This is a genomic window from Cryobacterium sp. MDB2-A-1, assembly GCF_004402675.1.
GTDB classification, from domain to species: Bacteria; Actinomycetota; Actinomycetes; order Actinomycetales; family Microbacteriaceae; genus Cryobacterium; species Cryobacterium glucosi.
In genome coordinates this window covers 342,495-397,154 of the sequence record NZ_SOFK01000028.1, presented here as the reverse complement: position 1 = coordinate 397,154, position 54,660 = coordinate 342,495, and the positions used below count along the sequence as shown (strand labels likewise).

At 68.1% G+C, this 54,660-nt stretch carries 60 protein-coding genes and 4 tRNA genes (2 of these 64 running past the window's edge); 32 read left to right on the top strand and 32 right to left on the bottom strand.

Annotated elements, in window-relative coordinates:
- Together tig and E3O39_RS11130 are read right to left on the bottom strand one after the other, a co-directional pair.
- Positions 1-1,354, bottom strand: the 5' portion of a protein-coding gene (tig, locus tag E3O39_RS11135; RefSeq protein WP_134447886.1) for a trigger factor. It extends 95 nt beyond the left edge of the window; only the first 1,354 of its 1,449 coding nucleotides appear in the window; the start codon lies at positions 1,352-1,354; its stop codon lies off the left edge, out of view.
- A 42-nt stretch (positions 1,355-1,396) separates the two neighbouring features.
- Positions 1,397-1,473: transfer RNA gene (locus E3O39_RS11130), tRNA-Pro, on the bottom strand.
- Between the two features lie 166 nt (positions 1,474-1,639).
- Between E3O39_RS11130 and E3O39_RS11125 the strand changes: the two genes are divergently transcribed.
- A tRNA-Gly gene (locus tag E3O39_RS11125) sits at positions 1,640-1,713 on the top strand.
- Positions 1,714-1,757: 44 nt separating this feature from the next.
- Here the strand turns inward: E3O39_RS11125 and E3O39_RS11120 are convergent.
- The 10 genes from E3O39_RS11120 to E3O39_RS11075 form a co-directional block, all read right to left on the bottom strand.
- The gene (locus E3O39_RS11120; protein WP_134447884.1) at positions 1,758-2,900 is read right to left on the bottom strand and encodes a hypothetical protein; all 1,143 of its coding nucleotides are present in this window, start codon (positions 2,898-2,900) and stop codon (positions 1,758-1,760) included.
- 54 nt (positions 2,901-2,954) lie between these two features.
- Positions 2,955-3,770 (bottom strand): sulfite exporter TauE/SafE family protein, encoded by an 816-nt coding sequence (locus tag E3O39_RS11115; protein ID WP_134447882.1) that lies wholly within the window; start codon positions 3,768-3,770, stop codon positions 2,955-2,957.
- 27 nt (positions 3,771-3,797) lie between these two features.
- Positions 3,798-4,775: an L-lactate dehydrogenase gene (locus E3O39_RS11110; protein WP_134447880.1), complete on the bottom strand. Its 978-nt coding sequence runs from the start codon at positions 4,773-4,775 to the stop codon at positions 3,798-3,800.
- A gap of 131 nt (positions 4,776-4,906) precedes the next feature.
- On the bottom strand, positions 4,907-5,587 hold the full coding sequence (locus E3O39_RS11105; RefSeq protein ID WP_241985044.1) for a response regulator transcription factor: 681 nt from the start codon (positions 5,585-5,587) through the stop codon (positions 4,907-4,909).
- A gap of 4 nt (positions 5,588-5,591) precedes the next feature.
- Positions 5,592-7,019: a sensor domain-containing protein gene (locus tag E3O39_RS11100; RefSeq protein ID WP_134447876.1), complete on the bottom strand. Its 1,428-nt coding sequence runs from the start codon at positions 7,017-7,019 to the stop codon at positions 5,592-5,594.
- 107 nt (positions 7,020-7,126) lie between these two features.
- Positions 7,127-8,617, bottom strand: a complete 1,491-nt coding sequence (locus E3O39_RS11095; protein ID WP_134447874.1) for an amidohydrolase — start codon at positions 8,615-8,617, stop codon at positions 7,127-7,129.
- On the bottom strand, positions 8,614-9,294 hold the full coding sequence (locus E3O39_RS11090; protein WP_134447872.1) for an FMN-binding negative transcriptional regulator: 681 nt from the start codon (positions 9,292-9,294) through the stop codon (positions 8,614-8,616). The genes E3O39_RS11095 and E3O39_RS11090 overlap by 4 nt, the downstream gene beginning before the upstream one ends.
- A 37-nt stretch (positions 9,295-9,331) precedes the next feature.
- Positions 9,332-10,330: an Fpg/Nei family DNA glycosylase gene (locus tag E3O39_RS11085; RefSeq protein WP_134447870.1), complete on the bottom strand. Its 999-nt coding sequence runs from the start codon at positions 10,328-10,330 to the stop codon at positions 9,332-9,334.
- Position 10,331: 1 nt separating this feature from the next.
- Positions 10,332-10,865 (bottom strand): ribose-5-phosphate isomerase, encoded by a 534-nt coding sequence (locus tag E3O39_RS11080; RefSeq protein WP_134447868.1) that lies wholly within the window; start codon positions 10,863-10,865, stop codon positions 10,332-10,334.
- Between the two features lie 63 nt (positions 10,866-10,928).
- Positions 10,929-11,531 carry a DsbA family protein gene (locus E3O39_RS11075; RefSeq protein ID WP_134447866.1) on the bottom strand — a complete coding sequence of 201 codons (603 nt, stop codon included), beginning with the start codon at positions 11,529-11,531 and terminating at the stop codon, positions 10,929-10,931.
- A 186-nt stretch (positions 11,532-11,717) separates the two neighbouring features.
- Here E3O39_RS11075 and E3O39_RS11070 point away from each other — a divergent pair, with 186 nt between their 5' ends.
- Both E3O39_RS11070 and E3O39_RS11065 read left to right on the top strand, forming a co-directional pair.
- A complete protein-coding gene (locus E3O39_RS11070) occupies positions 11,718-13,310 on the top strand; it encodes an MFS transporter (protein ID WP_134447865.1) in 1,593 nt (530 codons plus the stop codon).
- Positions 13,311-13,424: 114 nt separating this feature from the next.
- On the top strand, positions 13,425-14,918 hold the full coding sequence (locus E3O39_RS11065) for an SDR family NAD(P)-dependent oxidoreductase (RefSeq protein WP_134447863.1): 1,494 nt from the start codon (positions 13,425-13,427) through the stop codon (positions 14,916-14,918).
- 70 nt (positions 14,919-14,988) lie between these two features.
- Here the strand turns inward: E3O39_RS11065 and E3O39_RS11060 are convergent, their stop codons facing one another.
- The 4 genes from E3O39_RS11060 to E3O39_RS11045 form a co-directional block, all read right to left on the bottom strand.
- Complete coding sequence (locus E3O39_RS11060) at positions 14,989-16,134, bottom strand: EAL domain-containing protein (RefSeq protein WP_241985042.1); 1,146 nt, start codon at positions 16,132-16,134, stop codon at positions 14,989-14,991.
- A gap of 5 nt (positions 16,135-16,139) precedes the next feature.
- A complete protein-coding gene (locus E3O39_RS11055) occupies positions 16,140-16,331 on the bottom strand; it encodes a DUF1059 domain-containing protein (RefSeq protein ID WP_241975418.1) in 192 nt (63 codons plus the stop codon).
- 129 nt (positions 16,332-16,460) lie between these two features.
- Positions 16,461-17,267, bottom strand: coding sequence for a GNAT family N-acetyltransferase (locus E3O39_RS11050; RefSeq protein WP_134447861.1), 807 nt, complete (start codon positions 17,265-17,267; stop codon positions 16,461-16,463).
- Positions 17,268-17,319: 52 nt separating this feature from the next.
- Positions 17,320-17,937, bottom strand: coding sequence for a GNAT family N-acetyltransferase (locus E3O39_RS11045; protein WP_134447859.1), 618 nt, complete (start codon positions 17,935-17,937; stop codon positions 17,320-17,322).
- A gap of 113 nt (positions 17,938-18,050) precedes the next feature.
- Between E3O39_RS11045 and E3O39_RS11040 the strand changes: the two genes are divergently transcribed.
- Positions 18,051-18,458, top strand: coding sequence for a VOC family protein (locus E3O39_RS11040; RefSeq protein WP_134447857.1), 408 nt, complete (start codon positions 18,051-18,053; stop codon positions 18,456-18,458).
- A 77-nt stretch (positions 18,459-18,535) separates the two neighbouring features.
- Here E3O39_RS11040 and E3O39_RS11035 read toward each other — a convergent pair whose 3' ends face one another.
- Entirely contained in the window at positions 18,536-19,234 is a 699-nt protein-coding gene (locus tag E3O39_RS11035; protein ID WP_174774628.1) for a YafY family protein, read from the bottom strand.
- A 108-nt stretch (positions 19,235-19,342) separates the two neighbouring features.
- On the opposite strand from E3O39_RS11035, the gene pepN reads away from it, so the two are divergent.
- From pepN to E3O39_RS11010, 5 genes are all read left to right on the top strand, one after another.
- The gene (gene pepN, locus E3O39_RS11030) at positions 19,343-21,886 is read left to right on the top strand and encodes an aminopeptidase N (RefSeq protein WP_134447855.1); all 2,544 of its coding nucleotides are present in this window, start codon (positions 19,343-19,345) and stop codon (positions 21,884-21,886) included.
- A 117-nt stretch (positions 21,887-22,003) separates the two neighbouring features.
- Positions 22,004-23,314, top strand: coding sequence for a mechanosensitive ion channel domain-containing protein (locus E3O39_RS11025; RefSeq protein WP_134447853.1), 1,311 nt, complete (start codon positions 22,004-22,006; stop codon positions 23,312-23,314).
- On the top strand, positions 23,304-23,792 hold the full coding sequence (locus E3O39_RS11020; RefSeq protein WP_134447851.1) for a globin: 489 nt from the start codon (positions 23,304-23,306) through the stop codon (positions 23,790-23,792). Before E3O39_RS11025 ends, E3O39_RS11020 begins: the two co-directional genes overlap by 11 nt.
- Positions 23,793-23,948: 156 nt before the next feature.
- Complete coding sequence (locus tag E3O39_RS11015; protein WP_134447849.1) at positions 23,949-25,565, top strand: HNH endonuclease signature motif containing protein; 1,617 nt, start codon at positions 23,949-23,951, stop codon at positions 25,563-25,565.
- Positions 25,566-25,666: 101 nt separating this feature from the next.
- Positions 25,667-27,373 (top strand): FAD-binding dehydrogenase, encoded by a 1,707-nt coding sequence (locus E3O39_RS11010; protein WP_134447847.1) that lies wholly within the window; start codon positions 25,667-25,669, stop codon positions 27,371-27,373.
- Between the two features lie 143 nt (positions 27,374-27,516).
- Here the strand turns inward: E3O39_RS11010 and E3O39_RS11005 are convergent, their stop codons facing one another.
- The 4 genes from E3O39_RS11005 to gabT form a co-directional block, all read right to left on the bottom strand.
- Entirely contained in the window at positions 27,517-28,929 is a 1,413-nt protein-coding gene (locus tag E3O39_RS11005; protein ID WP_134447845.1) for an NAD(P)/FAD-dependent oxidoreductase, read from the bottom strand.
- 55 nt (positions 28,930-28,984) lie between these two features.
- Positions 28,985-30,448, bottom strand: coding sequence for an NAD-dependent succinate-semialdehyde dehydrogenase (locus E3O39_RS11000; RefSeq protein WP_134448097.1), 1,464 nt, complete (start codon positions 30,446-30,448; stop codon positions 28,985-28,987).
- A gap of 117 nt (positions 30,449-30,565) precedes the next feature.
- Positions 30,566-31,852: a Glu/Leu/Phe/Val dehydrogenase gene (locus E3O39_RS10995; RefSeq protein ID WP_134447843.1), complete on the bottom strand. Its 1,287-nt coding sequence runs from the start codon at positions 31,850-31,852 to the stop codon at positions 30,566-30,568.
- Positions 31,849-33,213: a 4-aminobutyrate--2-oxoglutarate transaminase gene (gene gabT, locus E3O39_RS10990; RefSeq protein WP_174774849.1), complete on the bottom strand. Its 1,365-nt coding sequence runs from the start codon at positions 33,211-33,213 to the stop codon at positions 31,849-31,851. The genes E3O39_RS10995 and gabT overlap by 4 nt, the downstream gene beginning before the upstream one ends.
- A 142-nt stretch (positions 33,214-33,355) precedes the next feature.
- On the opposite strand from gabT, the gene E3O39_RS10985 reads away from it, so the two are divergent.
- A complete protein-coding gene (locus tag E3O39_RS10985; protein ID WP_134447839.1) occupies positions 33,356-34,957 on the top strand; it encodes a PucR family transcriptional regulator in 1,602 nt (533 codons plus the stop codon).
- A gap of 9 nt (positions 34,958-34,966) precedes the next feature.
- Here the strand turns inward: E3O39_RS10985 and E3O39_RS10980 are convergent, their stop codons facing one another.
- A complete protein-coding gene (locus E3O39_RS10980; RefSeq protein WP_134447837.1) occupies positions 34,967-35,839 on the bottom strand; it encodes a pentapeptide repeat-containing protein in 873 nt (290 codons plus the stop codon).
- A gap of 55 nt (positions 35,840-35,894) precedes the next feature.
- A complete protein-coding gene (locus E3O39_RS10975; RefSeq protein ID WP_134447836.1) occupies positions 35,895-36,572 on the bottom strand; it encodes a hypothetical protein in 678 nt (225 codons plus the stop codon).
- Between the two features lie 67 nt (positions 36,573-36,639).
- Here E3O39_RS10975 and E3O39_RS10970 point away from each other — a divergent pair, with 67 nt between their 5' ends.
- Positions 36,640-37,515, top strand: coding sequence for an acyl-CoA thioesterase II (locus E3O39_RS10970; RefSeq protein WP_241975439.1), 876 nt, complete (start codon positions 36,640-36,642; stop codon positions 37,513-37,515).
- Between the two features lie 27 nt (positions 37,516-37,542).
- On the opposite strand, the gene E3O39_RS10965 is transcribed toward E3O39_RS10970, so the two are convergent.
- Both E3O39_RS10965 and E3O39_RS10960 read right to left on the bottom strand, forming a co-directional pair.
- Positions 37,543-38,343 carry an anti-sigma factor gene (locus tag E3O39_RS10965; RefSeq protein WP_134447834.1) on the bottom strand — a complete coding sequence of 267 codons (801 nt, stop codon included), beginning with the start codon at positions 38,341-38,343 and terminating at the stop codon, positions 37,543-37,545.
- Positions 38,340-38,876 (bottom strand): sigma-70 family RNA polymerase sigma factor, encoded by a 537-nt coding sequence (locus E3O39_RS10960; RefSeq protein ID WP_134447832.1) that lies wholly within the window; start codon positions 38,874-38,876, stop codon positions 38,340-38,342. The genes E3O39_RS10965 and E3O39_RS10960 overlap by 4 nt, the downstream gene beginning before the upstream one ends.
- 217 nt (positions 38,877-39,093) lie before the next feature.
- Between E3O39_RS10960 and E3O39_RS10955 the strand changes: the two genes are divergently transcribed.
- On the top strand, positions 39,094-39,543 hold the full coding sequence (locus tag E3O39_RS10955) for a ubiquinol-cytochrome c reductase iron-sulfur subunit (RefSeq protein WP_134447830.1): 450 nt from the start codon (positions 39,094-39,096) through the stop codon (positions 39,541-39,543).
- 11 nt (positions 39,544-39,554) lie between these two features.
- Here E3O39_RS10955 and E3O39_RS10950 read toward each other — a convergent pair whose 3' ends face one another.
- The 4 genes from E3O39_RS10950 to E3O39_RS10935 form a co-directional block, all read right to left on the bottom strand.
- Positions 39,555-40,046 (bottom strand): thioesterase family protein, encoded by a 492-nt coding sequence (locus E3O39_RS10950; RefSeq protein WP_134447828.1) that lies wholly within the window; start codon positions 40,044-40,046, stop codon positions 39,555-39,557.
- Positions 40,047-40,066: 20 nt separating this feature from the next.
- Positions 40,067-41,749 carry an energy-dependent translational throttle protein EttA gene (ettA, locus tag E3O39_RS10945; RefSeq protein WP_134447826.1) on the bottom strand — a complete coding sequence of 561 codons (1,683 nt, stop codon included), beginning with the start codon at positions 41,747-41,749 and terminating at the stop codon, positions 40,067-40,069.
- Positions 41,750-41,754: 5 nt separating this feature from the next.
- Positions 41,755-42,210, bottom strand: coding sequence for a hypothetical protein (locus tag E3O39_RS10940; RefSeq protein WP_241975440.1), 456 nt, complete (start codon positions 42,208-42,210; stop codon positions 41,755-41,757).
- A 75-nt stretch (positions 42,211-42,285) separates the two neighbouring features.
- A complete protein-coding gene (locus tag E3O39_RS10935) occupies positions 42,286-42,777 on the bottom strand; it encodes a single-stranded DNA-binding protein (protein WP_134447824.1) in 492 nt (163 codons plus the stop codon).
- A gap of 206 nt (positions 42,778-42,983) precedes the next feature.
- On the opposite strand from E3O39_RS10935, the gene E3O39_RS10930 reads away from it, so the two are divergent.
- From E3O39_RS10930 to E3O39_RS10915, 4 genes are all read left to right on the top strand, one after another.
- Positions 42,984-43,994 (top strand): aldo/keto reductase, encoded by a 1,011-nt coding sequence (locus E3O39_RS10930; RefSeq protein ID WP_134447823.1) that lies wholly within the window; start codon positions 42,984-42,986, stop codon positions 43,992-43,994.
- Complete coding sequence (locus E3O39_RS10925) at positions 43,995-44,948, top strand: DMT family transporter (RefSeq protein ID WP_134447821.1); 954 nt, start codon at positions 43,995-43,997, stop codon at positions 44,946-44,948.
- Between the two features lie 124 nt (positions 44,949-45,072).
- Positions 45,073-45,330 carry a hypothetical protein gene (locus E3O39_RS10920; RefSeq protein ID WP_134447819.1) on the top strand — a complete coding sequence of 86 codons (258 nt, stop codon included), beginning with the start codon at positions 45,073-45,075 and terminating at the stop codon, positions 45,328-45,330.
- Between the two features lie 92 nt (positions 45,331-45,422).
- Entirely contained in the window at positions 45,423-46,136 is a 714-nt protein-coding gene (locus tag E3O39_RS10915) for a hypothetical protein (protein ID WP_134447817.1), read from the top strand.
- Positions 46,137-46,261: 125 nt separating this feature from the next.
- On the opposite strand, the gene nadE is transcribed toward E3O39_RS10915, so the two are convergent.
- Positions 46,262-47,083 carry an ammonia-dependent NAD(+) synthetase gene (gene nadE, locus E3O39_RS10910; protein ID WP_134447815.1) on the bottom strand — a complete coding sequence of 274 codons (822 nt, stop codon included), beginning with the start codon at positions 47,081-47,083 and terminating at the stop codon, positions 46,262-46,264.
- Positions 47,084-47,208: 125 nt separating this feature from the next.
- Between nadE and E3O39_RS10905 the strand changes: the two genes are divergently transcribed.
- Positions 47,209-47,889 (top strand): VOC family protein, encoded by a 681-nt coding sequence (locus E3O39_RS10905; protein ID WP_134447813.1) that lies wholly within the window; start codon positions 47,209-47,211, stop codon positions 47,887-47,889.
- A gap of 49 nt (positions 47,890-47,938) precedes the next feature.
- Here E3O39_RS10905 and E3O39_RS10900 read toward each other — a convergent pair.
- Positions 47,939-48,008: transfer RNA gene (locus tag E3O39_RS10900), tRNA-Ser, on the bottom strand.
- A 355-nt stretch (positions 48,009-48,363) separates the two neighbouring features.
- Here E3O39_RS10900 and E3O39_RS10895 point away from each other — a divergent pair.
- The 4 genes from E3O39_RS10895 (at position 48,364) to E3O39_RS19870 (ending at position 50,538) form a co-directional block, all read left to right on the top strand.
- Positions 48,364-48,585: a hypothetical protein gene (locus tag E3O39_RS10895; RefSeq protein WP_134447811.1), complete on the top strand. Its 222-nt coding sequence runs from the start codon at positions 48,364-48,366 to the stop codon at positions 48,583-48,585.
- Between the two features lie 139 nt (positions 48,586-48,724).
- Positions 48,725-48,868 (top strand): hypothetical protein, encoded by a 144-nt coding sequence (locus E3O39_RS18985; RefSeq protein WP_166787320.1) that lies wholly within the window; start codon positions 48,725-48,727, stop codon positions 48,866-48,868.
- Between the two features lie 110 nt (positions 48,869-48,978).
- Complete coding sequence (locus E3O39_RS10890; protein WP_166787319.1) at positions 48,979-50,226, top strand: site-specific integrase; 1,248 nt, start codon at positions 48,979-48,981, stop codon at positions 50,224-50,226.
- A 114-nt stretch (positions 50,227-50,340) separates the two neighbouring features.
- The gene (locus tag E3O39_RS19870; RefSeq protein WP_370294820.1) at positions 50,341-50,538 is read left to right on the top strand and encodes a helix-turn-helix domain-containing protein; all 198 of its coding nucleotides are present in this window, start codon (positions 50,341-50,343) and stop codon (positions 50,536-50,538) included.
- Here the strand turns inward: E3O39_RS19870 and E3O39_RS10885 are convergent.
- Complete coding sequence (locus tag E3O39_RS10885; protein ID WP_134447807.1) at positions 50,531-50,824, bottom strand: helix-turn-helix domain-containing protein; 294 nt, start codon at positions 50,822-50,824, stop codon at positions 50,531-50,533. The genes E3O39_RS19870 and E3O39_RS10885 overlap by 8 nt on opposite strands.
- A 96-nt stretch (positions 50,825-50,920) precedes the next feature.
- On the opposite strand from E3O39_RS10885, the gene E3O39_RS10880 reads away from it, so the two are divergent.
- The 11 genes from E3O39_RS10880 to E3O39_RS10835 all read left to right on the top strand — a co-directional run.
- Positions 50,921-51,154, top strand: a complete 234-nt coding sequence (locus E3O39_RS10880; RefSeq protein WP_134447805.1) for a helix-turn-helix domain-containing protein — start codon at positions 50,921-50,923, stop codon at positions 51,152-51,154.
- Positions 51,151-51,339 carry a hypothetical protein gene (locus tag E3O39_RS10875; RefSeq protein ID WP_134447803.1) on the top strand — a complete coding sequence of 63 codons (189 nt, stop codon included), beginning with the start codon at positions 51,151-51,153 and terminating at the stop codon, positions 51,337-51,339. Before E3O39_RS10880 ends, E3O39_RS10875 begins: the two co-directional genes overlap by 4 nt.
- A complete protein-coding gene (locus E3O39_RS10870) occupies positions 51,336-51,539 on the top strand; it encodes a hypothetical protein (RefSeq protein WP_134447801.1) in 204 nt (67 codons plus the stop codon). Before E3O39_RS10875 ends, E3O39_RS10870 begins: the two co-directional genes overlap by 4 nt.
- Positions 51,540-51,789: 250 nt before the next feature.
- A tRNA-OTHER gene (locus E3O39_RS18980) sits at positions 51,790-51,860 on the top strand.
- A 26-nt stretch (positions 51,861-51,886) separates the two neighbouring features.
- On the top strand, positions 51,887-52,360 hold the full coding sequence (locus E3O39_RS10865; protein ID WP_134447799.1) for a hypothetical protein: 474 nt from the start codon (positions 51,887-51,889) through the stop codon (positions 52,358-52,360).
- A complete protein-coding gene (locus tag E3O39_RS10860; protein WP_134447797.1) occupies positions 52,338-52,739 on the top strand; it encodes a hypothetical protein in 402 nt (133 codons plus the stop codon). Before E3O39_RS10865 ends, E3O39_RS10860 begins: the two co-directional genes overlap by 23 nt.
- The gene (locus E3O39_RS10855; RefSeq protein ID WP_134447795.1) at positions 52,736-52,951 is read left to right on the top strand and encodes a hypothetical protein; all 216 of its coding nucleotides are present in this window, start codon (positions 52,736-52,738) and stop codon (positions 52,949-52,951) included. Before E3O39_RS10860 ends, E3O39_RS10855 begins: the two co-directional genes overlap by 4 nt.
- A gap of 151 nt (positions 52,952-53,102) precedes the next feature.
- A complete protein-coding gene (locus E3O39_RS10850) occupies positions 53,103-53,426 on the top strand; it encodes a hypothetical protein (protein ID WP_134447793.1) in 324 nt (107 codons plus the stop codon).
- A gap of 204 nt (positions 53,427-53,630) precedes the next feature.
- Entirely contained in the window at positions 53,631-53,960 is a 330-nt protein-coding gene (locus tag E3O39_RS10845) for a hypothetical protein (RefSeq protein WP_134447792.1), read from the top strand.
- Positions 53,957-54,229, top strand: a complete 273-nt coding sequence (locus E3O39_RS10840; protein ID WP_134447790.1) for a hypothetical protein — start codon at positions 53,957-53,959, stop codon at positions 54,227-54,229. Before E3O39_RS10845 ends, E3O39_RS10840 begins: the two co-directional genes overlap by 4 nt.
- A protein-coding gene (locus tag E3O39_RS10835; protein WP_198413424.1) for an RNA ligase family protein crosses the window boundary here: on the top strand, positions 54,226-54,660 show its 5' portion. It continues 153 nt past the right edge of the window; only the first 435 of its 588 coding nucleotides appear in the window; the start codon lies at positions 54,226-54,228; its stop codon lies off the right edge, out of view. The genes E3O39_RS10840 and E3O39_RS10835 overlap by 4 nt, the downstream gene beginning before the upstream one ends.

The following is a 54,660-nucleotide window of genomic DNA, read 5'->3' as shown; positions in this document are numbered from 1 at the left end:
CGGCGGGGTCGACCGTGACGGCGTCGATGTCGACGTCGACGGAGGTGGTCCCGTCCGCGGCGGCCTCGGGCTCGTCGCCCGCGATCGCGGTGAACTCGGCGAGATCGACGACGGCGCCGTTGCCATCAACGACCTCCGCCTTGCCGAGGGCGATCGCGAGGGCCTTGTTGCGGGCGACCTCTGCGACCATCGACGGGATCTGGCCGTTTCCGCTGAGCGCCTGGACGAACTCGCTCGGGTCCATGCCGTACTGGGCTGCGCCCTGGATCAGGTACTGGGTGAGCTCGTCCTGGCTGACCTGGACCTTCTCGGCCTCGGCGATCGTGTCGAGCAGGATCTGCTGGCGGAAGGTCTTCTCGCTCGACTCGGTGACCTCGGCGCGGTGCACGTCGTCTTCGAGGCGGTTCTCGCCCTCGAGGTGACGGCGCACCTCGTCCTCGATGATCGCGGTCGGGATCGGGACCTCGACGGAGGCGAGGAGCTGCTCGATGAGCAGTTCGCGAGCCTGGGTGCCCTGGCCGAAGATCTTGGAGCGCAGCGCCTGCGCCTTGAGGTCTTCGGTGAGCTCTGCGACGGTGTCGAATTCGCTGGCGATCTGCGCGAAGTCGTCGTCGACGGGGGGAAGCTCGCGCTCCTTGACGGCGAGGACCGTCACGGTGATCTCTGCGGTTTCGCCTTCGTGGTCGCCGCCCATGAGGGTGGAGTTGAAGGTCGTGGTCTCGGTCGCGCTGAGCGAGTCGAGTGCCTCGTCGATGCCGTCGATCAAGTCGCCGGTGCCGACCTCGTAGGAGATGCCGGTCGCGTTGTCGACCTCGACGTCGCCGATGGAGGCGACGAGGTCGATCTGCACGAAGTCGCCGGTCTTGGCGGGGCGGTCGACCGTGATGAGCGTGCCGAAGCGGCTGCGCAGCTTGTCGAGCTCCTCGGTGACGTCCTCGTCGGTGACCTCGGCCGTGTCGACGACGAGCTTGAGGCCGGAGTATGCGGGAAGGTCGATCTCGGGGCGGACGTCAACCTCGATGGAGAGCTTGAGGTCGCCGGAGAAGTCCTTGTCGGACGGCCACTCGACGATGTCGGCCTCGGGGCGGCCGAGCGGGCGGAGCTTGTGCTCGTCGACGGCGGCACGGTAGAAACCGTCGAGGCCTTCGTTGACGGCGTGCTCGAGGACGGCCGACTTACCGACGCGCTGGTCGATGATGGGCGGCGGAACCTTGCCCTTGCGGAAGCCGGGGATGTTGATGTCTTCGGCAATGTGACCATATGCGTGGGTGATGCTGGGCTTCAGCTCCTCCGGGGTCACCGAAATGGTGACCTTGGCGCGCGTGGGGCTCAGCTTTTCGACCGTGGACTTCACGTGGGTTATCTCCTGTGTTCGATCTGGTTCAGAGGGGGGTGATGGTCGGGGCGACAGGATTCGAACCTGCGACCTCTCGGCCCCAAACCGAGCGCTCTACCAAGCTGAGCTACGCCCCGGATATTGTCTCAACCCGTTGGAGTCAGCCTGACGCCACGCAGGTGCACGCGACAGCGGATTGACCTCGGTAAGTCTACTGCACCGACCGGATGCCCATGGCCGGTTCGAGTACGCGAGGCCGCCGTGGCTGTACTAAGGTATTTGAGTGCGCAGTTCGGCACTCATGGGGATGTAGCTCAATGGTAGAGCCTCAGTTTTCCAAACTGATGGCGCGGGTTCGATTCCCGTCATCCCCTCCATATCCGGTCATTCCCTTTCCGAATCCGGCAATTGCCCCGGCGCCCTATCGGTTCGCGAGGTAGTTGGCCAGGGCGGAGGCCGCAAGCGTCTTCGCGCCGTCCAGGTTGCCGGTCGGCTGCGCGTCGTGCTGCACGAGCACCCAGACACCGCCGGAGAGCACGTCGACCTCACAGGTGTCCCCTCCGCAGCCGGCGAATGCCTCGTCCCCGAGCCCGGTCACCGCTTCGAACCGGATGCTGGAGTTCGCCTTGTTCGGCGGTGACGCGTGCCACACCGATGCAGCGCCCGGCAGCACGGTCACAGACACGCCGCCGGAGAGTGCCCCGGCGTCCCCGCTTAACCAGCCGCAGTGGAGAAGGCCTGCCCGGCTTTCTGCGATCGGCTGAATGCCCGATGTGTACGGTCCGGGCACTCCATAATCGGTCGACCGAGAGTCAGCCATGCCCACGGCATCCGCGAGGTCGGCCGCGGCGAGCAGAGCGTCACAGCCGACGCGCGGTGGGGGCGTCGTCGCCGGCACCGCGTCCGCCGTCTGAACGGCCGCCACAACGGTGCGAGCGAAGGTCACGAAGCTCTCCTCTGTGGGTTGCGGACTGACCGTCGCGTTCACCCAGGTGGTTCCCACGAGGATCTCGGCCCGGCAGGAATCGTGCTCCGGCGGGTGGCAGGCCACGTACGCCGTGTCTCCGAGGTCGACGGGGTGCAGTCCCCGCAGACCGTCGTCGGAATCGGGTTCACTCGCGGTGAACCCTTCGACGGCGTTGGGCAGGACACGGACGCTCACGCGCGGGAGCATCCGGCTGCCGTCGTCCGTCAGCGCTCCTGTGCCGTTGTCCGGGGCTGACCAGCTGCAGTCGACCAGGCCGCCGAGGGCATCGGCCGCGTCCTGCACGATGATCTGGGTGGCGCCGCTGCTCGGCTGCTGCTCGGCGGTGGCCCGGGTGGCCTGATCGAAGAGGCTGTTCGTCGGGAGTCCGAGCGCGGCTGCGGCCCGGTCGACCGGCAGGACCAGGCCACAGTCGAGCGCGACGGGCAGGGACGTCGTCGTCGCGGATGCCGTGGGTTCTGGCGAGGCACCCGGAGAGGAACCGCCGGAACCCTGCGTGCACCCGGCGAGCGTCACGGCCGCGGTCAGGGCGCAGATCAAAGGTGCGGAGCGGACCAGTGCTGAAGCTGCGAGCGTCATGTGAATTCCCCCGCGATCAACCTACTCCGGACTGCTCCCCCGAGGACAGAACGGTCAGGAGTGGAGCATCAGGTTGACGAGCGCGACGACGCCGACGGTCACGATGATCACGCGCAGGAGAGTGGGCGGCAGGCGCCGCCCGACCCGCGCGCCGAGGAGGCCGCCGAGGCCCGCGCCGACGGTGATGAGACCGACCACGGCCCAGTCGATGGAGTCGCGCGCGAACAGGATGAAGATGATCGAGGCCATCAGGTTCACGCCGGTGACGAGGAGATTCTTCACGGCGTTGAGTGACCCGAGCGAGACCGTGGTGAGGATGCCGAGGGCGCCCACCACCAGGATCCCCTGGGCCGCGCCGAAATAACCGCCGTAGACGCCGAGGATGAAGATGCTCACCATGATGCCGACGCGCCGGCCACGACCGCCGGGGATGCCGGCCGCCTCGGCAGTCGGCGCCGCCACCGCATCCGCTTCGCTGGCCGGCGCGGTTCGTGCGGCGATCCGGCGCTGAATCCACGGCCCGACGGCGACGAGGAGGATCCCGACGAGGATGAGGACAGGAACGATGGCCTTGAAGGCGCTGCTGGGGAGCACGAGCAGCAGGGTGGCACCGGCGAGGCCGCCGGCCAGGGCGACAGGGAGAAGGGCGAAGGCGAAACCGCGATGAGCGGCGATCTCGCGCCGGTAGCCGATCGTCCCCGCGACGCCGCCGGCCACGAGTCCGAGGTTGTTGGAGACGTTGGCGACGAGCGGCGGGTATCCCAGAAGCACGAGGATCGGAAAGGTGATGAGGGTCCCCGAACCGACGACGACGTTGATCATGCCCGCGGCGAAACCGGCCGCGGCGATTGCAAATGCCTCTGGCCACATGCCTCCCACCGTAGTGGGGGCCGCGCCCTACTTCAGGCCGAGGGTGTCGAGCGTCGCCCGCAGGGTGTCGGCAGAGTGCTGGAACAGGGCCTGTTCCGACTCGGAGAAGGGCACCTCGATCACCCGGGACACCCCCTCGGCGTTGACGACCGTCGGGACGGACAGGGCGACGTTGCTCACGCCGCGGTAGTCGGTCAGCACAGAACTGATCGGGAGCACGGCGCCCTCGTCGCGCAGCACGGCCTCGACGATCCGGGCACCGGAGAGCCCGATCGCGTAGTTCGTGGCACCCTTGCCCGCGATCACCCGGTACGCGGCGGTCTTGACGTCCTCGGTGATGGCCGCGAACTCGGCCTCGGAGAACTTCTCGCGTCCGTTGGTCACCGGGGAGATGTCATCGGCGACCCATTGGTCGAGCGAGATCGGGCCGACCCTGGCCTGGGACCAGAGCGGGAACTCGGAGTCGCCGTGCTCGCCGACGATTGTGGCGTGCACGTTGGCGATCGCAACGCCGACCCGGTGCGCGAGCAACCAGCGCAGCCGGGAGGAGTCGAGAACGGTGCCGGAGCCGAACACCCGGCTGGAGGGGAGTCCGCTGAAGTGCAGGGCGGCGTAGGTGAGGATGTCGCAGGGGTTGGTCACGATCATGTAGACCGCGTCGGGGGCGCGCTTGATGAGCTTGGGCATCAGTTCGCGGAGGATTCCGACGTTGACGCCGGACATTTCGAGGCGGGACTGGCCGGGGTGCTGCCGGGCGCCTGCGGTGATCACGACCATGTTGGCGTCCGAGATCATGTCGAGGTCGGCACCGCCGGACACGCAGGACGCGCCGGTGAACTGGGTGCCGTGCGCGAGGTCGAGCACCTCGGCCTCGACCTTGGGCTCGTTGATGTCGTAGAGCACCACCTCGCGGGCCGACTGCCGGATCAGGGAGGCATACGCGAGGGAGGTGCCGACGGCGCCCGCTCCGATGATGGCCAGCTTGGAATTCTCGATTGCGCTCATGGTTCCAGTCTGCCCGCACCAGGACGCGTTCGCACCTGTTCCGTCAGATTAAACCGAATTATCTACGTTCAATTCGCCTCGTGGCAGCGGAATACTCAGCGCCAGCGGAATACTCAGTGCCAGCAGAATACTCAGTGGCGGAGGAAGGCGAGGACGGCGAGCACCCTGCGGTGGTCCGTTCCCGAATCGTCGAGGCCGAGCTTCTGGAAGATGGCGGTGACGTTCTTCTCGACGGCGCCGACCCCGATCACGAGCCGGGAGGCGATACTGACGTTGGTGCGCCCCTCGGCCATCAGCCCGAGCACGTCCCGCTCCCGGGGAGTGAGTCTCTCGAGCGGGTCGGTGCGGCGGCCCAGAAGCTCACGGACCACCTGCGGGTCGAGCACCGTTCCACCGGCGTGGATCCGCAGGACGGCATCCTGCAGTTCGTCGAGGGAGGCGACCCGGTCCTTGAGCAGGTAGCCGAGTCCTCCGTCGCCGGCCGCGAGGAGTTCGTGAGCGTATGTGGCCTCGACATACTGGCTGAGGAGCAGGATCCCGACTCCGGGGAGCCGGCGCCGCAGCTCGAGGGCGGCACGCACCCCTTCGTCCCGGAATGTCGGCGGCATCCGCACGTCGAGCACGGCGATGTCCGGCCGGAGGCGATCGACGTCGGCGAGCAGGCCGTCCGCGTCGCCATAGGCGGCCACGCAGTCGAACCCGGCCTCGTCGAAGAGCCGCACGAGCCCCTCACGAAGCAGGAGCGAGTCCTCGGCGAGAACGAGCCGGAGCGGAGCCGCGGATGCTGCGCTGGTCTGCTCTGGCGAGGTCACCCGTTCAGGATACGACGATCGAACCTGGCAGGGTTTCGGCCAGCGGGATGTGCGCACCGACATTCGTGGGACCTCCGGCCGGACTGTCGATCGACAGCAGGCCGCGCAGCCCCCGCAGGCGCTCGTCGAGGCCGCACAACCCGTGCGATTCGGTGAGGACGGCCCCACCGATGCCGTTGTCGATCACCCAGAGGTCGAGCCAGGTTGAGTCGTCGTCCGGCACCCGGCGCAGGGCGAGGTGCAGGCGGATGCCGCTCGCGCGGGAGTGCTTGGCGGCGTTCGTGAGGAGCTCGGCCGCGATGAAATATACGCTCCGTTCGATCTCGGAGGGCAGCCGCAGCCCCGGCTCGAGCTGGAATTCGAGAGCGACGGGAATGGTGCTCCTGGCTGCGAGGGACTCGAGCGCGACGGTGAGGCCGCGGTCCTGCAGGATCGGCGGGACGAGCCCACGGGACAGCGCCCTGAGCTCCTCGAGGGTGTCGTGGGCCTGCTCCCGCGCCTCGGCGAGCAGCGCCCTGGCGGCGGCAGGGTCCGTGTCGAGTTTGCGTTCGGCGCTCGCGAGGTCCATCTGCAGGCGCACGAGGCGCTGCTGGGGTCCGTCGTGGATATCGCGTTCGAGGCGGCGGAGGCCGCGGTCCTCTGCGACGACGGCCGCGCCGCGGGAGGCGCTCAGGTCGGCGACCTCGCGGGTGAGCGCCTCGGAGCGCCAGGCCCCGAGCATGCCCTGGCCGATGAACCGGTGCACGAGCACGAGGCCCCGGGTGACGTAGGGCAGCGTGGCGAGGAACGCGAGGCCGAGCGCTAGTTCGAGCAGGCTCTCGACGAGGTACGGGTTGCCGACGCCCTGGGTACCCGGCAGAATCAGCTCGCCGAGGCCCAACAGCCCGGTTGCCCCCTCCTGGCCCTGCGGGATCGACCAGCCCCACAGCCAGAAGGTGACCCCGCCGAGGGCGATCGAGAGCCAGACGACGGTGACGGTCCAGCTCACGAGCGAGATCACGAAGTTCACGACCATGCCGTGCAGGAGGTAGAGCCAGTAGTGGCCGCCGACAAGCGGGCCCAGCAGGGTTCGAAGCGGGGTGACCGGCTGGCCGTCACGTTCCCACCGGGGAGGCCGGATGGCCGGTTGGCCGGCCCAGCGCAGGCGGGTCAGCTCCACGAGGCCGAAACCACGCGCGGCATAGAGCGCGGCGACGATCACGAACAGCCCCACGAAGATCGCGACCATACCGACGCCCGTGAAGAAGACGGTGCTCAGCACGCTCAGGGCGATGACCGCGACGGGAAGGGCGAGCAGGAGGAAGCCGAGTTCCCGCGGTACCGACCGCCAGAGGCCTCGATAGCCGGGATTTTCGCTCAGAGGGGTCTGCACGGTCTCCAGACTGCCAGATTCCCCGGAGTGCGGGACGGTTGCGGGTGTCGTCGTGGTCATGGTGTCCTCCTTGGTGGATGACTCCAGCCTCGCCGTGAACGCCCGGCGCGCCCATCGGGCCTGCGTCCCAATCGCTGCGGGGGAAAACCCCCGCGGCCCGCATCGGGTCAGAGCGCGCGGTGGGTGAACCGGCCGCCGAGCAGGGTCGCTGCTACGTTCATCCGCCGCAGGTCGTCGAGGGACGCGACGAACGGGTCGGTCTCGCAGACGGCGAGGTCGGCCGGGTCGCCGACCGCGACCCGGTGCCTGCCGCGGGCGGATGCGGCGAGCGCGGCCTGGCGGGACACGCCCTGCTCGGGGTGCCAGGCTTCACGGCCGTCCCTGGTGCGCCCGACCGCGGCGGCGATGCCGACCCAGGGGTCGAGCGGCGCGACGGGCGCGTCGGAGCCGAGCGCGAGTCGTGCCCCCGCGCGGAGCAGGCTCGCGAGCATGAAGGCGCGGTCGGTACGGCCGGCCCAGTAGCGGTCCGCGACGTCGCGGTCGTCGACGGCGTGCTCTGGCTGCACGCTCGCGACGACGCCGAGGGCGGCGAACCGGTCGACATCGGCGTGACTGAGCAGCTGGGCGTGTTCGATGCTTCCCGCACAGCCGAGGGTCTCGAAGGCGTCGAGGGCGATCCGGTTGGCCCGGTCGCCGATCGCGTGAACGGCGGGGTGGATGCCGGACTCGCTCGCGAGGCGCATCCAGCGGAGCAGGTCGTCTGGCGTCACGCTCAGCACGCCGTTGGCGTCGGCGCCCGTGAGCCCCGGGTAGTCGTCGAAGCAGTATGCGGTGCGGGTGTTGAGCGAACCGTCGGTGATGACCTTGTACGGGCCGACGCTGAGCTGACCTCCGGTGCCGTCGATGACGGCACCGGAGCGGAGGCCCTCTGCGACGGCGCGCTCGAGGTGTTCGGTGTAGATGCCGAACTCGACCCGGAGCGAATCGGTGCCTGCGGCGATGCGGCGGCGCCAGACGTCGAGGTTCCAGACCATTTCGAGGTCGACGATGCCGACGACGCCGCGGGCGGCGGCGACCCGCGCCGCTTCGTCGGCCCAGGTGTCGCTGATCGCGTCCGGAACGGCGTCGAGTGCCCGTTCCACCGCGAAGGCATCTTCCTCGCGGAGCAGGCCGGTGGGGTGGTCGCCGAGTCCGCGGGCGGCGAGGGCGGCGGAGTTGAGCCAGACGCTGTGCAAGTCACCGCTGACGAGGACGACGGGGACCGTTCCTGAGACGGCGTCGAGGACGGCGCGGCCGGGGGCATCCGGCCAGAGCCCGTCGCGGAAGCCGAAGCCGATCAGGGTCTCCCCTGTCGTGAGCAGCGGGATGCGCCCCGCGACGATCCGGGCGGCCTCCGCGGCGCTGCCTGCTGTCGACACGTCGAGTCGGCGGGCGATCTGCGCCCACTGGGTGAAGTGCACGTGGTTGTCCCACAGTCCGGGGATCAGCCAGCGCTCGCCGAGGTCGATCGACTCGACGGCAGGACCGTCGCCACCCATGCCGCCTTCGCCACCGAGGAAGCCGAGCCTCGTGACCGTGCCGTCGACGATCTCGACATCGGTGAGTTCGTCGCTCCCGGGCAGTCGGGCGTTCCGGAGGACGAGCGGATCGGGGCTCATGAGCCGTCTCCGGCCCGGGCGGCGCGGGAGAGCCGCCCGTGCGCGCGCCGCATCTCGGCGGCGAGGTTCACGCTCGCGTACGGACCGGTCCCCTCGAGTTCGGAGATGATGCGGTCGACGGTCTCGGGAGGCTTGTTCTGGCTGAGCTTGCTCTTGGCGACCACCCGGGTGACCCGGAGGCGGAAGCCGACGGTACCGGCCGAGATCCGGTCGGCGTACGCCGAGTTCGCGGCCGTCCCGTGCAGGCGGCGCGGTTCGGGCAGGCGCTCCTCGAAGTGATCGACGAGCCGGTCGAGCACGAGCAGGTTCTCCTCGGCGCTGAGGATCTCCGGCGTGCCGTAGAGGTGCGCGGTGATGAAGTTCCAGGTCGGCACGGCCGGGTTGGCGTCGTACCACCCCGGGGACACGTACCCGTGCGGGCCCTGGATGATCACGATCATCTCGTGCTGCCCGAGCTCGTGCAGTTGCTCGTCGGGACGACCCACGTGGGTGACCAGAACGAGCTCGCCGGAATCGGTATCCGTTCCTGAAACGGACTCGTCGAGAAGCATCGGGTAGTGCGAGGCGACGAGATCGCCCGTGCTCGTGTGGCTGACCAGGGTCGCCCACGGGTTCTCCCGGATCAGCCGCCGGATTTCGGCGGGATCGGTGAGCACGAAGCTGGGGGTGTTGCGCATGTTGCGTCCTGTCTGTCTCGCTGGCGGGGGGTGATCTTCAGGCCTGGCAGGTCGGGCACCAGTAGAGCTTGCGGGCGCCCATCTCCTCGAGCAGGATGTGGGTGCCGCAGACCCGGCAGGGCAGGCCCTCGCGCTTGTAGACCCAGTGCCGGTCCGCGCGATTCTTCATCGCGAGCACCCAGTCGGCGCCGGCGAGGTCGTCCATGGTCATCATCTGGCCGGTTTCGACGCCGATCGTCAGCAGGTGCGCCCAGTCCCGCCAGAGACCGCGCACGGTGTCCTCGGTGAGGCTCTTGCCCGGCGCGTGCGGGTTGACACCGGCCCGGAACAACAGTTCGGCGCGATAGACGTTCCCGATGCCGCTCACCACGGACTGGTCCATCAGGAGCAGTCCGATCGGGGTGGGCTTGCGGCGCACGACGGCCGTGAACCGGTCCTCCGCTGCTGGGCTGTCATCGAGGAGCGGGTCAGGGCCGGCCTTGTCGATGACCGCCTGCACCTCTGCGGCGTCGAGCACCTGGCAGGCGGTGGGGCCGCGCAGGTCCGCGCACACCGTGTCGGTGAGCAGGCGCACCCGCACCTGCCCGACCGGTTCGGGCGGGAAGGAGCCCCGCTGGTCGATCTCCTTCTCCTGCTCGGCCATCCGCACCCGGGTGCGCCGGGGAGCCCCGATGCTCCGGAGCGAGTTCTCCCCCGCGGAGTCGAGGACGGCATCCGCCGGCCCGTCGAGGTCTGTGCCGCGCTGGTTGGTCTGGCCCATCCGGCCGTTGGCGGATGCGATCGTGGCGTCCATCAGGATCTCACCGGCGAAGTCCCAGGCTCCGTACATGCCGAGGTGCACCCGCAGCCAGAGCCCGTTGTCGAATTCGAGGAACATCTGCTTGCCGACGGCGCGCGCCCTGGTCATCACGTGCCCGTCGAGCACGGCGGCGCCTTCGACGAAACGGCCTTGCGGCGAGGACAGCTGCACCCGGTGGCCCACGAAGTTGCGCGCGAACTGCCGGGCGATCCGGTGGACGGAATGACCCTCTGGCACGTCAGCGCGCGCTGCGGGCCGGGTCGACGCTGGACGGGTCGATGCGTGCCGGGTCGACCCTGATGCCGGAGATGGACCGGGTGGTCTCGTATTCGAAAAGCTGGCGGATCCGTCGCGCGTGGCGTTCCTCGCCCGTGAACGGTTCGGCGATGAACGCGTCGATGAAGGAGGTCGCCTCCTCGATCGTGTGCTGGCGGGCGCCGATCGAGATGACGTTCGCGTTGTTGTGCTCACGCGCGAGCCGGGCGATGTCCAGGTTCCAGACCAGCGCGGCCCTGACCCCGACGACCTTGTTCGCGGCCATCTGCTCGCCGTTGCCCGATCCCCCGAAGACGACGCCGAGCGCGTCGATGCCCGCGGCCTGGTCGTCGACGACGCCCTGGGCGGCATTGATGCAGAACGACGGGTAGTCGTCGAGCGGGTCGTAGCTCGTGGGCCCGTGGTCGACGACCTCGTGGCCGGCCTCGGTCAGGTGACCGACGAGGAAACGGCTGAAATCGTGGCCGGCATGGTCAGTGGCGAGGTGAATGCGCATGACCCCATACTATTTGCCGTCCCGTGCGATCGCCGTCCTGCTCCCGGCGCCGCCGGCATCCGCTCAGTCGAAGATCGGACCGACCGTGCGGGTTCGCTTCATCTCGAAGAAACCGGGGTACGCGGCCACGGCCACGACGCCGTCCCACAGTTTCGTCGCGGCTTCGCCCCTGGGCGCCGGCGAGATGACCGGGCCGAAGAAGGCGACATCGTTCACCGCGATGACCGGGGTGCCGACGTCCTGGCCGACCCGGTTCATCCCGTCGAAGTGGCTTGCGCGCATCTCCGGGTCGTAGTGGTCGCTGTCGGCCCACGCGGCGAAGTCCGCCGGAAGGCCGACCTCGGCGAGCGCCGCCGGGATGACCTCGTCGGGGTTCGTGCTGCCGCCGGGGTGGATCCGGGTGCCGAGTGCGTCGTAGAGGGCCTTCACGGTCGCCTGCCCGTGCAGCTCCTGCGCCGCCTGCACGAGGCGGGTGTACCGGAGAGCCCGGGGGAAGAACGCGGCGTACTCTTCGCTCACGTCGTTGTCCTCATTGAGCACCGCGAGGCTCATCACCTTCCAGGTGACGTCGAGGTCACGCTGTGAGGCCACCTCATCCACCCAGCGGGAGGTCATCCAGGCCCAGGGGCAGGAGGGGTCGAACCAGAACTTCACGGTGTCCGTCATCGCACCAGCCTAGGTGCACGCACACCCGCATCCGCTCGCTCCGCGAAGGTGAAGAAACCCCTGCCCAGCGTCGGTATCCCACCAAAAAATTCGGTTTGACGGCGTTTTTGGACTAAAATTGCTCGTTATGCCCGAAAAGGGCCAGCTCCACGTCGCGAGCAAGTGATCTCCACGAGAGAAGTTCAAATGCCCAGAGACCGTAGTTTGTCAGACTCTATGCCCGATGCCAAGCGCGCCATAATCAAGACCAAGAAGCCCCTCCTGCAGCGTCGCCTGAGGGTCTCCCACGTCAACGTCGTCGACCAGCCGATGCTCAAGAAAGCACTCGGCGGAACCATCGTGGGAAACACCATGGAATGGTACGACGTCGGCGTGTTCGGCTACCTCATCACGACCATGGGACCGGTGTTCCTCCCCGAGGCCGACAAGTCGGTCCAGACCCTGTTCCTCCTCGGCACCTTCGCCGCCACCTTCATCGCCCGCCCCATCGGCGGCGTCTTCTTCGGCTGGCTCGGCGACAAGATCGGCCGCCAGAAGGTCCTCGCCATGACGCTGATGATCATGGCCGCGTCGACGTTCGTGGTCGGCATCCTGCCGAACTACGCGATGATCGGCAGCTGGGCCGCCGCTCTCCTGGTGTTGACCAAGCTCGTCCAGGGCTTCTCCACCGGTGGCGAGTACGCCGGTGCCACCACCTTCGTCAGCGAACACGCCCCGGACAAGCACCGCGGGTTCTTCGCGAGCTTCCTCGACATGGGCAGCTACCTCGGCTTCGCGATCGGCGCCGCACTCGTGTCGATCCTGCAGGTCACCCTGGGCCAGCCGGCCATGGAGGACTGGGGCTGGCGCCTGCCGTTCCTGCTCGCCGGACCGCTCGGCCTGATCGCCATCTACTTCCGGATGAAGATCGAGGAATCCCCCGCCTTCCAGGCCACCCTCGACGCCAAGGAAGCAGCGTCACTGGATCCGAACGGCACCGACGCGGCCCCGAACGGCCCGCTGACCATCTTCAAGGCGCACTGGCGGGGCATCCTGCTCGCCATGATCCTCGTCGCAGCAGCCAACACCGTCGGCTATGCGCTCACCTCGTACATGCCGACCTACCTGACGAGTTCGCTCGGGTACGACGAGCTGCACGGCACCCTGCTCACCATCCCGGTGCTCGTCATCATGGCGCTCTGCATCCCGCTGACCGGGCACCTGTCCGACAAGATCGGCCGCCGACCGGTGCTCTGGGTCGGTGCGATCAGCACGGTCGTGCTCTCGATCCCGGCGTTCATGCTGATCGGTGTCGGCGAGATCTGGTCGACCCTGCTCGGTCTTGCCCTGATCGCGTTCCCGGTGACGTTCTACGTGTCGAACCTCGCCTCGGCCCTGCCCGCGCTGTTCCCGACCGAGAGCCGGTACGGCGCGATGGGCATCGCGTACAACTTCGCGGTCGCCATCTTCGGTGGAACCACCCCGTTCATCATCGCGGCCCTCATCGAGGCAACGGGCGACGACATGATGCCCGCCTACTACCTGATGGCCACCTCGGCTGTCGGAGCGGTGAGCATCTTCTTCCTCAAGGAGAGCGCCCAGCGCCCCCTGCCCGGCTCGATGCCGAGCGTCGACTCCGTCTTCGAGGCACGGGAACTCGTCGCCACCCAGGACGAGAACCCGAACCTCGACACCAATGAGATGCCGTTCGACCACACCTATGAGCCGGCGACGAGCTCGATCGACGCCATTCTCCCGGAGCCCGAAACCGAGCCAGAGCGCCACCCGGTCGGCGTCTAGCACCACCGGCATCCGCCCCAGGGGCACGCGGCGTCCGTCCCCTGGGACGGACGCCGCTTCTTCGTCAGGCGGTCCGCCCGGGCGGCGTCCGGGAGCGGCCCGTACTATTGACGGATGACCATCGAGCCTTCCGCAGAGTCCGTGCCCGTCCCGAGCATCGACCCCGGCGACCTCGAGACCGCCCTGCGAGTGCTCGCCTCCCTCGCCGCACTCGACCAGGAAGACCCGGACTTCGTCACCGTCCGGCAGGCGACCGCGAAGATGTTCAAGTCGGTCAAGCAGGTGCGCCGCGGCGAGAAGCGGGCCCTGATCGCGGAGGCCGACCGTGAGGTCATCGCGGCGACCGCGACCGGCGCCCCGACCCGGATCGACGACGAGACCGTCGGCGCCCAGCTGCGCCTCGGCACCGACCGGGCGTCGGCAGGCGAGCTTCTCGTTCCGCGGGCGTGCTACATCTGCAAGCAGAAGTACACCCTCGTCGACGCGTTCTACCACCAGCTCTGCCCGGCCTGCGCTGCGATGAGCCACGGGAAGCGCGACGCCCGCACCGACCTGACCGGCAAGCGCGCACTCCTCACCGGCGGCCGGGCCAAGATCGGCATGTACATCGCGCTGCGGCTGCTGCGGGACGGCGCCCACACCACCATCACGACCCGGTTCCCCCGGGACGCGGTCAGGCGCTTCACCGCGATGCCCGACTCCGGCGACTGGCTGCACCGGCTGCGGATCGTCGGCATCGACCTGCGCGACCCCGCCCAGGTGATCGGCCTCGCCGACTCCGTCGCGGCAGCAGGCACCCTGGACATCCTGATCAATAACGCGGCGCAGACCGTGCGCCGCTTTCCCGGTTCGTACTCGATGCTCGTCGAGGCGGAGTCTTCGCCGCTGCCGGCCGATTCCGTGCCCGAGATCGTCAGCTTCGGCCACACCAACGACGCCCACCCGAGCGCCCTCGCCGCCTCGGTGACGAGCCACCCGATCCTCGCCGCCGCGACCGTGTCTGCAACCGAAGCGCTCACCGCGGACGACCTCACCGCGCTCGCGCTCGCACCCGGCTCGTCCTCGCTCGCCCGGCACGCGGCCGGTACCGCGATCGACGCGGGCGGCCTCGTTCCCGACCTGCACTCCGCCAACAGCTGGACCGCCAACGTCGAGGACGTCGACCCGCTCGAGATGCTCGAGGTGCAGCTCTGCAACACGACGGCGCCGTTCCTGCTCGTGAGCCGTCTGCGGGCCTCGCTCGCGGCATCCACTGCCCGGCGCACGTACATCGTCAACGTGTCGGCGATGGAGGGCGTCTTCGGCCGCGGTTACAAGGGGCCAGGCCACCCGCATACGAACATGGCCAAGGCCGCGCTCAACATGCTCACCCGCACGAGCGCGAAGGAGATGCTCGGCGACGGGATCCTGATGACGAGCGTCGACACCGGCTGGATCACCGACGAGCGGCCGCACCCGACCAAGCTGCGCCTCGCCGAGGAGGGCTTCCATGCCCCGCTCGACCTCGTCGACGGTGCGGCGCGGGTCTACGACCCGATCGTGCGCGGCGAGGCAGGCGAGGACCTCTACGGCGTCTTCCTCAAGGACTACAAGCCCGCAGCCTGGTAGCCCGGGGGCCCGGCTGCACGGCTGCACGGCTGCACGGCTGCCGCCGGAGGAGCGGGGCTGTCGACCGCACTCACGACCGGTCGGAACCGGCCACCGCGGTGACCAGACGTTCCAGGCGGGCGATGCCCGTGAAACGGCCGGCGTTGTCGGTCGCGAGGAGCGGGTCGAACCTGCTCGTCTCGTCGCGGGTCATCGCGCGCTTGAGTGCCTCGGTGATGGGCGTGTCCAGGTTCACCCTGAGGCCCTGGCTCACGACCCCGAGCCGGGCGGATCCACCGCCGAGCGCAGCCACCGGGCGATGGTGCTCATCAATGAGCACAACGGAGCGCAGCCTCGGTTGTGCGCCGAAGGCGGCGGCGGCTGCTGCGACGCTTTCGACGGTCGGAACGACCTCGAGTACGTCCCGGATCACCGCGGCCGCGCTGGACACTCGTCGCGCGGCGAGGCGGAGCGCCACGTCGACGTCGATCCCGGCCCACGGCGGCGCCGGCCGCGCGAGCACGTAGCCCTGCAGGAGGGGCACCCCGAGGGCGACGAGCGCGTCGAGTTCCTCGACGGTCTCGACGCCTTCCCCGAGCAGCCACGCGTCGACCCGGCCCGCGAAGGTTCCGACCATTTCGACGAGCGCGAGTTTCGCCTCGTCACGATCGAGATCCTGGATCAGGGCCCTGTCGAGCTTGATCATCGAGGGGCGGAGCGAAAGCAGATGCCGCAAGCCGGCATACCCGGATCCGGGGTCGTCGACGGCGATCAGACCGCCCGCCGCACGCACCTCGTGGAGATAGGGCTCGAGGGACAGGTAGGACTCGATGGGCGCCTGTTCGGTCAACTCGATGATCAGGCCCCCGAGGTCACCCTCGTCCCGCCACACCTCGCGGACACTCTCGCACGACAGCAGGTCCGGCGACACGTTGAGGGTCAGGAAGCAGTTCCGCGGCAGGGTCGGGCGCGCCACGAGCGCCGTGCGCAGTGCGAGCACCTCGAGTTCTTCCGCCCGGCCGTGCGCGCGGGCTGCGGCGAACCAGCTCTCCGGGTTCCGCTCGGAGTATCCCGAGAACCTGGTCAGGGCCTCATACCCGACGATCACGCCTCTGGCGGAGTCGACGATCGGCTGGTAGACGCTCGACACACCCTCTCCCCGGCAGGCCGCGGCGAGCATGGAGTCCCAGCCTGCGTCGCCGGGGGCGCGATCGGCCCGAACGCGGTCGGCCGGCACGAGCGTCAGCCGACCGGGACGATGGTGGCCAGCACGGCCTGTTCGAGCTCTGGCGAGACCTCGCTCAATCCGTGCACGGCGGCGGCATGAGCCGACACCTGAAACAGGATTTCGTCATCCGTCGAGCACACCCAACGGGCCTCGCAGCCCGGCACCACATCTCCACAAGCAAACGATTTCACCAGCCCCACCCTCATCTAGATTGCAAGCATAAACGCATCCCGCCGACGGTCGTCGCCGCGCCATGCACTCGGAGACGCAGCCTCTCCGCCCACGATTATGTTCGGAGTGTGCGGCCGTGCGGATTGGATCGCCGGGAACCGGGTTCAGTCGTGCTTCGGGGTCCAGACGTATGGCGTTGTCGTCGTGACGGCCTCGAAGCCGAGGCGCAGCAGGATCGGCAGGCTGTCGTCCGAGGCGTCAACCTGGAGGTAGGGCACGCCGCGGCGGGCGGCGAGCTGCGCACGGGCGGCGACGAGGGCCCGGTAGACGCCCCTGCCGCGCCACTCGGCGAGGGTCGACCCGCCCCAGAGCCCGGCGAAATCGGTGCCGGGCTGGAATTCCAGGCGGGCGGACGAGACGAGCCGGTCCCCCGCCTCGGCGACGATGATCACGACGTCATCGCCCGCTTCCCGCACGCTCGACTCGAGGTCGTCGGCGAGCCAGGCATGGTCCTCGCCCCACACCTCGGTCTGCAGCGCGGCGATCCGCTCGAAGTCCGCTCGAGTCGTGACCCGGCGCAGGGTGATCCCCTCCGGCACTGTCGGGGCGGATGCGAGCGGCCCGGTCAGCCCGATCACGACGGTCTCGCGGTCCTCGGCCACAAAGCCCGCGGCCTCGAGCCGTTCGGGCAGGTCGGCGGGCAGGTCGTGGCTACGGGTCTTCCATTCGACGGGCTCGCCGCGGGCCGCGAAGAAGTCGCGGTGGCGGCGGATCAGGGCGTCGAGGTCCGCGCCACGCACGCCGACGTCCTGCGCCGTCTCGACGAAGCCGCGGGTGCGGCCGACGACCCGCAGCACGGGCCCCTCGAGCTCGTAGACGGGGGAAGCCGGCGGCACAGCGGGCACCCACAGGCGGAGCTGGTCGTCGTAGGCGGAGAGCAGGGCTGCTGCAGATGCGACGGTGGATGTCATTGGCGTCAGCCTACGACGCGGCGCGACCGCCGGCATCCGGTTCGGTCGGCGTTCACGCGCCCGGGGTTTCGGCGAGCGCTGCATACCGGGCGAGCCCCTCGCGGAGGCCGAGGCGCACGGCCGGCCACTCGGCAGCGATGATCGAGAACACCACGGTGTCGCGCACGGCGCCCTCCGGCCCGACGGAGTGGCTGCGGAGCACGCCGTCCTGCTTCGCACCGAGCGCTGCGATCGCGGCGCGGGACTGCCGGTTGTGCCAGTGCGTGCGGAACTCGACCGCGATGCAGTCGAGCTCCTCGAAGGCATACCCGAGCAGCAGCAGCTTCGCCTCCCGGTTGGCGCCGGTGCCCTGGGCGCTCTTTCCCAGCCACGTCGAGCCGATCTCGAGCCGCTGCTGGTCGGGGCTCGGGTGCATAAAGGTCGTCATGCCGACCATGGCCCCCGTCGAGGTCAGGCGGATGCCCCACGGCATCATCTGCCCGGACGCGGCGAGCGCGAGGCGCCGGTCGATCTCCGCGGCCATGGCCTCCGGCCGCGGGACCGCCGTGTACCAGGCACGCCACAGCTCGCCCTCCGCCACGGCGACGGCGAGTTCGGCCGCGTGCTCAGGGGCGAGTGGCTCGAGGGTGACGCGGGTTCCGGAGAGTCGGGGCGCTGCGGCGAATTCCATGCCTCGACCCTATTCGATCGGATTCTGCCGTTAAACACCGACAGGGGGTTGTCGTACGCGGGCTCGAGACTGGCTCCTGCCGGGATGCTCCCGGCCAGACAAGGACCTTACCGATGAACCTCGTATCCGTTCGATTGATCACCGACGACGTGAAGCGCCTGGTCGCCTTCTACGAACGCGCACTCCGCACACCGGCCAGCTGGTCGACCGATGACTTCGCCGAGATACGCACCCCGACAGGGACTCTGGCGATCGGCAGCACGCGGACCGTCGGCCTCTTCGGGCCCGGAGCCGCGCGCCCGGCCGACAACCACACCGCGATCATCGAGTTCCTCGTCGCGGACGTCGACGCCGAATACGCCAGGCTCTCCCCCTGGCTCACCGATGTCGTCACCGTGCCAACAACCATGCCCTGGGGCAACCGGTCCCTGCTGGTGCGCGACCCCGACGGTACTCTGCTCAACTTCTTCACACCCGTGACAGCGGACGCCGCCGCCAGGTTCGCCGGCCACGACCGGTAGGGCCGGGCTCAGACTCAGGCCCAGGGCCCTGGCCGCGATGCCGGCGTGTACACCGGCCACCGCCGTGTGCCCGTCGCCTACCCCAGGTCGAGCCGGGTGACGACGCCGTACGGGATGTCCAGATCGTCCCTGGCCAGCGGGCGGGGATCGGGCGTCTCTGCCGTCACCGACACGGACACGATCCGGTCGACGCGGAAGGCGCGCACGCCGTCGCGCAGCCGGCACCAGCCGAGCAGGTACCAGTGCGTCGGCGATCCGACGTAGCCGAGCGGTTCGACGTCGCGCCGGGTCAGGGCGCCTGCCGTGTCCCGGTAGGCGAGGCGCAGCACCCGGCCGGTCGACAGGGCGCTCGCCACGCTGTGCGGAACCGCCGGGAGCGGATGCCCGTCGCCGAGCAGGTGGATGCGCCCGGCCAGCTCCCGTGCGGCACGCGCGTCGTCAGCCTGCATCGCGGCCAGGAGTTTGGGCAGGGCGGAGCGTGCGGCGGCCCGGAACGGCGTTTCCTCGAGCAGTCGGAGACCGACGGAGAGGGCGACGGCCTCGTCCGGGGTGAGGTTCACCGGTGGAAGTGTCCGCCGCTGGTCCAGACAATAGCCGCCGGTGCGCCCGTGCTCGGCCCAGATCGGCACCCCGGACTGTTGCAGTGCACTGATGTCGCGCTCGATCGTGCGCGAGCTGATCTCGAAGCGCCCGGCCAGCCATCCCGCACTGCGTGGGCGTGGCGCGACCGCGCGCAGTTCCTCCACGATCGCATAGAGGCGGTCGGTCCGGTTCACGCCAGCCACTCTAACGGCAGGCACCGACCTTGCCGTCAAGGATCGGTAGGCTTAAGAGACGTGCGACCGGCGCCAGAAGCGCCGGTCGAGACTGAGATGGAGAAAACGTTGCCAGGAGAGAACCTCACCCGGATCGAAGCCCAGGAGCGCGCAGCGCTCGTCACTGTGCAGAAGTACGCGATCAGCCTTGACCTCACGACGGGTCCCGAAACCTTCGCGAGCACAACGACGGTCACCTTCACCGCGACCCCGGGTGCCTCGACGTTCATCGACGCGATCACGCGCACGGTGCACGCAGTGACCCTCAACGGGGTCGACCTCGACCCGGCAAGCGTGAGCGACGGCATCCGCATTCAGCTCGATGGTCTCGCCGCAGAGAACACGCTCACCGTCGTCGCCGACGCCGAGTACACGAACACCGGTGAGGGCCTGCATCGCTTCGTCGACCCGGTCGACAACGAGGTCTACCTCTACAGCCAGTTCGAGGTTCCGGACTCCCGCCGCGTGTTCGCGGTCTTCGAGCAGCCCGACCTCAAGGCCGCGTTCCAGTTCACCGTGACGGCCCCCGGCGAATGGGAGGTCGTCTCCAACTCGACGACGCCCGAGCCCACGGATGCCGGCAACGGCGCGAAGACCTGGGCGTTCGAGCCCACCCACACGATCTCGAGCTACATCACGGCGCTCATCGCCGGCCCGTACGCGGTCATCCGCAGCGAGCTCACCTCGAGCGACGGCCGGATCATCCCCCTCGGCCTGTTCAGCCGCAAGAGCCTGTCCCAGTTCCTCGACTCCGACTACCTCTTCGAGAAGACCCGCCAGGGCTTCGCCTACTTCGAGGAGAAGTTCAACTACCCGTATCCCTTCGACAAGTTCGACCAGCTCTTCGTGCCGGAGTTCAACGCGGGCGCGATGGAGAACGCCGGAGCGGTCACCTTCACCGAGACCTACGTCTTCCGGTCCAAGGTCACGGATGCCATCAAGGAACGCCGCGTCGTCACCGTGCTGCACGAACTCGCGCACATGTGGTTCGGCGACCTCGTCACGATGAAGTGGTGGAACGACCTGTGGCTCAACGAGTCCTTCGCTGAGTGGGCCTCGACCATCGCCACTGCCGAAGCGACCGAGTGGACAGAGGCCTGGACCACCTTCGCCGTGATGGAGAAGAGCTGGGCATACAAGCAGGACCAGCTGCCCTCGACCCACCCCGTCGTCGCGACCATCACCGACTTCGATGACGTGCTCGTCAACTTCGACGGCATCACCTACGCCAAGGGCGGATCTGTCCTCAAGCAGCTCGTCGCCTGGGTCGGCCGCGACGAGTTCTTCGCCGGCGTCGCCTCCTACTTCGCCAAGCACCAGTGGGGCAACACCGAGCTCAACGACCTCCTCGTCGAGCTCGAGGCATCCAGCGGCCGCGACCTCTCCGGCTGGGCCGCGAAGTGGCTCGAGACCGCGGGCGTCAACACCCTCCGCCCCGAGATCGCCGTGGACGCCGCCGGGGTCATCACCGGCTTCTCCGTGCTGCAGAGCGCGACCGCCGACTACCCGACGATCCGCCCGCACCGCCTCGCGATCGGGTTCTACGACCTCGTCGACGGGCAGCTCGTGCGCACCCACCGGGTCGAGATCGACGTCGACGGAGAGAAGACGGATGTTGCCGAGCTCGTCGGCCGCGTCCGCCCGGCCCTCGTGCTCCTCAACGACGACGACCTCGCCTATGCGAAGATCCGGCTCGACCCGGCCTCGCAGGAGGTGGCCCTCGAGAACCTCGCCGCGATCGAGAGCCCGCTCGCCCGCGCCATCGTCTGGGGTGCGATCTGGGACGCCACCCGCGACGCCGAGACCGGCGCCCGCGACTTCGTGAGCCTCGTGCTCGGCAACATCGCGAGCGAGACAGAGTCGACCACCCTGCGCACCGTGCTCGGCCAGCTCGTGCTCGCCGCGAACTATTATGTGGCTCCCGAGTTCCAGGCCTCGACGCTGACCGAGGTCGGCGACGCGCTCTGGTCCCTCGCCCAGCACGCCGAGCCCGGCAGCGACGCGCAGTTCCAGTTCGTGAAGTTCTTCGCCTCCGTCGCCGCCACCGACAGCCAGCTCGCGAGCGTCGCAGCCCTCCGGAACGGAACGGTCCCGCTCGAGGGGCTCGAGATCGACACCGACCTCGCCTGGGAGCTGCTCATCGCCCTTGCCGCCGGCGGCAAGGTCGACGGCGCGGAGATCGACGCGGCGCACGCTGCGGACAACACCGCGACCGGCGCCCAGTCGGCCGCGCAGGCTCGCGCCGCTCTTCCGACCCCGGAGGCCAAGCAGGCCGCCTGGGATTCCCTGATCGAGACGGACACCGCCCCGAACACGATCGTGCGCGTCACCGCGGCCGGGTTCCTGCGCGCGAACGACACGAGCCTGCTCGAGCCGTTCGTCGACACCTACTTCGCGATGCTGCAGCCGGTCTGGGTATCCCGCAGCTTCTCGATCGCGGAGAAGCTCATCATCGGCCTGTACCCGTCCCCGCTCGCCAACCAGGCGCTCGTCGAGGCGACCCGCACGTGGCTCGACGCCAACCCCGAGCCCGTCGCACTGCGTCGCCTCGTGATCGAGAACCTCGCGGGAGTGGAACGTTCCCTCGCCGCCCAGGCGCGCGACGCCGAGTAACCGCTCCGCGGCATCCGCCGGCCCGAACGGCCTCGCCCCTCAGGGGGCGGGGCCGTTTTCACGTTGGCGGGGCGCTCAGGGTTCGCCCGGTCGGCTCTCGGTAGACTCGAAAGCGCTATGAACTGGGACATTATCTGGGCTGAAATCGTCAAATACTTCACAACGACCCTCGGGCTACAACTGCTGCAGGTGCTCGGAATCCTCATCGTCGCGTTCGCGGTGCACTGGATCCTGCAGTTCGTGATCCGCCGCGTGGTGATCCAGATTGTCACCGGCGTCAAGCGCACCCAGAAGGTTGAGGACACCCGGGCGCTCAACGTGTCCCCGGTCGCCGCCGTTCGCGTCGTGCAGCGCACCCGTACGCTCGGCTCCGTCCTGACCAACATCGTCAATGTGCTCGTCGTGATCATCGCCGGCCTGCTCATCCTGCAGGTGATGGCCCCGAGCATCCTGGGCTCGTTCGCCCTGCTGACGGCCGCGATCGGCGCCGGCCTCGGCTTCGGTGCCCAGAACATCGTCAAGGACATCCTGAACGGCCTGTTCATGGTCATGGAGGACCAGCTCGGCGTTGGCGACATCGTCGACACCGGGTTCGCCTCCGGCGTCGTGGAGACGGTCGGCATCCGCATCACCCAGATCCGCGACGTGAACGGCACGCTCTGGTTCGTTCGCAACGGCGAGATCCTCCGGGTCGGCAACATGTCGCAGGGCTGGGCCCGCGTCATCATCGACCTGCCCATCCCGTACAGCTCGGACGTCGAAGCCATCCAGTCCGAAATGCTGCGGGTCGCGACGGCGCTCGCCTCGAGTCGCAAATGGCGGTCGATCATCCTCGAGAAGCCGGAGATCTGGGGCCTCGAGTCGATTTCCGCCGAGGCCCTTGTCACCCGGCTCGCCGTGAAGGTGCGTGTCTCGGCGAAGTGGGACTTCGCCCGCGACCTGCGCCTGCACCTGAAGCTCGCGCTCGACAGCCTCGGGGTCTCGCTCACTCCGCTCAACAGCGTCGTGATGACGGGGTCGGACGACGGCTCGGATGCCACGCCGCCGACGAACCCCGTCGATATCGCCGCCGTCGCCGCGGCCGCGGAACCCGATCCGCTGCCGCACATCGAGGTTGTTCCGCTCAAGAAGGCCAGGACCCCACGCGGGCCCCGCAAGGCCAAGTCCGTTCCCAAGAAGGAAGCCCCGGTCGACGACGCTCCCGGCGAGGCTGCCCAGGCCCCCGCCCCACGGACAACCGCACCCCGCGCTCCGCGAGCCCCCAAGACTTCCGCCACCCCGACCACCCCGACCACCGCGACCGCTCCAGCCACCCCGAAGGCTCAGGCAGCCCCGAAGGCTCCGACTGTTCCGACGCCGGACGCCGCCCACCCGGGCCCGCCGACTCCCGAAACCGAACCCACCCCCGAGGGATCCCATGACGACTGACCCCGCCCAGCCACCGGTATCCGCCCCCGCCCCGACCCCGGTCGACCCCGCACTGCCTGCCCGGGTGCTGCTGCGCAACGGTGAGAACGGTGCCGCGATCGGTGCCTCGTTCTACGAGCAGGTCGGCGGGCGACCGTTCTTCGAGAGGCTCGTCACCGAGTTCTACCGGGGTGTCGCCGGCGACCCCGTGCTGAAGCCGATGTATCCGGAGGACGACCTCGGCCCGGCGGCAGCGCGCCTCACCGGGTTCCTCGAGCAGTACTGGGGCGGCCCGGGTACCTACAGCGAACAGCGCGGACACCCGCGGCTGCGCCAGCGGCACCAGCCCTTCAAGGTCAACCCGGACGCCAGGGACCGCTGGCTGCTGCACATGCGTGCCGCGGTCGACTCCTGCGAGCTGCCCGAGCTGCAGCGAACCGTGCTCTGGGACTACCTCGAGCGCGCGGCACACGCCATGTTGAACACGTTCGACGACTGATCTCAGGGCGTCTCCAACCGTCCCTGGAGGGGAGAACAGGCTCTCGAAAGAACGAGAACGTTGTGAATTCGCCTCAACACGTACCTGATCAGAGTAGATTTCCACAGACCTGAGCCATGCTCAGAGAATGTCGGTGGTGGGTCGTAACGTGGGGGCATGACCAACCACTCGGAGTCGCCCGCTTCGCCCGATCGGCCGCATGGCGGTGCGTCTCCCAGTACGCCCGTCACCGTGCTGGTGCCGGATGCTGTCGCGGCCTTGGGAAGGTCATCAGCTGACTACGACGCGCTCAGCGACGAGCAGGTTCTTGCCGGGCAAGCGTTGATCGCGGATTCCCGGCGGGCGCTGGAGACGTGTGCCGCGTGGATGGCGGCGACCCTCGCCCGCCGTTCCCGGGCTGAACTCGGCGGGAACGGGCTCGCGGCCCGGCACGGGTTCCGGACCCCGGAAGACCTGCTGCAGAGCGTGTCTGGGTCAAGCAAGGGCGATGCTGTCAAGCTCCTCGGGGTGGGCCGGCTGCTGGCCGAGGCCGACGCCGCCGAGAAGGCCGCCCGCGAAGCCGCCGCGGCGCAGAAGTTACTCGACGGGACTCCGCCCCTCAACGAGGCCGCTCCAGACCTGCCGCCGGTCGACCCGCCGATGCCTGCGGCCGCGGTGCCGCCGTGGCACGCGCCGATCGGCCGGGCCCTGCGCGAGGGCTGGCTGAGCGTCGAGAAGGCGGACTCGCTCCGGAAGGGCCTGGGCGACCTGGACCGGGCGATCACGCCGGAGAAACTCGCGACGGCCCTGGCCCGGCTCCTCACCGAAGCTCGGACCCTGAACACTGACCAGCTGTTCAAGCGCGCCCGGCGGATGCGGGACGTGCTCGATGAGGCCGGCATCGCCGCCCGGGAGAAGGCCGTCTACGACGACCGGTCCCTGCGGTTCTGGCGGCTCCACACCGGGCAGGTGCGCATGGTCGGCCTGTTCGCCCCGGAAGACGGCGAATACCTGATGAGCACCTACGACGCCATCACCAGCCCCCGCCGGGGCGGGGTCCGGTTCGTGGACAAGGAGCAGGCCGCCTGGGCGAAGCGGGTCCAGGACGACCCGCGCACCACCGAACAGCTCACCGCGGACGCGTTCCTGGCCCTGATGAAACTCGGCGTGAAAGCCGACCCGAAACGCATCGCCGGAGGACGAAGCCCCGCCGTCCGCATGATCACCATCCGCCCCACCCACACCGCACCCACCGATGCCGCGCCAACCGAGGCCCCGTCACCCACAGCCGACGCTGCGGCGAACCCCGAAACCGCGGCACCCGCGCTCCAGCCGGGGGTGATCGAGGGGACTGCGGTGACGGTCTCGGCCGAGACCTTGGAACGGAACCTCTGCGACACCGGGATCCTCGACGTCACCTTCGACGACCACGGCCACGGCGTCGACCTCGGCCGCGAACAACGCACCTTCAGCCCCGCCCAACGGGCGGCCCTCTCCCTCCGCGACGGCGGCTGCATGTGGCCCGGCTGCGACCGACCACCGTCCTGGACCGAAACCCACCACATCCACCACTGGAAAGACAACACCGGGCAGACCAACCTCGACCAAGGCATCCTGCTCTGCCGGTCTGACCACCTACGGCTCCACAACGAACACTGGCGCATCACCCGCGACGACACCGGCCAGTACTGGCTCACCCCACCACCCGGACTCGACCCCGAACAGAAACCCATCCCCCTCACCAGCAAAAACGCGCTCACCAGGTGGAGTGAATCCGGGGTACCGCACAGTTAGCATGGAGCCAGCGTCGCTCCGAGCGACGCCCCGCGGGCCCCGAAACGCATTCGACTCCCGCTGCCCCTTCTGACACTGCCCCTTCTGACACTGGAGTCACGATGAGCACGGTTCCCCCGCACGCGACCGGCCCCCGAGCGACATCCCCTCGGACGGATCCGAGCGAAGCCGACGTCATCGTAGTCGGGGCCGGCCTCGCCGGACTCGTCGCGACCGCGGAGCTCGTCGCCGCGGGCAAGCGGGTCATCCTGCTCGACCAGGAGCCGCCCGCCTCGCTCGGCGGCCAGGCCTGGTGGTCGTTCGGCGGCTTGTTCCTTGTCGACTCGCCGGAGCAGCGCAGGCTCGGGGTGCACGACTCCGCCGGACTCGCCAGACAGGACTGGTTCGGCACCGCGGGTTTCGACCGTGACGAGGACCTCTGGCCGAGCCGCTGGGCGGAGGCTTACCTGGACTTCGCCGCCGGCGAGAAGCGCGCCTGGCTGCACTCCCGCGGCATCCGCTTCTTTCCGGTCGTCGGCTGGGCCGAACGCGGCGGCACCACGGCCCTCGGCCCCGGCAACTCCGTGCCGCGGTTCCACATCGTCTGGGGCACCGGTCCGGCGATTCTCGCCCCGTTCATCGAGCGCGTGCGGGAAGGCGTGCGGTCCGGCCTCGTCACGGCGCTGCACCGCCGCAGGGTCGACGAGCTGCTCACCCACGACGGCACGGTCGTCGGCGTGCGGGGAAGCATCCTCGCCCCGAGCGACGCCCCGCGCGGCGCGCCCAGCTCACGCGAGGTCGTCGGCGACTTCGATCTGCGGGCATCCGCCGTCGTCGTGACAAGCGGCGGCATCGGCGGAAACCCCGCGCAAGTCCGCGCCCAGTGGCCGACCCGGCTCGGCACCGCGCCCCGGGAACTGCTGTCCGGCGTGCCCGCGCACGTCGACGGGCGGATGCTCGGCATCAGCGAGCGGGCCGGCGCCCGGCTGATCAACGGAGACAGGATGTGGCACTACCCGGAGGGCGTCGCGAACTGGGACCCGGTCTGGCCCGCGCACGGAATCCGGATCCTGCCCGGTCCGTCCTCGCTCTGGCTCGACGCGACGGGGACCCGGCTGCCCGCTCCCCTGTTCCCCGGCTTCGACACGCTCGGCTCGCTCGAGCACATCCTGCGCACCGGCTACGAACACAGCTGGTTCGTGTTGACCCAGAAGATCATCGAGAAGGAGTTCGCACTCTCCGGCTCCGAACAGAACCCCGACCTCACCGGTAAGAACCTGGCCCTTCTCGCCAAACGGGTGACGAAAGGCGCTCCCGGGCCGGTCGAGGCCTTCAAGAAGCATGGCGCCGATTTTGTCGTCGCCGACACCCTGCCCGACCTGCTCGCGGGCATGCGCCGGCTCTCCCCCGATGCTCCCCTGGACCTCGCCCAGGTCGAGCGGGAGATCCGCGCCCGCGACCGCGAGTTCGACAACGCCTTCACCAAGGATGCCCAGATCACGGCGATCCGCCAGGCCAGGCACTACCGCGGTGACCGTCTCATCCGCGTTGCGAGCCCGCACCGGCTGCTCGACCCGCACGCGGGCCCGCTGATCGCGGTCAAGCTTCACGTCCTGACCCGGAAGAGTCTCGGCGGCATCGAGACGGACCTCTCCGCCCGCGCCCTCGGGCCGGACGGCACACCCGTGCCGGGCCTCTACGCCGCCGGCGAGGCGAGCGGCTTCGGCGGCGGCGGGATGCACGGCTACCGCGCGCTCGAAGGCACCTTCCTCGGCGGATGCCTCTTCTCCGGACGCACCGCGGGGCGCGCCGCCGCGGCGGCGGTCTGACCCCCGGCTGTCACGGGAGCGTCCGCACGCGCCGCACCTCGCGGCGCGCGGTGCGTCTCCGGGCGCGCACCGTGTCTCGCGGCGCGCGCCCGATACATCGCCGCGAGACGCAAACGGCGCCGCGAGTCCGCGCCCGGCGGCGCCTAGTCCAGGACGCTCGTCAGCGCCCCGACCGGCTCGAGTACCGGCTCGAGTACCGGCTCGAGTACGGCCGCGATGGCGGCAGCGGTGTCGCGGCCCATCCGGATCGCCCCGTCGACGTGCTGGTAGCCCTTGCCGGCCAGGTCGCTGCAGGAGAAGTAGATCGGCCCGACGGGGGTGCGCAGATCCGCGCCGTAGCGGGCGAGGCCGCCGAGGTCGAAACTCGCGGCGTATGCACCCCGGGTCCATTCCTCGTTGCCCCAGTCGCTTTCGTAGTAGACCGCCGGCGACAGAGCCTTGTCCCCGAAGTAGTGCGAGAGCGAAAGCAGGATGCGCGCCCGGCGCTCCTCCGCGGGGAGCCGGAACACGGCATCCGCCGCCTCATCGGACACGAAGCCGACGAGGGTGCCGCGGTCGTCTCCGAAGTTGGTGTTGTCGTACGCCTCGTGCACAAGCTCGTAGGGACTGAACGCGGTGCCGGAGAGGCCGTCCTCGCGCCAGAACGGGGTCTTGTAGACGGCGTGAACCTTGATCACGAGACCCATCGAAAGGTGCTGGTGCAGCTGGTGCTGGCGGCGGGGCAGGGCGGGTTCGAAGGAGATCCGGCTGAGCAGAGTCGGCGGAAGCGCGAGGATCGCCCGGCGGGCGTGCACCTCGAGTCCGTCGGTGACCGCGACGACACCCTCGTCGCTCCAGCGCAGGGTGCGCACCGGCTGCCCGAGGTGCACGTCATCGCCGAGCTGCTCCGCGAGCAGCAGCGGGACCTGCTGGAGGCCGCCGACGACGCGCTCGTCGAGGATGAAGTCGGCGTCGACGAGGTTGCTGAAGCTTCCGGCACTCGCGGCCATCAGCAGGGCCTGCAGGGCGGAGAAAGCGTGCGCAGGCTTGGTCAGCATGGCGCCGGCGATGAACATCGCGACGTTGTCGCGGGCCTCCTGGTCGGCTGTCTGGGTTGCGAGCCACCCGGCGAAGGAGATCCGGTCGAGTTCGACGGCCCGCGGGTGCGCCCACGGCCGATCGGGGTCGACCTCGGCGACAAGCTCGTCGAGCGTTGCGATGAGGGCGACGATCTCGGCCTGGGTCTCCGGGGAGACCGGGAAGATCTCGCCCTCGAAGCGGGTGCGTACCCCGGAGTCGTTGATGTAGACGTTTTCTCCGGCGCGGTACCGGGAGTAGGTCTCGAGACCGAGCTCCGCGAGGGTCTCCTTGAGCGCGTGCTGGTCCGGTGACACCCACTGGCCGCCGATCTCGAGCGTGGCTCCCTCGATGTCGTCGGTCCACAGCCGACCGCCGACCCGGTCGCGCGCTTCGAGCACGGCGACGGTGAGGCCGGCCCGGCGCAGCGACGTTGCTGCGGTCAGGCCGGATGCCCCTGCGCCGATGATGACGATGTCACGGTCGATCCTGGTTGTCATGAAAACTCCTCCATACGTGGGTGCTGCGAGGTCATTCGGAAGTTGTGCAAGTCGGTTATGACGCGGGGATCAGGGTGTACTTCGGGGACAGGTACTCGTGGATTCCCTCGAGGCCGCCCTCCCGGCCGAGCCCTGATTGCTTGACGCCTCCGAAGGGGGCGGCTGCGTTGGACACGAGTCCTGTGTTCAGTCCCATCATGCCCGTGTCGAGCCCGGCGATCATCCGCTGGCCGCGGGCGATGTTCTCGGTGAAGACGTAGCTGATCAGCCCGTACTCGGTGTCGTTGGCGAGCCGGATCGCCTCGTCCTCGTCCGTGAAGGTCACGATCCCGACGACGGGCCCGAAGATCTCCTGGCGAAGCAGGTCGCTGTCGGCTGCGACGTCGGTCAGCACGGTCGGGGCGTAGAACGACCCTGGACCCTCCGGGCGGAAGCCGCCGGTGAGGAGGGTCGCACCGCGGTCGAGGGCATCGCTCACGAGCTTCTCGGTGTTGGCGACGGCCGCGTCGTTGACGAGCGGGCCGATCGTCACGTCCGGCTCGGTGCCCCGACCGATCCGGAGGGCTTCGACGCGGGCGACGAGGCGGCGAGCGAAATCCTCGGCGACGGACGCGTGCACGATGAACCGGTTCGCTGCCGTGCACGCCTGGCCGATGTTGCGGAACTTGGCGAGCATGGCGCCGTCGACGGCCCGGTCGAGGTCCGCGTCGGCGAAGACGAGGAACGGCGCATTCCCGCCCAGCTCCATCGAGGTGCGCAGCACGCCCTCCGCGGCCTGGCGGAGGAGCGCCCGGCCGACACCGGTCGAGCCGGTGAAGCTGAGCTTCCGGAGCCGCGGGTCTGCGATCAGCGGGGCGGAGACCTCAGCGGATTCCGAGGTCGTGATCACGTTGACGACGCCGGCGGGAACGCCCGCGTCCTCGAGCAACTGGGCGAAGAAGAGGGTGGTGAGCGGGGTGAGTTCCGCGGGCTTGATCACGACTGTGCACCCCGCGGCGAGCGCGGGGGCGATCTTGCGGGTCGCCATCGCGAGCGGGAAGTTCCACGGGGTGATCAGGAGGCACGGGCCGACCGGGCGCTGCGAAACGACCATCTGGCCGGTACCCTCGGGTGCCGGCCCGTAGCGCCCATTGATTCGTACGGCCTCCTCGCTGAACCAACGCAGGAATTCCCCGCCATAACCGACCTCGGCGCGGGCCTCGGCGAGTGGCTTGCCCATTTCGATGGTCATCAGCAGGGCGAAGTCCTCCCGGCGTTCCTGCAGCAGGTCGAACGCACGACGCAGGATCTCGGCCCGCACCCGCGGCGCGGTCGCCGCCCAGGCGGGACCCGCTGCGACGGCGGCGTCGAGGGCGCGTCCGCCGTCCGCGACGCCCGCGTTGGCGATCCGCTTGAGCTCGCGCCCGGTCGCAGGGTCCGTCACGATGATCGGCTCCCCCGTGCCGGGCTGCCAGGTGCCGTCGATGTAGAGACCGTCGGGAACCCGGTTGAGGAGTTCGGCCTCCCGCTCGGTGCCGATGGTGGTGGTGTCGCCGGAGGCGGGGCTCAAGGGGCGGTTCTCGGTGCTGAGACTGGTCACGGGTGTTCTCTTTCGGTCACGGGGCAGGTACGGCAGGCGGTGGGAAACGAACGGGCGTCAGGGGTAGAGTCCGCGGAGCAGGTGGGCCTCGGCGACGCGTTCGACGGCGAGGACCGTCGCCGCTGCCCGCAGGGAAAGGTCCCGGGAGGCGGCGGTTTCGACGACCTGCTGCCAGGCGGCGAGCATCCGCTCTTCGAGCTTCTGTTCGACCTCTGCGGCGTTCCACCAGTAGGCCTGGTTGCCCTGCACCCACTCGAAGTAGGAGACGAGCACTCCGCCGGCGTTCGCAAGGATGTCGGGCACCACGAGCTGTCCGTTCGCGGCGAAGATCCGGTCGGCAGCCGGGGAGGTCGGGCCGTTCGCGCCCTCGACGATCACGCGTGCCGTCACGCGGGCAGCGTTCCCGGCGTGCAGGACGCCCTCGACCGCGGCCGGGACCAGCAGGTCGACGTCGAGCTCGAGCAGCGCTTCACCGTCGAGCGGGTCCGCCCCGCCGAAGCCGACGACCCTGCCGGTCGCCGCGACGTGCGCGTCGAGCCCGGCGAAGTCGATGCCCCGCTCGTTGTAGACGGCGCCGTACTGGTCGCTGACCGCAACGACCCGCACCCCCGCGTCGGCGAGGAACACGGCAGCGTCGTGGCCGACCTTGCCGAAGCCCTGCACGGCTGCGGTCGCTCCGTACGGCGTGATGCCGCTGTGCCTGAGGGCGGCAAGTGCGACGTGGGTCACGCCGCGGCTGGTCGCGCTCGCACGGCCGTGGGAACCGCCGAGGCTGATCGGCTTGCCCGTGACGATCCCGGGAACGGTGTAGCCGACGTTGACGGAGTAGGTGTCCATCATCCAGGCCATGGTGCGCTCGTCGGTGCCGATGTCGGGGGCCGGGATGTCCTTCTCCGGGCCGATGATCGGCAGGATCTCGCTCGTGTACCTGCGGGTCACGCGCTCGAGCTCCGGGAGCGAGAATTCACGCGGGTCGATCGTGACACCGCCCTTGGCACCGCCGTACGGCACGTCGAGCAGGGCGCATTTCCAGGTCATCCACATCGCGAGGGCGCGCACTTCGTCGAGGGTCACGTGCGGGCTGTAGCGCAGGCCGCCCTTGGCCGGGCCGCGGGAGAAGTTGTGCTGCACCCGGTAGCCGGTGAACAGTCGGGTGCTGCCGTCGTCCCGGCGCAACGGAACGGCGACGGTGAGCTCGCGGCGCGGGGTCGCGAGCAACGCGTGCAGGCCTTCCGGGTAGCCGAGCAGGGCGACGGCGTCGCTGAGCTGCGACCGGGCGTCGACGAGGGGCGTGGCGAGGGGCGTGACCTGGCGAACGGCCGGCCGGGCCTCGAGCAGGCTCATGCGTTCGCCAGAGCGTGTGCGACGACCTGGAGGCCCTCGACGAGGAGCTCGTCCGAGATACTCAGCGGCGGCAGGAACCGGATCACGTTCCCGTAGGTTCCGCAGGTGAGGACGATGACGCCCTGCGCGTGGACGGCGGCCGCGACGCGGGAGGTGAGTGCGGCATCCGGTTCACCCGTCGCCGAGTCGACGAGCTCGATCGCGATCATGGCACCACGGCCGCGGACGTCGCCGACGCGCTTGTCGAAGGCGCGGATGGCGTTCAGCCGGCCGGTGAGGATCGTGCCGATCTCGCGGGCGCGCTCGACCAGGTTCTCGCTCTCGTAGGTGTCGAGGGTGGCGAGGGCCGCTGCACAGGCGAGCGGGTTTCCGCCGTAGGTGCCGCCGATGCCGCCGACCTGCGGGGCGTCCATGATCTCGGCGCGGCCGGTGACCGCGGAGAGCGGGAGGCCGCCGGCGATGCCCTTGGCCATCACGATCAGGTCGGGCACGATGCCCTCGTGGTCGCAGGCGAACATGGCGCCGGTGCGGGCGAAGCCGGTCTGCACCTCGTCGGCGATGAAGACGACCCCGTTGGCGCGGCACCAGGCCAGGAGGGTCGGCAGGAAGCCCGCGGCCGGGACGATGAAGCCGCCCTCGCCCTGGATCGGTTCGATGATGAGCGCGGCGAGGTTCTCGGCGCCGATCTGCTTCTCGATCTGGGAGATGGCGCGCTTCGCGGCGACGACGCCGTCGAGACCGCCGTCGCGCAACGGGTAGGACATCGGCGCCCGATAGACCTCGGCGGCGAACGGGCCGAAGCCGTTCTTGTACGGCTGGTTCTTCGCGGTGAGGCTCATGGTCAGGGTGGTGCGGCCGTGGTACGCGTGATCGAAGGCCACGACGGCCTGCCGCCCCGTGTAGTGCCGCGCGATCTTGACGGCGTTCTCGACAGCCTCGGCGCCGGAGTTGAACAGGGCGGTGCGCTTGGCGTGGTCACCGGGGGTGACCCGGTTGAGCGCCTCGGCGACCTCGATGTAGGAGTCGTACGGGGCGACCGTGAAGCAGGTGTGGGTGAACTGGGCGAGCTGGGCGGCGACGGCCTCGACGACGCGGGGCGCGCTGTTGCCGACGCCGGTCACGGCGATGCCGCTGCCGAGGTCGATGAGGGAGTTGCCGTCAACGTCGACGAGCACGCCGCCGCCGGCAGCGACGATGTAGACGGGCAGGGTCACGCCGACGCCCGCGGAGACCGCGGCGGTCTTGCGCGCCTGGAGCGCCTGCGACTGGGGTCCGGGGATGCTCGTCGTGAGGCGACGTTCCTGCGGAAGGGACGGGCCGCCGACGGGAACGGTGGTGGGCGGGGATGCGACGAGGGTCATGACTGCTCCAGTTCGTAAACCGAGGTGCATCGACCGGGCGGCGTCGATGTCAGGTGCCATGCTAGGCAGAGCGCCGACGGCAGCGCGCTCGCCGCTATGTACAGAATGCCGGCTAAGTTTCGACACGTTGTACACTCGGCGCATGCCCCCGCTCAACGCACCGCCGCCGCTGCCGGGGCTGCGCCGCCTCCTCGACCGGCCGGACCTGCGGTTGCGGCTGCTCACTCCGGAGGCCGGCCTGCCGCCGCACGCCCTCGACCAGCCCGTCGAATGGGTGCACAGCTCAGACCTCGCCGACCCGACCCCGTTCCTGTCAGCACACCAGGTACTGCTGACGACAGGACGCCAGTTCGCGGAGGCTGTCACGGACGCGTTCTACGTCGACTACGTGACCCGGCTGCGCGACCGCGGCATCGTCTGCCTCGGCTTCGGCACGGAAGTCCTCCGCTCCGGCACCCCCGACGCCCTCGTCGCGGCCTGCCAGTCCCGCGGACTCCCCCTCGTCGAAGTGCCGTACGAGACGCCGTTCATCGCCGTCGCCCGGGCCGCCGGCGACCTCGTCGCCGAACTCCGCTATGCCAGGAGCACCTGGGCGCTCGGCGCCCAGCGGGCCATCGCGCTCGCGGCGCTCCGCCCGGACGGCCTCAGCGCGACCCTCAGCGAGCTTTCGCGGCAACTCGGCCACTGGGTCGCGCTCTTCGACATGAGCGGCGCCCTCGACCGGGTCTTCCCCCGGGACACCTTCGCGGGCGCATCCGCTTCACGCGGCTCTCTCGACCGGGTGCAGCGCGAGGCAGCCCAGTTGATCCGGCGCGGGCAGCGGGCCAGCACGTCGGTTTCGACCGGCGGAGAGACGCTGACCCTGCAGACCCTGGGTCGACGCGACCAGCTGCGCGGCGTCCTCGCCCACGGGGGTCCCGGCGAGCTCGACCAAGCCAGCCAGGAGGTCGTGACGAGCGTGATCGCGCTCGCGGGGCTCGCGCTCGAGCAGAACAGTGCACTCGACCGGGCGCGCGGGCTCCTCAGGTCCGGGCTGCTGCACGCGCTGCTCGGCGGCGACGTCGACCTCGTGCAGGCGACCTCCGGGGAGATGTGGGGGCCACTCCCGTTCGAGCCGGTACGGGTCGCCGTGACCGACCCCGCGCCAGGGCGGCTGGACGCCCTGACCGAGTTCCTCGAGCTCCGGGTGGAGGAGAGCCCTGGACACCTGTTCTTCGCGCGCCAGGGCGGCCTCGTAGTCCTGTGCGTCGACGCCACTGCCGGGCCCCTGCTCGATGAGCTCGTCGGCTTCGGGTTGCACCTCGGGCTCTCCGACCGGACCAGGTACCGTGAGCTGCCGCACGCCCTCGCCCAGGCCCGCCAGGCCCTCGAACGCTCGCACGAGGGCGCGCCAGGCATCGTCGAATTCGACGTGATCTCCCGACAGGGCGTTCTCGCGTTCCTCGCCGGCACGGATGCCTCGGAGGTCGGACGCGCGACGCTCCAGCCGCTCACGGCGCACGACGCCGTCCACGGCACCGAACTCGTCCGCACGCTCCGGGTCTGGCTGGAGCACAACGGGCAATTCGGTCCAGCGGCCACCGAGCTCGGTGTGCACCGGCACACCGTGCGCGCCCGGGTGAGCCAGGCCGAGGCGCTCCTCGGCCGTGACTTCGGCACCTTCCACGCCCGCGCCGACATCTGGGCGGCACTGCTCGCGTCCGGTGACGACGCCGGATCACCCCCTGAGCACCTCAGTATCTGAGATACCGTCTCACGGGCGGTTCTGCTCGCCCGCGCTCCAGTGCGCTGGGCGCACGAATCCCCGGGGCAGGACGGTGAGCTGGTCGCCTCTGGCGCTGCTGACCTGCATCTGGGTCAGGTAGATCGCGCCTGCGAGGTCCGCTCCGGCCAAGTTCGCGTTGCGAAGGTCGACGCCGAGGAGGTCGCAGTACGACAGCCGGGCTCCGCTGAGATCCGCTCCGATCAGGAGGGAGCCGCGCAGGCTCAGTCCACGAAGGTCCGCACCGGTGAGTGCCGCGCCCGCCAGGTCTCTCCCCGGGCCGAGCCGGCGCCGAACTCCTCGATCCCGGGTTTCGCCGAGGATTCCCCTGCGCGCGTCCTCGCTCGCCTGGAGGAGCAGCGGCCGGGCCGCGTCGTACTCCGCGTCGACGTCGAGGCCCGCGAGCCGATCCGGTTGCTCCCGGCTGAGCGCGCTGACGCGATCGAAACGCGACATCAGCGGAGCCGGATCACCCGTGTCCCCGACAAGGCTGATCGCCTGCTCGAGGTACCAGAGGAGTTCGTGCAGCCGCCGAACGATCGGGAAGATCGCGAACATGGCGTCCCTGGTCCCGGGATCGTCCCGCCAGGACCGGCCGGCGAAGGTCTGCTGCGAGACTTTCTGGCCGGCACCGAAACAGTCGAACACGGTGCAGCCGGTGAATCCCCGGGGACGCAACTCCGCGTGCACGCGGCACGCGTCGCGTTCGTCGAGGTTCTCGCAGGGATCGCCGGCCGGCTTGTCGAACGGGAAGTCGGCGGACCTGGTGAACGCCAGGGCGACGCAGCAGAGTCCGAAGCACCTGGCGCAGTCGGCACCGAGGTCCTCGCGGCGCCCGAGCTCAACCCTGGTTCGTTCCGTCATCGCGTTCATCGTAGTCCGCGATCCGGGAGGGACAACCGGAATTCCCGGGCACGGGTCAGGCGCGCAACGACCAGGGCTTGCGACGCACGAGGATGTGGCCGCGGCTCGTGCTGAGCCGGGTCCAGGGCCCGGTCTCGAAGAGCCGCACCGGTTCGTCCTTGGGCAGGAAGCCGAGACTCACCGCCGCGAACGCCGCCCCGGCCGGAACGATCTCGAGTCCCGCGATCGGGCGACCCCAGACCTCTGCACGGACCCGCTGCACGACCTGCGCGCCCGAGTCCCGCGGCACGGTGGAGGCGACCTCGTCGATACCGGCGGCCGCAGCGCCCGTCAGGAGCGCGGCATCCGTCTCGCCGAGGAGTTTCCAGCCGCCCCGGGGCGGGGAGATACCGGCCCAGGTCACGGTCGTGACCTCGAGCGGCACGGTCACCGCGACCGGCGCCTCCGGGTCGCTTCCCGCGGCGGCGAGGCGGGCGACCCGATCGAGCAGGGAACGCACCGGCACGACGGCGTCGAGTTCGACGGGTTCGTCGAGGCCGAAGGTGCGCAGGCCGAGCACGGTCGGGCTCCCGTCGAGGAGGCCGCGCGGGTAGAGGATCGCGGAGTACACCGCGAGCGCGCCGGCGGCCGAAATCAGGCGCACCGAACCGTCCTCGATACGGCTGGCGCGCGACAGGTAGACCTGCAGATCGCTGAGGGCAAAGGAATCCGTGAGAATAAATGACTGGCTCATCTGCTCCTAAACTACCAAGGTACGGCGAGGCTCATACCGACTTCGCACACACTGCCGAGGAGGACGCATGGACATGCCGATGGAAGGTCTCTTGAACGCCCTCGACCTGACCGACACAGGGGCGCGCACGAGCGAGGACATCTTCACCGGCCCGTCGCAGTGGATGCCCCTCGGCCGCGTGTTCGGCGGGCAGGTTCTCGCCCAGTCCCTCGTCGCGGCGATGCGCACGGTGCCTGACGACCGCCACCCGCACTCGATGCACGGCTACTTCCTCCGTCCGGGGGACGTCAGCCAGCCGATCACGTTCTCCGTCGACCGGATCCACGACGGCCGTTCCTTCTCCACCCGGCGCACCCAGGCGTACCAGAACGGCCACCCGATCCTCTCGATGATCGCGTCGTTCCAGGACGATGACGAGGGCCTCGAACACCACATCGACATGCCGGCCGGGTTGCCGGACCCCGAGTCGCTGCCGACCGCAGCGGAGTCCCTCGCCCAGGTCGACCACACCATCGCCCGCTACTGGGCGAGCGAGCGCCCGTTCGACATGCGGCACGTGCCTTCGCCGATCTACCTTCAGGTCAAGGGCGAGCACACCAGTCACCAGGCCGTGTGGATGAAGACCCTCGGCGCGCTTCCCGACGACCCCGACCTGCACCGTGCCGCCCTCGCATACGCGAGCGATTACTCGATCATGGAGCCGGTCATGCGCCGCCACGGCATCGCGTGGTCGACGCCGGGGCTCAAGGTCGCGAGCCTCGACCACGCGATGTGGTTCCACCGCTTCGGGCGCGTCGACGAGTGGATGCTCTACGTCCAGGACTCCCCCACCGCCCAGGGCGGCCGAGGACTCTCCACCGGCAGCATCTACAGCCGTGAGGGTCTCCTGCTCGCGACCGTTGCCCAGGAGGGCATGGTCCGGGTTCCCGCGAACAAGGAATAGCAGCCGGCCCGGGATCACTGCGCGGGACTACTGCGCCTGCTCCACCCCGGGCTCGGCCGCGAGCAGCACGATGCCGTTGGGCTGCAAACGGATGTCGACGGACGCGATCTCGTCGGTGTCCAGTTTCGTGGTTCCCGCGACGGGGACCGTCATGCCAGGACCCGCGAGCCAGCTCGCGACCTGCGTCGCCTCCCCGTTCCGGTCCGTGACGAACATCGCGTACGCCCGCTCGGCCGCGGCGCCGGTGCCGGTGCCGGATTCGGTGCCGGATTCGGTGCCGGATTCGGTGCCGGATTCGGGCAGGCCATAGCTGCACGAGCCGTCTATGCGGGTGCCGCCGGGCTGAGCCGCCAGGCGGACATCCGCGCTCAGCGGGTTCGGGACCACCTGGTGCAGTGTGACGAGCTCCCCGGGAGGTTCCGCGATCGACGCCGGGGCGAGCCGGGCCGGCAGCACGATCGCGACCGTCGCAGCGACGGCCGCCACGGCGAGCAGGAGCCCGGCCTGCAGTATCCGCCCGCGCCGCCTGCGCCGCCGCGCAGCATCGAGCAGCCGCGGCAGGCCGTCGCTGCGAGGGAGGACGCCCGGTGACGCCGCGGTCTCCAACACCTCGGCGGTCGGCACGAGGCCGAGAAGACCGGGGATCCCGGCGATCTCGGCAACCCGACGGGTGCAGTCCGCGCACGTGCGCAGGTGGCGTTCGTAGTCGTGGCGTTCTTCGGTCGCGAGCGCGCCGAGCACGTAGGCGGCGTCCCACTCGGCGTACGGGTCACGCCCTGACCTGGGTACGCGCCCGGTGTCTGATGCACCGGATCCTGTCGTGGTCATCGCTCGGTCACTCCCTTCTCGGTGAGACTCAGGCGCATGGCACGCAGGGCGTAGTGCAGGCGCGACTTCACAGTGCCCTCCGGGATGTCGAGGGAGCGCGCGGTCTCGGCGACCGACTGTCCGCGGTAGTAGGCGAAGACGACCACGGCCCGGTGGTCTGCGGAGAGGCCGTCGAGGGCATCCGCCACGAGCCACGCATCGAGGAGCGCTGCCGTCGCGTCGTTCGTCAGACGCTCGGGGAGTTCGTCTGTGCTGATTTCGTGGCGGTTCCTGGCGGAACGCCATTCGTCGATGACGAGGTGGCGGGCGACGGTGAAGAGCCAGGCGCGTGCAGAGTCAGCATCGTCGAGCACCCGGGGCAGTCGCCAGGCGCGCAACAGGGTCTCCTGCACGACGTCATCGGCCAGGGCGGAATCCCCGGTCAGCCGGGTTACGTACCGACGGAGCGCCACGGCGTGCGCATCATGCAGGGCGCGCAGCAGGTCGGCACGCGCGTCGACGGGCCGCTCCCCGCGTCCGGGTTTCTCCGCCACGGCACACCTCCTATCGTTAACACGGGCTCGCTGCGCCGTTCGTTCAGTTTCCGCCGGGTTTTGTCGAAGTCCGTCGATTTTCCGTGATGGGCTTTGAACCGATGACCGGGCAGTTTCGTAGTAACTAGTAGCACCCTAACGAGTAGCGCCAGCTTGCGAACGGGGAGCAGCCCATTCGCCGTCACCGACCGCCACGACCACCATCACGAGGAGAATCATGACGAACGACACCGCGGTCTCCCGCCGCACCGCACTGCTGATCGGCACCGCAGGCACCGCCGCCGTGACCCTGGCCGCCTGCGCCCCGACCACGACGGGCGGCACCGGCGCCGGATCGGCCGGAGGTTCGACCGGGGCCGCAACATCGTCTGCGGGCGGGACCGTGGTCGCCAAGCTCTCCGACATCCCGGTCGGCGGCTCGATCGAGACCGCCCTGAATGGCAAGGCCATCTTCGTCAGCCAGCCAACCGCAGGCAAGGTCGTGGCCTTCAGCGCCGTGTGCACGCACCAGGGCTGCATCGTGAAGCTCGTCGACACGTCCTTCGACTGCCCGTGTCACGGTTCGAAGTTCGACACGGCAACGGGCGCCGTTCTCGCGGGCCCCGCCCCGAAGCCACTGATCGGCATCACCGTCTCGGTTTCGGGAGACTCCGTCACCGCAAGCTGAACGTATGGAGTTCAGTCTTCCGGAAGGGCAGCCCTGCGGGTGAATCGCACCGGGTCTTCGAGGTAGGGCAGCCACGCCGCACGCTCCTCGTCGGTGATCTTGCGCGGGCGCTGGGTCGCCGCATCGATGAGCACGATCGTGGTGCTGGCCTGCGCGTACAGCACCGCCGACTCGGCCTCCACCGGCCCCCAGACCTCGTAACACACCTCGAGGCTCGCCCCGCCGACCTTGCCGAGCCAGAGACGGATGTCCACCGGCTGCCGCAGGTACGGGATCGACAACAGGTACTCGGCTTCGAGGCGCGCGATCACGGTCAGCGTCGCCGCGCCCGGCCGGCCGTCGAGAACGGCGGTCCCGGCCCCCGAGCCCGGCTCAACCTCGTCGTCGAGCCAGAACGCCTGGATGCGCGCCTCCTCGAGGAGGCGCAGCATCGAGGCGTTGTTGACGTGGCCGTATGCATCGAGGTCTGACCAGCGCAGGCTGATCGGCACGTGCAGCTTCATCTCGCTGGCCCGTTCCCGGCCTAGTCGCGCGTGAGCTTGCGGTACGCGGACCGGTGAGGCTTCGCGGCGTCGGGGCCGAGCCTCTCGATCTTGTTCTGCTCGTAGGACTCGAAGTTTCCCTCGAACCAGTACCAGCTCGCCGGGTTCTCATCCGTGCCCTCGTAGGAGAGGATGTGGGTCGCGATCCGGTCGAGGAACCACCGGTCGTGAGTGATGACCACGGCGCAACCGGGAAACTCGAGGAGCGCGTTCTCGAGGGAGCCGAGGGTTTCGACGTCGAGGTCGTTAGTCGGCTCATCCAGGAGCAGCAGGTTTCCGCCCTGCTTGAGTGTGAGCGCGAGGTTGAGGCGGTTGCGCTCTCCACCGGAGAGCACGCCGGCCTTCTTCTGCTGGTCGGGTCCCTTGAATCCGAAGGTCGACACGTAGGCGCGGGACGGGATCTCGGTCTTGCCGACCTGGATGTAGTCCTGGCCGTCGGAGACGACCTCCCAGAGGGACTTGTTCGGGTCGATTCCGGTGCGGTCCTGGTCGACGTAGGAGATGTCGACGGTCTCGCCGATCTTCAGCTCGCCGCCGTCGAGCGGCTCCTTGCCGACGATCGTCTTGAACAGGGTCGTCTTTCCCACGCCGTTCGGCCCGATGATGCCGACGATGCCGTTCCGCGGGAGCGTGAAGCTGAGTCCGTCGATGAGCACGCGGTCGCCGAAGCCCTTGTGCAGCTTCTTCGCGTCGATGACCTGGGCGCCGAGACGCGGGCCGACCGGGATCTGGATCTCCTCGAAGTCGAGCTTGCGGGTGCTCTCGGCCGCGGCGGCCATTTCCTCGTAGCGGGCGAGACGCGCCTTGGACTTGGCCTGGCGACCCTTCGCGTTCGAGCGGACCCACTCGAGTTCATCGGCGAGACGCTTGGCCATCTTCGCGTCCTTCTTGCCCGCGATCATGAGCCGTTCCTGCTTCTTCTCAAGGTAGGTCGAGTAGTTGCCCTCGTAGGGGTAGAGGTGGCCACGGTCGACTTCGGCGATCCATTCGGCGACGTGGTCGAGGAAGTACCGGTCGTGGGTGACGGCGAGCACGGCGCCGGCGTACTGGGCGAGGTGCTGCTCGAGCCAGAGCACGCTTTCGGCGTCGAGGTGGTTGGTGGGCTCGTCGAGGAGGAGCAGGTCGGGCTTCTGCAGCAGGAGCTTCGTCAGTGCAACGCGGCGCTTCTCACCACCGGAGAGGTCGGCGACGGCAGAGTCTCCCGGCGGCGTGCGGAGGGCATCCATCGCCTGTTCGAGCTGGGAGTCGAGGTCCCAGGCGTCGGCGGCGTCGATGGCTTCCTGGAGTGTGCCCATTTCGGCGAGGAGGGTGTCGAAGTCCGCGTCGGGTTCGCCGAGGGCGGCGCTGATCTCGTTGAACCGGTCGACCTTGGCCTTGATCGGGCCGACGCCTTCCTGCACGTTCTCGAGGACCGTCTTGGTCTCGTCGAGTTCCGGCTCCTGCATCAGGATGCCGACGCTGTAGCCGGGCGAGAGTTTCGCCTCGCCGTTGCTCGGGGTGTCGAGCCCGGCCATGATCTTGAGGATCGTGGACTTTCCGGCGCCGTTCGGCCCGACGATGCCAATTTTGGCGCCGGGGAAGAACGACATCGTGACGTCGTCGAGGATGAGCTTGTCGCCTACCGCCTTGCGTGCGCGGACCATCGTATAAATAAATTCGGCCATAGTGCTTACCAGTCTATTTGCCGCGTGGCCCCGATCAGACACCGGCCGGTCGAGATCGCGGACGTGACCATGCTGTGGTACCCGCCGGACTTCGACCCGTTCTGTCCGATCAGGCAGCCGTCGGGGAAGCGGACCGAGAATTGCACGGAGTCGGCGTCGAGATTGACGCTCGTCTTGTCGAACCCGACCTCCATCATCGCCTTGTCGAATCCGGCGGCGACGAGAGCGTCCACGAAGCCGCGACCGCCCGTCGCGGGATCAACGGCCGCAGCGACCTGGTTGAAGTATGCGAGGTTCGCCTGGGCGCCGAGTTCGGGCCGCACGGCCGGTGCCGGCGCCGCCGTGGCGGTGGCAACCGGAACGCTTGTCGGTGTGGCCGCGACGGGCGTGGGTTCAGCGGTGCTTGCGGAGCAGCCGGCCAGGGCTGCGACAACAAGGCCGGCGATGACGACGGCGACCACGGGCCGGATTGTCGTCCTGTGTACTGCCGGCACGTGTGTCCTCCCGAGGCCGCGGTGCGGCCAGTGCCATCGAGTCTAAACCGACCGCACGGCCGACTCGCCAGTGACGACGGTCGTGACACCGGCGGGCGGGACTGTCTCGCCGGAGGAAGCGCCCGACGCGCCGGCCGGATCCGGCGCAGTCGGGAGCCCCCGGACCGCGGCCGCGTCCGTGACCGGGCGCAGGTAGTTCGTCGTGCACCAGGACAGGTCGTGGCCGACCGCCTCGGCCTCGACCTCGACGGAGGTGCCGGATCGTTCGGCGTTCTGCCACGCCCGCACCCGAAGCTGCCCGGCGACGAGGACATGCTCGCCCTTCCGCACCGAACGCACGACGTTGTGCGCAAGGTGACGGAATGCGGTCACGGTGTACCAGTTCGTGTCGGCGTCGACCCAGCTGTGCAGGGTCCGGTCGTACCGGCGCTGCCCGGAGGCCAGCCTGAAGGAGGTGATCGCGAGGCCTGCGCTCGTCACGAGGTGGCGCGGCGTCGTCGCCACGATTCCGGTCACGGTAATGCTGTTGCTCATGGGTCTCCCGTCCTGGTCGTCGCCGGACGCTCGCCCGGCGTCGGCCCGGGGGCGACGCTCGTGCCTGTCTCCGACGCCCCCGGGTCACCCCCGAGTGTGCGGCCGCGTGCGCGAGGACGGTCCGCGGCATCCCTGTGCGGGGAAAACGCCACGGAACGGATGTCTGTTGAGGAGGGGACCCTCCCCTGCGGCCCTAGAGTGATTCCATGAGCTTTGTCGCCGCTGAGAACCGCTATTCGGACATGACCTATCGCCGGACCGGACGGAGCGGCCTCAAGCTCCCTTCCCTGTCGCTCGGCCTCTGGCACAACTTCGGAAACGAACGCCCCATCGACACCCAGCGGGCCATCCTCCGCAGGGCCTTCGACCTCGGCGTCACCCACTTCGACCTCGCCAACAACTACGGCCCGCCGTATGGGGCTGCCGAAACCAACTTCGGCCGGGTCTTCGCGGAGGACTTCAGGCCGTACCGCGACGAGATCATCGTGTCGAGCAAAGCCGGGTACGACATGTGGGCGGGACCATACGGCGACTTCGGTTCGCGCAAGTACCTGCTGTCGTCCCTCGACCAGAGCCTCGGGCGCCTCGGCCTCGACTACGTGGACATCTTCTACTCGCACCGTCCAGACCCGGAGACCCCGATCGAGGAGACGATGGGCGCCCTCGCGACCGCCGTCCAGCAGGGCAAGGCGCTCTACGTCGGCGTGTCCAACTACTCCCCTGAGGAGACCAGGGCCGCTGCCGCCGCACTCGCCGAGCACAGGATCCCGCTCCTCATCCACCAGCCGCGGTATTCCATGTTCGACCGGCACATCGAGGACGGCCTCTTCCCCGTGCTCGACGAGCTCGGCATCGGCAGCATCGTCTTCTCCCCCCTCGCCCAGGGTCTCCTCACCGACCGCTACCTCGGCGGGAGTGTCCCGGAGGGCTCTCGCGCGGCGACGAGCCGTTTCCTTTCGGAGAACGCCCTGACGGACACCTATTTCGAGCGGGCAAGGGCCCTCAACGAGATCGCGCTCGGCCGGGGCCAGACCCTCGCCCAGCTGGCGGTGACCTGGATCCTGCGTCAGCCGCAGGTGACGAGCGTGCTCGTCGGGGCAAGCAGCGTTCACCAGCTCGAACAGACCGTCGCCGCCCTCGACGCGCCGGCTCTCAGCGAGGCCGAGATCACCGGCATCGAACCGTTCGCGGTGCACGGCACCGGCCGGGACTCCTGATTGGGGTATCTGTACGCGCTCCTCGCGTCCCTGCTCTTCGGGCTCAACGGCTCGACGACGAAGGTCATCGTTGAGGCGGGGCTGTCCCCTGCGCAGCTGACCTTCGTCAGGGTCACGGTGATCATGGCGCTCGCGGGCGCCGTCCTGCTCGTGACGAACCGGCGGGCATTCCGCATCGACAGGAGCCAGCTCGCCGTCATGGCGCTGCTCGGCGTCGCCGGGGTCGCACTCATCCAGTGGTTCTACGCCGTCGCGATCAGCCTGCTCCCCGTCGGGATCGCGCTCATGCTCGAGTACTCCGGGGTGCTCCTGATCGCCCTCGTGGCGCGTTTCGTGTTCAAGGAGCGCGTCAAGCCACGAATCTGGTGGGCGATCGGGGGCGTCCTCGTGGGCATGGCCATCGTCGCGCAGATCTGGGCGAGCCCGCTGTCGACGCTCGGGGTCGTCGCCGGCGTCGCGGCGGCGATCTGCCTCGCGATCTACTTCCTCGTCGGAGAGCGCCAGGTCGCAACCTCCTCGCCCCTCGCCGTCGCGTTCTGGTCGATGCTGTTCGCGAGCGCCTTCTGGCTGCTGTTCAGCGGATGGTGGCAGATCGACCCCGCACTCCTCACGGAAACCGTGCACCTGCACGGCAACCTCGCGACCGTGGCAGCTCCGCTCTGGACACTCCTGCTCTGGAATGGGGTGCTCGGCTCCTTCGCCCCGTACCTGCTCTCGTATATGGCCCTCGCCCGCCTGACCGCGACGGCTGCGGGCATCGTGTCCGCGTCTGAGGTCATCTTCGCGTTCGCCTTCGCATTCCTCTGGCTCGGGGAAACACTCGACGGCGTCCAGGCGTTCGGCGCACTGCTCGTCCTCGCTGGAATCGTGGTGGCGCAGACGGCGCGGGCCAACCGCCCCGTTGACCTGGACCTGGCCGGTCCCGGAGTCACCGGCGCCATCCAGCTGCCTTAGCGCTCCTGACGTCCTCGTTTACCGGTGCCGACCGGGCAGCCGGTCGAATGTCGGGGGTCCCCCGTAGCGTGCTGAGCACAGCACCAGCCACCCGAGACCCCGCCACCCGGCACCGGAGGACCCCATGACCGACACCCCGTTCCTGGCCCCGCTTCGAGCCGCTCTCCCCGAGGTCGCGTCCGTTCGCGGCCTCGCCCTCGTCCCGGTGAAAGACGGTCTCTGGCGGGTCACCGGCCGTTCGGGCGCCGTCCTCGGCCACATCGAACGCAAGCTCGACGACCGCGGAGAGTCCTTCGCGGCCCGGCGGCTGCTCCCGGCCACCCGCACCCTCGATCTGGGCACCTTCTGGCAGCTGGCGGATGCCGCGGACTGCTTCCGCTAGCCCGCCGTGGCCACGGTGAGATATCCGACCACATTGAGGCACGCCGTCGGCAAAGCCGTCCAACCCGCCGCGCTCAGGATAAAGTGCCGCACATGACGTGGTGGAATAGTTTCGTATCCTGGCTCACGGCAGCCAGCAACCAGACCGTGGTGAACACAGCCGTAGTGTTCATTGTCGCGATCCTGATCGCCGGCGTTCTCACGGCCCTGATCGGGCGCGGCGCCATCAAGCAGCTCCTCGTCCAGCACGACAGGGAACTCAAGGCTGCGGCCATCGGCGCCCTCATCGATGCCGCGACCGAGGCATCCGTCTGGAATTCGCTCACCCCGCAGGAACAGGTCATGGCGGACCGTGCCGTCGGCCAGGCCGACATCCAGGTTCGCCTGCTTCCGATTCCCGGCGCCGGCGTCGCGGCCAACTGGGCCTCGCACCAGCTCAACGAGCTCAAGCGCACCTCGGCGACCTTCGGCTACCAGCTCGAGCCCGCCCTGCTGGAGTTCCGCGATCGACTGATCGAGTGGCAGGACAAGCCCCGCCGTACCCGCAAGGTGTTCCAGAGCGACCTCGACCGGTGGAAGACGCAGAACTCCACCTCGGAATCCAGCCTTCTCGCCCAGCAGGATGCGTGGGCAGCCCAGCAGCACCACGACCAGTTCAACGAGGCCCTTCCGGCAGCGCCCGTCCCCGCAACGCCCACGCCGAGTGTGCACGCGGCGAGCCAGTCCACGCCGTCGACGGAGACCCAGCGCCTCCTCGACGATGTCCAGGCCCTCGAGGTGCGTCCGGCACCGATCAACCACCCGTAGTCAGGCAGCCGTAGTCAGGCAGTAGCTCAGGTCAGGCAGTACCGCAGATCGCCCGGAGCATTCGATGCTCCGGGCGATTCGTGCTTAACGGCGTCCGGCGGGACGTACTGCAGGTGCCACGGGGCTCAGCGCCACCACTGGTCGAAGAGGGATGCCGGAACCTGGCGCTTGTGCTCCGTGTTCAGGAACCGTGCCTCGATCGCCGCAGCGACCTCCTCGTCGACGGGGAGGCCCTCGAGGTAGTCGTCGATCTGCTCGTAGCGCAGGCCGAGGTTGTCCTCATCGGTCTGGCCGGGATTGCCGTCGAGCAGGTCGGCCGTCGGCGCCTTGAGGTAGAGGTGCTTCGGCGCCCCGAGTTCGATGAGGAGCGCCCTGCCCTGGCGCTTGGTCAGGCCGGTGAGCGGCAGCACGTCCGCGCCGCCGTCCCCGTACTTGGTGAAGAAGCCCGTGACGGCCTCTGCGGCGTGATCGGTGCCGATCACGAGGAGTCCGCGCGCCCCGGCGATGGCGTACTGGGCGACCATCCGCTCCCTGGCCTTGGTGTTGCCCTTGTCGAAGTCAGGCAGGGTCTCGCCGGTGCTGTCCTCGTATTCGGCCGCGATGCCGTCGACCGCGCGCTGCACGTTGAAGGTGAGCGCGGTGTGCGGCTGGATGAAGTCGAGCGCGAGTTCGCCATCGGCGTCATCGTGCTGCACGGCATACGGCAACCGTACGGCGACGAACTCAAATTCCTGTCCGGCGTCGTCGAGCTCCTCGATTGCGATCTGGGCCAGTCGCCCGGCGAGGGAGGAGTCCTGTCCACCGCTGACGCCGAGGATCAGCCCCTTCGCACCCGAGCCCACCAGGTACTCCTTGAGAAAGTCCACCCGTCGTCGAATCTCGGTAGCCGGATCAATTGTCGGTGACACATGCAGTTCGGCGATGATGCGCGCCTGAAGTTCTCCCATGCATCGAATCTATCAAAACGGCCGGCCCGGCCGCCCGGCGAGAGGTGCTTTGTTCAGCGGCGTTTGTTCAGCGGGGTGTGTCCGGCGGGCTTTGTTTCATCCACGCGGAGGTTTTGACTGGAGCCATGCAGATCACGAAGGTGTCCGCGCGCATTCGGGACACGAGCGAAGCAGCGGAATTCTTCGAGAACGTCCTCCTCCTCACGGTCGACAGGACGGTCGCCAGGGAACCGACCACGATTGAGGTGCGCATCGGGACGACCCTGCTCGAACTCTCTGAGGACCAGGACGCCGTCGGCCGGCACCACCTGGCCGTCACGATCCCCTCCAACACGTTCGCAGCAGCCCGGCAGTGGCTCGAGCCCCGATCCGCCCTGATCGGCACTCCCGATGCCGACGAGTTCGAGTTCGCAGCCTGGAACGCCCGCTCGCTCTACTTCACCGGGCCGGACCGCTCGGTCCTCGAGTTCATCGTCCGTCGCGACCTCGACAACAACACCCGCGGCGCATTCACGAGCGCCGACCTGCTCTGCATCAGCGAGGTCGGCGTCGCGACGGACGACGTGCTTGCGACGGCCGAATTCCTGAAGACCGAAGCGGATGTCCGGCCGTACGCCGGTGAGCCCGGCCGCAGCTTCGCACCGGTCGGAGACACCGACGGCCTGCTGATCCTCGTCTCACCCGGCCGTCCCTGGTTTCCCACCACGGACCGCGGGGCGTCAAGCGGGCCGATCCTGGTCGAGGCCACGGGACCCCGGCCGGGAGAGTACCCGCTGGGCGCCGGAAGCCTGCTCCGGATCCGATGAATGGGTGTCGTGGCATCCGCTGCGCGGAAATGCCGTGCGTGGTGTGGTGTGGTGCCCCCGGTTGGAATCGAACCAACGACAAGCGGATTAGAAGCTCGCTTGTTACTGGTTTAGGGGGCAATGATTCACCGGCCACCCGTATAAACACGGGACCCAATCCTGAGTATGCGAACCTAATCCGTATATAGCTAGGCTTACGTTTAGGCTAACGTCGTGCTACGGTTCAAGTACAGCAACAAAGAAGGCCCCACGGACGTAGGAATCCGTGAGGCCAGTCCCATCCAATCGCTAGAAGAGGACGGAACATCATGATCGTATCAACCGATTTGCGCAGAAGACACACCCCGCTCGGCGCGCTGACAAGCGCGGAATGGGTTGCACATTCGAGAAGACTTCCCGGGGTTGCGCGGCCCCCCATCATGTTGAAGGTCGCGCAGATGATGAACGAAGCGAACGAGAGTCGGGAGAAATAAAATGGATGAAAAATTGGCAGTCGCCGAAGTGGTCATCACTCGATACAAGCAGTACAAGATGCCCAATAGGTCCGCCATGTACGCATGGAAATGGATCTACTACTACACCGCTGAGGACCAGCCAGAAGTCTCCTATGGCACTGGCCTGGTTGAGATGCGCCGTTGGCTCAAGGGGAAGTACCCTAGTACGTCAATCCGATGCGCATGGCAGGCCACCCTGTGACCGCCGAAGTGCACGAGGCATACCGGGCATGGTGCGAGTCGTGCACATGGTTCGGCGACTACCGCAACGGGTTCGAAGGGCGTGAGGTTGCTGCGGCCGATAAGGACGCGCACGATGCGAGCGAGCATGGGGGCAAGGCGTGAGCGACGGGTTGACGCCCATCCAGGCCGACTACTTCCGAACCCTCGAGCGCATGGACATCAGCCCCCGGTTCCGGCGCAGCATCGAGACAACCAAGGACGAGTTGCGCGCCGAGAATGCAACCCCCAAGGCCACCGAGTGACCCCGCCCAACGCTCGACCCAAGGGTGCCGAAGGGCCAGCAGAGAAGAAGACCCGCCGTCCCAGGGGGGAGCCTCGACCGTACCAGCGCGCATCCGATGGAATGTGGTGCGTGCCCGTCGAGCTCCCCTCCCGTGACGGCACACGCCGGCGCAAGGTCCTCGTCGCGAAGACTGAGGGTGCGGCGAAGGAGAAGGCGAAAACCGCCAGGCGCGACTATCTCAAGAACGGCGATCTCTCAACGTCGAGCGTCACCGTCGAGAAGTGGATGAACATCTGGTTTGACACCATCGCGCTCAAGAAGATCGCCCCACGCACGGCAAGCTCGTACCGGGGACAGATCAACAACTACGTCATCCCCGCGATCGGCAAGGTCCGACTGGACAAGTTGACGGCCGTTCACATCTACCGGGTGGCCGACTACATCACCTCGAAGCCGAAAGATCCGAAAGACCCGAGCAAGGGTTTCCTGTCCTCGACTACGGCGATGAACACGCACCGGATGTTGGCCGTCGCACTTGACTATGCCGAACGCGAATCACGCATCACGAAGAACCCCGCCAAGCTCGCTGACGCCCCACGTAAGGCCGTGGGAAACCTTGGCGTAATGACCGCCGCTGACGGCGTGAAAGTCCTACAGGCGATAGCTGGCGACCGGCTCGGGTCACGCTGGGCGACGGCGCTACTCACTGGGGCGCGGCAAGGCGAAGTGATCGGGTTGGAACTCGACCGCGTAACCGATGTCCTCGACCTGTCGTGGCAGTTGCAGCGCATCACGTGGGAACATGGGTGCGGCAGCAGTTGTGGACGCAAGCGCGGCACCGACTGCCCGCAACGGAAGATCACGCACCCCGCAGACTGGGAATACCGGCGACTCGGCACCACCGGACTCTGCCTCACCCGCCCGAAGTCGGCGGCAGGCTGGCGGATCATCCCCCTTGTGGAACCGCTCCGAACCATCATCGAACGACGCATCGCCGTAGCCGCGACGGAACCCAACCCGCACGGCCTGCTGTGGACCCAAGATCCCAAGCTGAACAAGGGCGGTGCGAAAGGCACACTGCGCACCCGGCAACCACTCGACGGCGCACCACTCGACCCGTCACAGGACAACCTCGCATGGCACGCCGTACTCAAACGCGCAGGGGTCGGAAGCTTCCCGCTACACGCTGCACGACACACCACCGCATCCCTGCTACTCGAGGCCAACGTGCCCGAAGCGATCATCATGAAGATCCTCGGACACAACTCCTACGCCGTCACCCGCGCCTACCAGACCGTCGACCGGACGCAGCTAGACAAGGCGCTGACGGCAATCTCCGCGCTTATGCCCTTGGACGCACCCCCAGTTCAGGGCTAGACGCATCTAAAACCCTGATCGGGGGTCCCCTTTAATGAGGACTACACACGTTCGAGTGTCGGAGCGGGGCCATAGCCTATAAGCACCCCGCGCCGAGACCTCGCCGGGGAACCATTGGGGAACACATTGCAAAGAATTGGGTACAGCTTTACCGACGCTGCTAAAGCTGCTGGTGTCCGCAAGCAGGACATCGCCCGTGCGATCAAGACCGGCAAGCTGCTGGCACACCGAATCGATAACGCAGTCGTGATCCTCGGAACGGACATCCAGGCGTGGATCGAATCGAACCCGCCCGAGAACATGACTAGGTGAGCGAATCCCCAACCCAGTCGTCGCCTAGTTGGCGGTCAGCAGCGTGCGAGTCTGCATCCCGAAGTACTTCAACGAAGTCAAGCCCGAGCGCCCAAACCAACTTGTCGAACTGCTCGATATCTATTTGCTTCTGTCCGTTGAGTATTCCGGATAGCTGGGTTGTGGATATTCCCGTTGCTGCCGCCAGTTGCCCTTGTAGCAACCGGTGGCGCGCGAGTTCTGCGCGCAGTATCCCTGCGACCTCTTGCGTGAGTGGTCCTGGTGTGGGTTTCGTTCCTTTAGCCATGCCCAAATTATGCCCCGATTGGGGACTGTGGGCAAGATTTGGGAAAAAAGGGACAAAACGGTTTGACAAGTTCCTATTTAGGGTTACTGTTCTTACATGGGAATCAACACAGACAGAAGAAGCCGGATCACCTCCGAGCTTCGCGCCGAGATAGCACGCCAGGCTGTTCCAACAGTCGCCGTTGCGAAAGCAGCTGGCATCACAGTTAAGACACTCAGGAGACGCCTCGACGGCGGCAAGGCATTCAATCTGGATGAACTTGCCGCCGTGTGCTCCTTCCTCAACGTTCCTCTGGTCGAGTTCATCTCCCGGACGGATGTTGCAGCATGACCACCAGCGACCGCGTTATCGCACGCATGCGGGTCAATGAGTCCGAAGTTGCTGACAACCTGCACGCATCGGTTGAGCGCATCATCGAAGTAACCAGCCCCAAGCGCTACGCAGTCCCCCTCGAAGTAAGCGGAGACGCCCTCGCTCGTGCTCGCCGAAACATCCGGCTTGAGGTCACGGCATGAACGCCCAATCATCCCCGACCCCCATCGCATACGACGTGGAAGGTGCGGCCCGCGCTGTGGGCCTGTCCGTGTTCCCGATCAAACAGGCAATCGCCAGCGGGGATCTGACAGCCCGTTACTCCAAGTCAAAGCGCCTCATCGGCCACGACGAACTCGTGGACTGGTTCAACCACCTCCCCGTGGACCGTCCCACCTCATAACCCCTCAGCCCCCGTCGCTTTCGCCGGCGTCCGGGGTTCTGGTTTGCCGAACCTAAAACGGCTCGGGCCGCCTGCATTCCTGGGGCGCGACCGCACGCACATTGAGAACTCAACAGCGATACCCCGAAGAAATGAAGGGGTGCCCGCCGCATAGCAAAGCGGTAGGGGGCGGATCTGGAATTCCGCGTTGGGACCGACTAAGCCTCGGGGACCAACAGGCGCGGGTGGCGTCGATTGTAACCACCCATCTGGACGGGTAGCCCAACGGTAGAGGCGCGCTGATAAGGCACCACAGTGCAGGTTCGATTCCTGCCCCGTCCACTCAACCAACAGAGAGAAGGCACGAGATGAATGAGCTAAATGAACGAATCGATGCCGTTGTTATCTCCGGCACTTTTACCCATGAGGATGCGCAAGACCTTCCGTTCCTTTTGGAATGTGCGAGGAGATACATCGCGGTCGAGCATCGCAAACGAGAGCGGGCGAGCAATCGCAGTGTGGAGCAGTACGCGAAGGTTCGCACGGAGCACAAGGCGCGGTTGGTCACGAAGGTCAACGCGATTGTGGCTGAGGCTGCGAAGTACTTGCACGCGGAGTGGAGCCGCGAACTTCTCGGCTCCACGTTCTCGCTCGGGGATGGAACGCGAGTCGCGTGGGCTGATGCAACCGCTGAACAGCACGCAGACCGGGCGCAGATGTTGGAGGGCATGGCTGCCGGGGATTTGCAGACCGCATCCATCCACCGCCGTGCAATCCAGGACTTGACCGCGTGCAAGGTTTCGACGTTAGGAGATCTGGATGTCCTCGCTGCTGCTGCTTGACGCGGGGTTGCAGCCATTCGCAGATCAGATCGTCGACGAGATCCTTGCGGCCGAGCGCGAGATCCGTCTCGAGTGTAAACGAGCCGAATATGCCACCAACTTCTACGCCAATCGCGAGTTCGAACGCGCTCGCAAGCGCGCACATTACGTCGCCAATCGTGACGCTGAAAGCACGCGGAACCACGAGCGCTATCTCCTAAATCGCGACTCGATAGTTGCGAGGCACAAGGAGTATGTGCGGGCAAATCGCGAGTTCGAACGCGCTCGACAGAAGGCCTACTTCATTGCCAATCGAGCTGCGCTCAATGCAAAGAAGAACGCACGCCGAGCCGCCGCCAAAGCCGCACTAACCAACCCCAACCCAAAGGAAACGAAATGACAGGCACGACAAGCCCCGAAGCACCGTCCGCGAACGACTTGGCAATCAGGGGGCTAACGCGCCTCTCGGAAGATGCGCGAAGGGATGTGGAGTGGGCGCAGGAGGAGATGGAAGCCGCATCTAAAGAATTCTTGCGGGGCATTGAGCGCTTCCGGGGTGCAGCCGATCGGATCAAGAGCTACAAATCCGCAATCGCGGCACTGAAGGAGTAGCACCACCCGCCCCTGAGTCGCACTCGGGATTGTCTGCGTTCGATTCGCAGCAGGGGCACTCAGCTGGTCGGGTCGCCTCCCATACCTATGTGGCGGGGACCTGTTTAGGCCCGACCAGCTAACACCTACAACCCACACGGAAGGCCGCACCATGCACGAGTTCGCAATGTCTAATCACGCACTGTCTCGAGCCGTTGATATGGCGGTCGATGCTGACGAAATCATTGACGCGATCGAGAGGCCGCGCGAATCATTTTGGTCGGATCGCACCAATTCGGAGTGGCGCACACGGGGCCGCATCACCGTGTGTGTTGTGCAAGATCCGGGCGGGCAGATCGTCGCCACGACAATCCTGTGGTCGAAGCCGTCCGGTTGGGCTGCTGATGCCGAGTGGGAGCTTCCTGAGGGCCGCACCATGACCGATTGGAGCGGCACCAGAGCGATGGCCAAAGCACGCAAACGAAACCGCCGATAGAAGGAGCACGAAATGGAATCACCGTTCGGAGCAAATGTGAAAACCCCCAGCGGATACGGGGTCATCGTGTCCGTCTCGAAAACGCACTACGGGGTGAAGTTGGCAAGCGACGAGGTTGTCTACTTCGCCCGCGCACTAATCGCCCTCTAACACGAAAACGGCCCCCTGCGCGAACAGGGGGCCGACTAACTGAAAGGAACTGCAATGAGCACTAAAACAGTATCGCGTCCGAAGCGAAGAGTCACCCAGCCACCAACGAGCATCGAAGCCGCCGCATCCATGAGCGAGGTCGCATTGTCGGCGCTGCAGACGTGGGTGCTCGCAGCTTTGGAACGCAAGGCAATGACGGATAGCGAACTGGTCAAGCGGCACCAGGCGGCATTCAAGAAGAACGATATCGCAACCAACGCAACACCGCAGCGAGTACGCACCGTCCGCAAGGAACTCGAAAAACTCAAACTCGTCGCGGCTACTGGCGAGTTCCGCAAGACGCCACTCATGAACCGCACGCAGGTATGGGGGGTCACATCATGACGAACCATGGCCCATCTCACGGTGACATCTACCACCGCCCGCACGCTTTCGCATGGATCACCGAAGACCCCGACCCGCAACTGTCGCAACTTGACGTGTGGGACATGCCCGAAACCCCGAAACAGCAACATGAACGGTATCTGATGAGCGAGCCAAGACGTGAAACATTCGTGCGCAAGACCAGTTGGACGCCGGGGTTATTCCTGCTGGCGATGACCGGGATTGCGATGATGTTCGGGCTCGTCGTGTTGATTGCGTTCGCGCTGTGAGCGCAATCGAGTTCGAAGCATTCCCGAAGATCGCCCGCTTGAACCGGGGCATGGTCGTTACCGAGAAGATCGATGGAACCAACGCCGCCGTGGTCATCACCGAAGACGGCGAGATTGGGGCGCAGTCGAGAAGCCGCCTGGTCACCCCCGAGGCTGACAACTACGGGTTCGCCGGTTGGGTGCAGCGCAATGCCAACCCGCTAGTCGAGATCCTGGGGCCGGGCCGACACTTCGGCGAGTGGTGGGGCTCAGGAATCCAGCGCAAGTACGGGCTGAGTGGCGGCGACAAGAGATTCAGCCTGTTCAATCGGGGGCGCTGGGCTGAAACCGATCTGTCGCCCGTTGCCGGACTCGGGATCGTTCCCCTGCTCCACGCGGGTCCGTTCGATGTCGCCACGATCAACGCGCTCGTGTATCGCCTGGGACACGAC

Excerpts from the sequence above, each read along its gene's own strand:
- E3O39_RS11055 (WP_241975418.1), bottom strand. The coding sequence starts at position 16,331 with ATGAGGGTGGGGCTGGTGAAATCGTTTGCTTGTGGAGATGTGGTGCCG.
- E3O39_RS10880 (WP_134447805.1), top strand. The coding sequence starts at position 50,921 with ATGGGAATCAACACAGACAGAAGAAGCCGGATCACCTCCGAGCTTCGC.
- E3O39_RS10885 (WP_134447807.1), bottom strand. The coding sequence starts at position 50,824 with ATGGCTAAAGGAACGAAACCCACACCAGGACCACTCACGCAAGAGGTC.
- E3O39_RS10930 (WP_134447823.1), top strand. The coding sequence starts at position 42,984 with ATGAGCTTTGTCGCCGCTGAGAACCGCTATTCGGACATGACCTATCGC.
- E3O39_RS11025 (WP_134447853.1), top strand. The coding sequence starts at position 22,004 with ATGAACTGGGACATTATCTGGGCTGAAATCGTCAAATACTTCACAACG.
- E3O39_RS10950 (WP_134447828.1), bottom strand. The coding sequence starts at position 40,046 with ATGAAGCTGCACGTGCCGATCAGCCTGCGCTGGTCAGACCTCGATGCA.
- E3O39_RS10895 (WP_134447811.1), top strand. The coding sequence starts at position 48,364 with ATGGATGAAAAATTGGCAGTCGCCGAAGTGGTCATCACTCGATACAAG.
- E3O39_RS10875 (WP_134447803.1), top strand. The coding sequence starts at position 51,151 with ATGACCACCAGCGACCGCGTTATCGCACGCATGCGGGTCAATGAGTCC.
- E3O39_RS10855 (WP_134447795.1), top strand. The coding sequence starts at position 52,736 with ATGACAGGCACGACAAGCCCCGAAGCACCGTCCGCGAACGACTTGGCA.
- E3O39_RS10905 (WP_134447813.1), top strand. The coding sequence starts at position 47,209 with ATGCAGATCACGAAGGTGTCCGCGCGCATTCGGGACACGAGCGAAGCA.
- E3O39_RS11020 (WP_134447851.1), top strand. The coding sequence starts at position 23,304 with ATGACGACTGACCCCGCCCAGCCACCGGTATCCGCCCCCGCCCCGACC.
- E3O39_RS10970 (WP_241975439.1), top strand. The coding sequence starts at position 36,640 with ATGGACATGCCGATGGAAGGTCTCTTGAACGCCCTCGACCTGACCGAC.
- E3O39_RS10870 (WP_134447801.1), top strand. The coding sequence starts at position 51,336 with ATGAACGCCCAATCATCCCCGACCCCCATCGCATACGACGTGGAAGGT.
- E3O39_RS11110 (WP_134447880.1), bottom strand. The coding sequence starts at position 4,775 with ATGAGCGCAATCGAGAATTCCAAGCTGGCCATCATCGGAGCGGGCGCC.
- E3O39_RS11095 (WP_134447874.1), bottom strand. The coding sequence starts at position 8,617 with ATGAGCCCCGATCCGCTCGTCCTCCGGAACGCCCGACTGCCCGGGAGC.
- E3O39_RS10995 (WP_134447843.1), bottom strand. The coding sequence starts at position 31,852 with ATGAGCCTGCTCGAGGCCCGGCCGGCCGTTCGCCAGGTCACGCCCCTC.
- E3O39_RS11010 (WP_134447847.1), top strand. The coding sequence starts at position 25,667 with ATGAGCACGGTTCCCCCGCACGCGACCGGCCCCCGAGCGACATCCCCT.
- E3O39_RS11115 (WP_134447882.1), bottom strand. The coding sequence starts at position 3,770 with ATGTGGCCAGAGGCATTTGCAATCGCCGCGGCCGGTTTCGCCGCGGGC.
- E3O39_RS10915 (WP_134447817.1), top strand. The coding sequence starts at position 45,423 with ATGACGTGGTGGAATAGTTTCGTATCCTGGCTCACGGCAGCCAGCAAC.
- E3O39_RS10840 (WP_134447790.1), top strand. The coding sequence starts at position 53,957 with ATGACGAACCATGGCCCATCTCACGGTGACATCTACCACCGCCCGCAC.
- E3O39_RS10965 (WP_134447834.1), bottom strand. The coding sequence starts at position 38,343 with ATGACCACGACAGGATCCGGTGCATCAGACACCGGGCGCGTACCCAGG.
- E3O39_RS10935 (WP_134447824.1), bottom strand. The coding sequence starts at position 42,777 with ATGAGCAACAGCATTACCGTGACCGGAATCGTGGCGACGACGCCGCGC.
- ettA (WP_134447826.1), bottom strand. The coding sequence starts at position 41,749 with ATGGCCGAATTTATTTATACGATGGTCCGCGCACGCAAGGCGGTAGGC.
- E3O39_RS10845 (WP_134447792.1), top strand. The coding sequence starts at position 53,631 with ATGAGCACTAAAACAGTATCGCGTCCGAAGCGAAGAGTCACCCAGCCA.
- E3O39_RS11070 (WP_134447865.1), top strand. The coding sequence starts at position 11,718 with ATGCCCAGAGACCGTAGTTTGTCAGACTCTATGCCCGATGCCAAGCGC.
- gabT (WP_174774849.1), bottom strand. The coding sequence starts at position 33,213 with ATGACCCTCGTCGCATCCCCGCCCACCACCGTTCCCGTCGGCGGCCCG.
- E3O39_RS11050 (WP_134447861.1), bottom strand. The coding sequence starts at position 17,267 with ATGACATCCACCGTCGCATCTGCAGCAGCCCTGCTCTCCGCCTACGAC.
- E3O39_RS11075 (WP_134447866.1), bottom strand. The coding sequence starts at position 11,531 with ATGACGGACACCGTGAAGTTCTGGTTCGACCCCTCCTGCCCCTGGGCC.
- E3O39_RS11090 (WP_134447872.1), bottom strand. The coding sequence starts at position 9,294 with ATGCGCAACACCCCCAGCTTCGTGCTCACCGATCCCGCCGAAATCCGG.
- E3O39_RS10975 (WP_134447836.1), bottom strand. The coding sequence starts at position 36,572 with ATGAGCCAGTCATTTATTCTCACGGATTCCTTTGCCCTCAGCGATCTG.
- E3O39_RS11065 (WP_134447863.1), top strand. The coding sequence starts at position 13,425 with ATGACCATCGAGCCTTCCGCAGAGTCCGTGCCCGTCCCGAGCATCGAC.
- E3O39_RS11045 (WP_134447859.1), bottom strand. The coding sequence starts at position 17,937 with ATGGAATTCGCCGCAGCGCCCCGACTCTCCGGAACCCGCGTCACCCTC.
- nadE (WP_134447815.1), bottom strand. The coding sequence starts at position 47,083 with ATGGGAGAACTTCAGGCGCGCATCATCGCCGAACTGCATGTGTCACCG.
- E3O39_RS11015 (WP_134447849.1), top strand. The coding sequence starts at position 23,949 with ATGACCAACCACTCGGAGTCGCCCGCTTCGCCCGATCGGCCGCATGGC.
- E3O39_RS11120 (WP_134447884.1), bottom strand. The coding sequence starts at position 2,900 with ATGACGCTCGCAGCTTCAGCACTGGTCCGCTCCGCACCTTTGATCTGC.
- E3O39_RS10850 (WP_134447793.1), top strand. The coding sequence starts at position 53,103 with ATGCACGAGTTCGCAATGTCTAATCACGCACTGTCTCGAGCCGTTGAT.
- E3O39_RS11040 (WP_134447857.1), top strand. The coding sequence starts at position 18,051 with ATGAACCTCGTATCCGTTCGATTGATCACCGACGACGTGAAGCGCCTG.
- E3O39_RS10860 (WP_134447797.1), top strand. The coding sequence starts at position 52,338 with ATGTCCTCGCTGCTGCTGCTTGACGCGGGGTTGCAGCCATTCGCAGAT.
- E3O39_RS11100 (WP_134447876.1), bottom strand. The coding sequence starts at position 7,019 with ATGACCACGACGACACCCGCAACCGTCCCGCACTCCGGGGAATCTGGC.
- E3O39_RS10985 (WP_134447839.1), top strand. The coding sequence starts at position 33,356 with ATGCCCCCGCTCAACGCACCGCCGCCGCTGCCGGGGCTGCGCCGCCTC.
- E3O39_RS10865 (WP_134447799.1), top strand. The coding sequence starts at position 51,887 with ATGAATGAGCTAAATGAACGAATCGATGCCGTTGTTATCTCCGGCACT.
- E3O39_RS11005 (WP_134447845.1), bottom strand. The coding sequence starts at position 28,929 with ATGACAACCAGGATCGACCGTGACATCGTCATCATCGGCGCAGGGGCA.
- E3O39_RS10920 (WP_134447819.1), top strand. The coding sequence starts at position 45,073 with ATGACCGACACCCCGTTCCTGGCCCCGCTTCGAGCCGCTCTCCCCGAG.
- E3O39_RS11080 (WP_134447868.1), bottom strand. The coding sequence starts at position 10,865 with ATGCGCATTCACCTCGCCACTGACCATGCCGGCCACGATTTCAGCCGT.
- E3O39_RS10980 (WP_134447837.1), bottom strand. The coding sequence starts at position 35,839 with ATGACGGAACGAACCAGGGTTGAGCTCGGGCGCCGCGAGGACCTCGGT.
- E3O39_RS10955 (WP_134447830.1), top strand. The coding sequence starts at position 39,094 with ATGACGAACGACACCGCGGTCTCCCGCCGCACCGCACTGCTGATCGGC.